This window comes from Streptomyces sp. NPDC045967 (assembly GCF_056430495.1).
Genome location: NZ_JBWKLE010000005.1, coordinates 1 through 53610, shown reverse-complemented (window position 1 = coordinate 53610; position 53610 = coordinate 1). Strand labels below are relative to the sequence as shown.

The following is a 53610-nucleotide window of genomic DNA, read 5'->3' as shown; positions in this document are numbered from 1 at the left end:
GACCGCCCCGACCGCCGCCCCGCCGTCGGTGGACCCCGACCTGCCGACCCCGCGCGAGCCCTTCCGCGGCTCGCCGGCCCTCCAGTGGGCGGACGGCGCGGCCGGCATCGAGCTCCCCGCGGCCGAGGCCGTCGGCGGGATGACGCAGGCGCAGGTCGCGGACGCGCTGGAGAAGACCAGGCGGTTCCTGATCGCGTCCAACCTCGACCCCGCCGTGCTGCGCGGGGAGCGGCCCGAGGCGGCGCTTGCCCTGCTGGATCCCAAGGACGAGCAGACGGCGGCCCGCCTGGACGCGTCGCTGGTGAAGCCGGGCAGGGAGCAGGACCCGCTGAACCTGTTCACCCGGTACGACCCGGCCCGGCTGGCCCTGGTGGGCGAGGTGGTCAAGGTCCGCGGCCGGATGTGGGTCGAGCCCGGCGGGCAGCCCGGCCAGGCCAGGATCCGCGCCGACTACACCTTCGTCTACCCGTTCGTGAAGGCCGCGCCCGGCGCGGACCAGGTGGAGCGGACCATCGTGCGCCGCGAGATCACCCTGTCGATCGCGGACCGGCGCACGTGGGAGTCCACTCCGGGCCGGCTGTGGCTGGAGACGTCCCGCGTCGACCTAGGCAACAGCGCGTGCGAGGTGTACGACGGCTACCTGCACCCGGCCTTCGACGGGGACCCGGTGGCCGGGGCGACGCCCTCCGGGACGCCCGAGGACCCCTACGACCGGAGCAAGGGCATCGACACGGCCGGCCAGGAGGGCTGCGGCAGCCTGACCAGGTCCTGACCGGGGGAGACGCCCCGCCCCGGAACAGGTGCGTCGGTTTGACGACGCAGGGTCGCGGGGTATTGTCTTCCGCCCGATTGGCCAGGTACGTGCCTCGTATGGCAGACTACTCAAGTTGCTCGGCTGAGTGCCGATGCTGCGCGCCTCCCGCCGGGAGGACCGGAAGCGAGTCCCACAGTACTCGTCGTCCTTAATCTGCCTTCCGGGGCAGCAATGGGGACGGACGTACGGGAATCTTCTGGGAAGTGTCAGCACGGCGCACACCAGGCGCTCGGTGGGTGTTTCTCCCCCGAACCGCGGTCACAGGGACCGCACCCCCTTGGACGAGGGAATTTCCGTATGGGAATTTTCTGTAGAGGGAGTGCGACACGCCCGACCGCGTGGGTCGGAGAGAAGCCGCAGGATCCGTCCCGCAGCCGACCGAGGGCCAGAGCGTTTCCACATAGAGACAGGACTACGGAGTAGCCATGGCGGGACAGAAGATCCGCATCCGGCTCAAGGCCTACGACCACGAGGTCATCGATTCCTCGGCGAAGAAGATCGTCGAGACGGTGACGCGCACTGGTGCGTCGGTCGCGGGCCCGGTGCCGCTGCCCACTGAGAAGAACGTGTACTGCGTCATCAAGTCGCCGCACAAGTACAAGGACTCGCGCGAGCACTTCGAGATGCGCACGCACAAGCGCCTGATCGACATCCTCGACCCGACGCCCAAGACCGTTGACTCCCTGATGCGACTCGACCTCCCGGCCGGTGTCGACATCGAGATCAAGCTCTAAGGGCCGGTGATCTGAGAGATGGCTAAGCAGATCAAGGGCATCCTGGGCGAGAAGCTCGGCATGACGCAGGTGTGGGACGAGAACAACCGTGTTGTTCCCGTCACCGTCGTCAAGGCCGGCCCGAACGTCGTCACCCAGGTTCGCACCAACGACATCGACGGCTACGAGTCGGTCCAGATCGCCTTCGGCGAGATCGACCCGCGCAAGGTGAACAAGCCCCTCAAGGGCCACTTCGCCAAGGCCGACGTCACCCCGCGCCGCCACCTGGTGGAGCTCCGCACCTCCGACGCCAGCGAGTACACGCTCGGCCAGGAGATCACTGCTGAGGTGTTCGAGTCCGGCGTCAAGGTCGACGTCACGGGCAAGAGCAAGGGCAAGGGCTTCGCCGGTGTCATGAAGCGGCACAACTTCCGGGGCCTCGGCGCCGGTCACGGTGTGCAGCGCAAGCACCGCTCCCCCGGTTCGATCGGTGGCTGCGCCACCCCTGGGCGTGTCTTCAAGGGCATGCGCATGGCCGGTCGCATGGGTAACGAGCGCGTCACCACCCAGAACCTGACCATCCACGCGGTTGACGCGGAGAAGGGTCTGCTGCTCATCAAGGGCGCGGTCCCCGGTCCGAACGGCGGCCTCGTCCTGGTCCGTACCGCGGCCAAGGGGGCTTGAGGTAATGAGCACCATTGACATCCTTTCGCCGGCAGGCGACAAGGCCGGTACCGTCGAGCTCCCCGCGGAGATCTTCGACGCGAAGACCAGCGTTCCGCTGATCCACCAGGTCGTTGTCGCCCAGCTGGCAGCTGCCCGTCAGGGCACGCACAAGACCAAGACCCGTGGCGAAGTCCGTGGTGGTGGCCGCAAGCCGTACCGCCAGAAGGGCACCGGCCGCGCCCGTCAGGGTTCGACCCGCGCTCCGCAGTTCGCAGGCGGTGGCGTCGTCCACGGCCCGCAGCCGCGTGACTACTCGCAGCGGACCCCGAAGAAGATGAAGGTCGCCGCCCTCCGCGGTGCCCTCTCGGACCGTGCGCGTCACTCCCGCATCCACGTCGTCACCGGCGTGGTCGAGGGTGCCGCCTCCACGAAGGCCGCCAAGACGCTGTTCGGCAAGATCTCGGAGCGCAAGAACCTGCTCCTGGTCGTCGAGCGTGCCGACGAGGCCGCGTGGCTGTCCGCCCGCAACCTGCCCCAGGTCCACATCCTGGAGCCGGGCCAGCTGAACACGTACGACGTGATCGTCTCTGACGACGTGGTCTTCACCCAGGCCGCGCTCGAGTCCTTCGTGTCTGGCCCCAAGGCCGACGAGACCGAAGGGAGCGACGCCTGATGTCTGAGGCGACCGTTACCAGCAAGACCTTCTCCGACCCGCGCGACCTGCTGATCAAGCCGGTCGTCTCGGAGAAGAGCTACGCGCTGCTGGACGAGAACAAGTACACGTTCATCGTCGCGCCCGGCGCCAACAAGACCCAGATCAAGCAGGCCGTCGAGGCGGTCTTCTCGGTCAAGGTCACCGGGGTCAACACGATCAACCGTCAGGGTAAGCGCAAGCGCACCAAGACCGGTTTCGGCAAGCGCGCCAACACCAAGCGCGCCATCGTGACCCTTGCCGAGGGCAACCGTATCGACATCTTCGGCGGCCAGGCCTCCTAACGGAGGTCTAGTCGTCCGGAATCGGACGAGGACTGAGAAATGGGTATCCGCAAGTACAAGCCGACGACCCCGGGCCGTCGTGGCTCCAGCGTCGCCGACTTTGTCGAGATCACGCGGTCCACGCCGGAGAAGTCGCTGGTCCGCCCCCTGCACAGCAAGGGCGGCCGTAACAACACCGGTCGTGTGACCGTTCGCCACCAGGGTGGTGGCCACAAGCGCGCCTACCGCGTGATCGACTTCCGTCGTCACGACAAGGACGGCGTGCCGGCCAAGGTCGCGCACATCGAGTACGACCCCAACCGCACCGCGCGCATCGCGCTGCTGCACTACGCCGACGGCGAGAAGCGCTACATCATCGCGCCGCGCGGTCTGCAGCAGGGTGACCGGATTGAGAACGGCCCGACGGCCGACATCAAGCCCGGCAACAACCTGGCGCTCCGCAACATCCCGGTCGGTACCACGATCCACGCGATCGAGCTCCGCCCCGGTGGCGGCGCCAAGTTCGCGCGTTCGGCCGGTGCCTCCGTGCAGCTGCTGGCGAAGGAGGGCGTCATGGCCCACCTCCGCATGCCGTCCGGTGAGATCCGTCTCGTCGACGCACGCTGCCGCGCCACGGTCGGCGAGGTCGGCAACGCCGAGCAGTCGAACATCAACTGGGGCAAGGCCGGCCGCATGCGCTGGAAGGGCGTTCGCCCGTCCGTCCGCGGTGTCGCGATGAACCCGGTTGACCACCCGCACGGTGGTGGTGAGGGCAAGACCAGTGGTGGTCGCCACCCGGTCTCCCCGTGGGGTCAGAAGGAGGGTCGTACTCGCTCGCCGAAGAAGGCTTCGAGCAAGTACATCGTCCGCCGCCGCAAGACGAACAAGAAGCGCTAGGAGCGGGTTTAGATGCCGCGCAGTCTCAAGAAGGGACCCTTCGTCGACGACCACCTCGTGAAGAAGGTGGACGCTCAGAACGAAGCTGGTACCAAGAACGTCATCAAGACCTGGTCCCGTCGCTCGATGATCATCCCGGCCATGCTGGGTCACACCATCGCGGTGCACAACGGCAAGACCCACGTCCCGGTGTTCGTCACCGAGTCGATGGTCGGCCACAAGCTCGGCGAGTTCTCGCCGACTCGCACCTTCCGCGGCCACGTCAAGGACGACCGGAAGTCGAAGCGCCGCTAACGCGGGGTGGTTACGACTATGACTTACACCGAAGGGACAAGCATGGAAGCCAGGGCCCAGGCGCGGTACATCCGCGTCACGCCCATGAAGGCCCGCCGCGTGGTGGACCTTATCCGTGGCATGGATGCCACGGAGGCTCAGGCGGTCCTGCGTTTCGCCCCGCAGGCCGCGAGCGTGCCCGTCGGCAAGGTGCTGGACAGCGCCATTGCCAACGCCGCACACAACTACAACCACCCGGACGCCTCCACGCTGGTCATCAGCGAGGCGTACGTGGACGAGGGCCCGACCCTGAAGCGGTTCCGTCCGCGTGCCCAGGGCCGTGCCTACCGGATCCGCAAGCGGACCAGCCACATCACCGTGGTCGTCAGCAGCAAGGAAGGTTCCCGGTAATGGGCCAGAAGGTAAACCCGCACGGGTTCCGGCTCGGCATCACCACCGACTTCAAGTCGCGTTGGTACGCCGACAAGCTGTACAAGGACTACGTCAAGGAAGACGTCGCCATCCGTCGGATGATGACGTCCGGCATGGAGCGCGCCGGCATCTCGAAGGTTGAGATCGAGCGCACCCGTGACCGCGTGCGTGTGGACATCCACACCGCTCGTCCGGGCATCGTCATCGGCCGCCGTGGCGCCGAGGCCGACCGCATCCGCGGGGACCTCGAGAAGCTCACGGGCAAGCAGGTCCAGCTGAACATCCTCGAGGTCAAGAACCCCGAGGTCGACGCTCAGCTGGTCGCCCAGGCCGTTGCCGAGCAGCTCTCCTCCCGCGTCTCCTTCCGTCGTGCCATGCGCAAGAGCATGCAGGGCACGATGAAGGCCGGCGCCAAGGGCATCAAGATCCAGTGCGGCGGCCGTCTCGGCGGCGCCGAGATGTCCCGCTCCGAGTTCTACCGCGAGGGTCGTGTGCCGCTGCACACGCTGCGCGCGAACGTGGACTACGGCTTCTTCGAGGCCAAGACCACCTTCGGCCGTATCGGTGTGAAGGTCTGGATCTACAAGGGCGACGTCAAGAACATCGCCGAGGTTCGCGCCGAGAACGCTGCGGCCCGTGCGGGTAACCGCCCGGCCCGTGGTGCCGGCGCTGGCGACCGTCCCGCCGGCCGTGGTGGCCGTGGTGGCGAGCGCGGCGGCCGTGGTGGCCGCAAGCCGCAGCAGGCTGCTGGTGCCGAGGCCCCCAAGGCCGACGCCCCCGCCGCCGCTCCGGCTGAGAGCACCGGAACGGAGGCCTGACCAACATGCTGATCCCTCGTAGGGTCAAGCACCGTAAGCAGCACCACCCGAAGCGCCGCGGTATGGCCAAGGGCGGTACTGAGGTCTCGTTCGGCGAGTACGGCATCCAGGCGCTCACCCCCGCCTACGTCACGAACCGCCAGATCGAGGCGGCTCGTATCGCGATGACCCGCCACATCAAGCGTGGCGGCAAGGTCTGGATCAACATCTACCCGGACCGTCCGCTCACGAAGAAGCCCGCCGAGACCCGCATGGGTTCCGGTAAGGGTTCTCCCGAGTGGTGGATCGCCAACGTGCACCCGGGTCGGGTCATGTTCGAGCTGTCCTACCCGAACGAGAAGATTGCTCGTGAGGCGCTCACCCGCGCTGCTCACAAGCTTCCGATGAAGTGCCGGATTGTTCGGCGCGAGGCAGGTGAGTCGTGATGGCGACGGGAACCAAGGCGTCCGAGCTGCGTGAGCTCGGCAACGAGGAGCTCGTTGGCAAGCTGCGCGAGGCCAAGGAGGAGCTGTTCAAGCTCCGCTTCCAGGCGGCCACGGGTCAGCTGGAGAACAACGGCCGGCTCAAGTCCGTCCGCAAGGACATCGCTCGCATCTACACCCTGATGCACGAGCGTGAGCTCGGTATCGAGACGGTGGAGAGCGCCTGATGAGCGAGAACAACGTGACCGAGAACAAGACCGAGCGCGGCTTCCGCAAGACCCGTGAGGGTCTGGTCGTCAGCGACAAGATGGACAAGACCGTCGTCGTCGCCGTCGAGGACCGCGTCAAGCACGCCCTGTACGGCAAGGTCATCCGCCGTACGAACAAGCTCAAGGCGCACGACGAGCAGAACGCTGCCGGCGTCGGCGACCGCGTCCTCATCATGGAGACGCGTCCGCTGTCGGCGAGCAAGCGCTGGCGCATCGTCGAGATCCTCGAGAAGGCCAAGTAACCCGTCCGGGGGGTTTCCCCCGGATTCGTTCCGCCAGGCTCGGTGGGGGCCGCCGCTCTTCGGAGTGTGAGGCCCCCGCCGGGAACCGGCAGACAAACAGGAGATAGACGTGATCCAGCAGGAGTCGCGACTGCGTGTCGCCGACAACACTGGTGCCAAGGAGATCCTTTGCATCCGTGTTCTCGGTGGCTCCGGTCGCCGCTACGCGGGCATCGGTGACGTCATCGTCGCCACCGTCAAGGACGCGATCCCCGGTGGCAACGTGAAGAAGGGTGACGTCGTCAAGGCGGTCATCGTTCGCACCGTCAAGGAGCGCCGCCGCCAGGACGGCTCGTACATCCGCTTCGACGAGAACGCCGCCGTCATTCTGAAGAACGACGGCGACCCTCGCGGCACCCGTATCTTCGGCCCCGTCGGCCGTGAGCTGCGCGAGAAGAAGTTCATGAAGATCATCTCGCTCGCGCCGGAGGTGCTGTAAGCATGAAGATCAAGAAGGGCGACCTGGTCCAGGTCATCACCGGTAAGGACAAGGGCAAGCAGGGCAAGGTCATCGTTGCCTTCCCCGCTGAGAACCGTGTCCTCGTCGAGGGTGTCAACCGGGTCAAGAAGCACACCAAGGCCGCGCAGAACCAGGCCGGTGGCATCGTCATCACCGAGGCCCCGGTCCACGTGAGCAACGTTCAGCTGGTTGTGGAGAAGGACGGCAAGAAGGTCGTCACCCGCGTCGGCTACCGCTTCGACGACGAGGGCAACAAGATCCGCGTTGCCAAGCGGACGGGTGAGGACATCTGATGGCTACCACTCCGCGTCTCAAGACGAAGTACCGCGAGGACATCGCGGGCAAGCTGCGTGAGGAGTTCTCCTACGAGAACGTCATGCAGATTCCCGGCCTCGTGAAGATCGTGGTCAACATGGGTGTGGGCGACGCCGCCCGCGACTCCAAGCTGATCGACGGCGCCATCCGCGACCTGACGACGATCACCGGTCAGAAGCCGGCCGTCACGAAGGCCCGCAAGTCCATCGCGCAGTTCAAGCTGCGCGAGGGTCAGCCGATCGGCTGCCACGTCACCCTCCGTGGTGACCGCATGTGGGAGTTCCTGGACCGTACGCTGTCGCTCGCGCTTCCGCGTATCCGTGACTTCCGTGGTCTGTCGCCGAAGCAGTTCGACGGCCGTGGCAACTACACCTTCGGTCTCACGGAGCAGGTCATGTTCCACGAGATCGACCAGGACAAGATCGACCGTACCCGGGGTATGGACATCACCGTGGTCACCACGGCGACCAACGACGACGAGGGCCGCGCGCTCCTTCGTCACCTCGGCTTCCCCTTCAAGGAGGCGTAAGCGAGATGGCGAAGAAGGCTCTCATCGCGAAGGCTGCCCGCAAGCCCAAGTTCGGTGTACGTGCGTACACCCGCTGCCAGCGCTGCGGTCGCCCCCACTCCGTGTACCGCAAGTTCGGCCTGTGCCGCGTGTGCCTTCGTGAGATGGCTCACCGTGGCGAGCTGCCGGGCGTGACCAAGAGCTCCTGGTAATCCTCCCGCCCTTTGGGTGTTGAGGTTTTCCAGACGCTCTCGGTAAGCATCAGGTCGGCGGACCGCCCTGCCCGCATGCCGTAGGCTTGTGGGGTTGGGCGTCCGCCGCCCTATCGACTTACTACGCCGTAGGTCCCCGCACCGCACCCGTCCCGCCACTGAGTGGGGAGAGGGATGGCGCATACAGGAAACCCCGGCGAGAGAGGCCGAAGGCCACTTCATGACCATGACTGACCCGATCGCAGACATGCTCACGCGTCTGCGTAACGCTAACTCGGCGTACCACGACACCGTCGTGATGCCGCACAGCAAGATCAAGTCGCACATCGCGGAGATCCTCAAGCAAGAGGGTTTCATCACCGGCTGGAAGGTCGAGGACGCCGAGGTCGGCAAGAACCTCGTCCTCGAGCTGAAGTTCGGGCCGAACCGTGAGCGCTCCATCGCGGGCATCAAGCGGATCTCGAAGCCCGGTCTGCGCGTGTACGCGAAGTCCACCAACCTGCCGAAGGTCCTCGGCGGCCTGGGCGTGGCGATCATCTCCACGTCCCACGGTCTCCTGACCGGCCAGCAGGCAGGCAAGAAGGGCGTAGGTGGGGAAGTCCTCGCCTACGTCTGGTAGTCGGGAACGGAGGAAAAGCAATGTCGCGAATCGGCAAGCTCCCCATCCAGGTTCCCGCCGGTGTGGACGTCACCATCGATGGCCAGACGGTCAACGTGAAGGGCCCCAAGGGCTCCCTCGCGCACACCGTCAAGGCGCCCATCGCAGTTGTCAAGGACGAGGACGGCGTTCTGAACGTCACCCGTCCGAACGACGAGCGTCAGAACAAGGCCCTGCACGGCCTGTCCCGCACGCTGGTGGCGAACATGATCACCGGTGTGACCACGGGATACGTCAAGGCTCTCGAGATCAGCGGTGTCGGTTACCGCGTGGCCGCGAAGGGCTCCAACCTGGAGTTCCAGCTCGGCTACAGCCACCCGATCCTGGTGGAGGCGCCCGAGGGCATCTCCTTCAAGGTCGAGTCGCCGACCAAGTTCTCGGTCGAGGGCATCGACAAGCAGAAGGTCGGCGAGGTCGCCGCCAACATCCGCAAGCTGCGGAAGCCCGACCCGTACAAGGCCAAGGGTGTCAAGTACGCCGGCGAAGTCATCCGCCGCAAGGTCGGAAAGGCTGGTAAGTAGCCATGGCATACGGTGTGAAGATCGCCAAGGGCGACGCGTACAAGCGCGCGGCCAAGGCTCGCCGCCACATCCGCATCCGCAAGAACGTCTCGGGTACGGCGGAGCGTCCGCGCCTCGTCGTGACGCGTTCCAACCGCAACATCGTTGCTCAGGTCATCGACGACCTCCAGGGTCACACCCTGGCGTCGGCGTCGACCCTGGACGCTTCGATCCGCGGTGGCGAAGGCGACAAGAGCGCCCAGGCCCAGGCTGTCGGCGCGCTCGTCGCCGAGCGTGCCAAGGCCGCGGGTGTCGAGACCGTCGTGTTCGACCGCGGTGGCAACCGATACGCCGGGCGCATTGCCGCTCTGGCTGACGCCGCCCGCGAAGCCGGGCTGAAGTTCTAAGCCCCGGTTCCGGGACTCACGGACGTAACAGAGAGAGGTAATCCAATGGCTGGACCCCAGCGCCGCGGAAGCGGTGCCGGTGGCGGCGAGCGGCGGGACCGGAAGGGTCGCGACGGTGGCCCTGCCGCCGAGAAGACCGCTTACGTTGAGCGCGTTGTCGCGATCAACCGCGTCGCCAAGGTTGTCAAGGGTGGTCGCCGCTTCAGCTTCACCGCGCTGGTCGTGGTGGGCGACGGTGACGGCACGGTAGGTGTCGGTTACGGCAAGGCCAAGGAAGTTCCCGCGGCCATTGCCAAGGGTGTCGAGGAAGCCAAGAAGAACTTCTTCAAGGTTCCGCGCATCCAGGGCACCATCCCTCACCCGATCCAGGGCGAGAAGGCGGCGGGCGTCGTCATGCTCAAGCCGGCTTCCCCGGGTACCGGCGTCATCGCCGGTGGTCCGGTGCGTGCCGTGCTGGAGTGCGCGGGCGTCCACGACATCCTGTCGAAGTCGCTCGGCTCTTCCAACGCGATCAACATCGTGCACGCGACCGTGGCGGCCCTCCAGGGCCTGCAGCGTCCCGAGGAGATCGCGGCTCGCCGCGGTCTGCCCCTCGAGGACGTCGCCCCCGCGGCCCTGCTTCGTGCACGTGCTGGGGCGGGTGTCTGATGGCCCGCCTCAAGATCACGCAGACGAAGTCGTACATCGGCAGCAAGCAGAACCACCGCGACACTCTGCGTTCGCTCGGGCTCAAGCGCCTGAACGACGTGGTCGTCAAGGAGGACCGCCCCGAGTTCCGCGGAATGGTTCACACCGTCCGCCACCTCGTGACGGTTGAGGAGGTTGACTAATCATGGCTGAGAACAGCCCGCTGAAGGCCCACAACCTCCGTCCCGCCCCCGGCGCCAAGACCGCGAAGACCCGTGTCGGTCGTGGTGAGGCGTCGAAGGGTAAGACGGCCGGTCGTGGTACGAAGGGCCAGAAGGCCCGTTACCAGATCCCGCAGCGCTTCGAGGGCGGGCAGATGCCCCTCCACATGCGCCTGCCGAAGCTCAAGGGCTTCAAGAACCCCTTCCGCACCGAGTTCCAGGTCGTCAACCTGGACAAGCTCGGCGCTCTCTACCCCGAGGGTGGAGAGGTCACGGTGGCCGACCTGGTCGCCAAGGGCGCGGTGCGCAAGAACAGCCTCGTCAAGGTCCTGGGCCAGGGCGAGATCTCCGTGGCGCTGCAGGTTTCGGTTGACGCCGTCTCCGCCTCCGCCAAGGAGAAGATCGCCGCTGCCGGTGGCACTGTCACCGAGCTCGTCTAAGACGAATCCAGTGGCTGAATAGCACGAAACCCGACCGGGGATGCCTCACATATGGGGCATCCCCGGTTGGTCGTTCCACGGGAGGCACACTCGCCGGTAAGGTGGCGTGCACCTTTGCTTTGTCGTATTCGTCGATCCCTCAGACCGTCACCTCTGACGCACGTGCGCGGGGGTCGCAGGAGGCACCGTGCTCACCGCGTTCGCCCGGGCGTTCAAGACGCCCGACCTGCGCAAGAAGCTGCTCTTCACGCTCGGCATCATCGTGCTGTTCCGGCTCGGGTCCCATATCCCGGTACCCGGCGTGAGCTACAAGAACGTCCAGATCTGTGTCGACCAGGCAGGCAGCAGCAACGGGCTGTTCGGTCTCGTCAACATGTTCAGCGGCGGTGCGCTGCTGCAGATCACGATCTTCGCGCTCGGCATCATGCCCTACATCACGGCGAGCATCATCCTGCAGCTGCTGACCGTGGTCATCCCGAAGCTGGAGACCCTCAAGAAAGAGGGCCAGTCCGGCACGGCGAAGATCACTCAGTACACGCGCTATCTGACGGTCGCGCTCGCGATCCTCCAGGGCACGGGCCTCGTCGCCACCGCCCGGACCGGTGCCCTCTTCCAGGGCTGCCAGGTCGCCAGTCAGATCGTCCCCAACCGTTCGATCTTCACCACCGTCGTCATGGTCGTCACCATGACGGCCGGTACCTGTGTCGTCATGTGGCTCGGTGAGCTCATCACGGACCGCGGCATCGGCAACGGCATGTCGATCCTGATGTTCATCTCCATCGCCGCCGGCTTCATCGGGGCCCTCTGGGCCATCAAGGAGCAGGGCAAGATCGCGGACGGCTGGGTCGAGTTCGGCGTCGTCATGCTCGTCGGTCTCGCCATGGTCGGCCTGGTCGTCTTCGTCGAGCAGGCCCAGCGCCGGATCCCGGTGCAGTACGCGAAGCGCATGATCGGACGCCGTGCGTACGGCGGCACCTCGACCTACATCCCGCTCAAGGTGAACCAGGCGGGCATCATCCCCGTCATCTTCGCCTCGTCGCTGCTGTACATCCCGGCCCTGGTCGTCCAGTTCAGCGGGTCCACCGCCGGCTGGGCGACGTGGATCCAGAAGCACTTCGTCAAGGGCGACCACCCGTACTACATCGCCGTCTACTTCCTCCTGATCGTCTTCTTCGCGTTCTTCTACGTGGCGATCTCGTTCAACCCCGAGGAAGTTGCAGACAACATGAAGAAGTATGGTGGGTTCATCCCGGGTATTCGTGCCGGTCGACCCACCGCCGAGTACCTGAGCTACGTGCTCAACCGGATCACTTGGCCGGGGTCGCTGTACCTGGGTCTCATCGCTCTTGTGCCGACGATGGCGTTGGCCGGCTTCGGAGCGAACCAGAACTTCCCGTTCGGCGGGACGAGCATCCTGATCATCGTGGGTGTGGGTCTGGAAACCGTGAAGCAGATCGAGAGCCAGCTCCAGCAGCGTAATTACGAAGGGTTCCTCCGCTGATGCGAATCGTCCTCGTCGGACCGCCCGGTGCGGGCAAGGGAACGCAGGCCGCGTTCCTTGCCAAGAACCTGTCGATCCCGCACATCTCCACGGGCGACCTGTTCCGGGCAAACATCAGCCAGGGCACCGAGCTGGGCAAGCAGGCGAAGGCGTTCATGGACGCCGGCGACCTGGTGCCCGACGAGGTCACCATCGCCATGGCCAAGGACCGCATGGAGCAGCCCGACGCCGCGAACGGCTTCCTGCTCGACGGCTTCCCGCGCAACGTGTCGCAGGCCGAGGCCCTCGACGAGATGCTGCGAAACGCCGGCATGAAGCTGGACGCCGTCCTCGACCTGGAGGTCGAGGAGGACGAGGTGGTCAAGCGGATCGCCGGCCGGCGGATCTGCCGCAACGACTCCTCGCACGTCTTCCACGTGGCGTACGCGAAGCCGAAGGCCGAGGGCGTCTGCGACAAGTGCGGCGGCGAGCTGTACCAGCGTGGCGACGACTCCGAGGCCACGGTCCGCAACCGGCTCGAGGTCTACCACACGCAGACCGAGCCGATCATCGACTACTACAAGGCCCAGGGCCTGCTCGTGACCATCCCCGCCCTCGGTGAGGTCGCGGACGTCACGAAGCGCGCGATGGACGCCCTGCAGAAGTAGGCGCGGGGGCAGCCCCCCAGCAGGCAAGTTAGAGGTACGGCCGCGGTGTCCCCAGGGCATCGCGGCCGTACTGTTGAGAAGACCCGCACCAGAGGTGGAAGGCATTTCCATGGTCCAGATCAAGAGCCCCGAGCAGATCGCGAAGATGCGCGAGGCGGGGCTGGTCGTCGCCGCGATCCATGCGGCGACCCGTGAGGCGGCCGTACCGGGCGCCACGACGCGGGATCTGGACATGGTGGCCCGCAAGGTCATCGCGGACGCCGGCGCCAAGTCGAACTTCCTGGGCTACGGCGGGTTCCCCGCGACCATCTGCACCTCGGTCAACGAGGTCGTGGTCCACGGCATCCCGGACGACAAGACGGTCCTCAAGGACGGCGACATCATCTCGATCGACGCCGGCGCCATCGTGGACGGCTGGCACGGCGACGCGGCCTACACGGCGTTCGTGGGCACCGGACACGCCCCGGAGCTCGTGGAGCTCTCGCGGGTGACCGAGGAGTCCATGTGGGCCGGTATCGCCGCGATGAAGCTCGGCAACCGGCTCGTGGACATCTCCAAGGCGATCGAGACGTACATCAAGCGCCAGCCGCGGCCCGCCACCGGTGAGCACAGCCTCGGCAAGTTCGGGATCATCGAGGACTACGGCGGCCACGGCATCGGGTCCGAGATGCACATGGACCCCCACCTGCTGAACTACGTCTCGCGCAAGCGGGGCAAGGGGATCAAGCTGGTCCCGGGCGTCTGCCTGGCGATCGAGCCGATGGTCTCGCTGGGCACGGCCCAGACGGAGGTCCTGGCGGACGACTGGACGGTGATCACCACGGACGGCACCTGGTCCTCGCACTGGGAGCACTCCATCGCGTTGACCGAGGCCGGTCCGATCGTGCTGACCAGCCCGGACTGCGGCAAGGCGAAGCTGGCGGAGTACGGGGTCACCACGGCCCCGGACCCCCTCGGTTAATGATCTAGACTCCTGGGCAAACTTTCCGGATTCGTCTTTCTGGGTGCCCTGACGTAGACTGACTCGTCGGCTCTCGTGCACTTCCATGTCTCCATGGAGCACCGAGCCGATCAAGGTAGCCGATTCGAAGGGCGAAGCGTGGCCAAGAAGCAAGGTGCCATCGAAATCGAGGGCACCGTGATCGAGTCCCTCCCGAACGCGATGTTCAAGGTGGAACTGCAGAACGGTCACAAGGTCCTCGCGCACATCAGCGGCAAGATGCGCATGCACTACATCCGCATCCTCCCGGATGACCGGGTCGTCGTGGAGCTGTCTCCGTACGACCTGACGCGTGGCCGGATCGTCTACCGATACAAGTAGATCTTGTCCTCACTCCTGCCTGGGCATCCGTCCCGGTGCGGGTGGTGGCACTGACCCGGAGAACCTCACCCACATGAAGGTCAAGCCGAGCGTCAAGAAGATCTGCGACAAGTGCAAGGTGATCCGCCGTCACGGTCGGGTCATGGTCATCTGCGACAACCTGCGCCACAAGCAGCGCCAGGGCTGACGCACGCCGACCGACCTGCCTTCCGCAGTTCTTCGCGCGACGTAAGAAAACGTACATACGCAGAACCCGCCCAGCCCTGAGAGGGGCCGGCGGTACCTCCGGCGGGGGCCGGGGACCCGGACGTACCATCACCCACTTCGGGTGGTCGGCGGTCGGGAGTGGTTCTGCGGAAGACCCCCGAACACACAGGAGCCATTTGTGGCACGCGTTTCCGGTGTTGACATCCCGCGCGAAAAGCGTGTGGAGATCGCACTCACCTACGTCTTCGGTATCGGGCGCACCCGGTCCAAGGAGATCCTCGCCTCCACCGGCGTGAACCCGAACACCCGCGTTCGTGACCTGGCCGAAGAGGACCTCGTCAAGATCCGCGAGTACGTGGACGCCAACCTCCGTACCGAGGGTGACCTCCGCCGCGAGATCCAGGGCGACATTCGCCGCAAGATCGAGATCCAGTGCTACCAGGGCATCCGCCACCGTCGTGGCCTGCCGGTGCACGGTCAGCGCACCAGCACGAACGCGCGTACCCGCAAGGGCCCGCGTCGCGCGATCGCCGGTAAGAAGAAGCCGGGCAAGAAGTAGTCCTGTTCAGCGGTCTTGCGCTGTAGGACCGACCACCTCCCGTAGGAGATATAGATGCCCCCCAAGGGTCGTCAGGGCGCTGCCAAGAAGGTGCGCCGCAAGGAAAAGAAGAACGTCGCTCACGGGCACGCCCACATCAAGAGCACGTTCAACAACACGATCGTCTCGATCACGGACCCCTCGGGCAACGTGATCTCCTGGGCCTCCGCCGGCCACGTCGGCTTCAAGGGCTCGCGCAAGTCCACCCCCTTCGCCGCGCAGATGGCCGCCGAGTCGGCCGCCCGCCGCGCGCAGGAGCACGGCATGCGCAAGGTCGACGTCTTCGTCAAGGGTCCCGGCTCCGGCCGTGAGACCGCGATCCGCTCCCTCCAGGCCACCGGCCTCGAGGTGGGTTCGATCCAGGACGTCACCCCCACCCCGCACAACGGCTGCCGCCCGCCGAAGCGCCGCCGCGTCTGATCCGTGGCGGCGCCCCTCCCCGCCGTCGCGGGGGTGATCCGCGCCGCCGCGTATGCGCAGCGGACGCACAGGTGCGTTCTTGAGTGTCCGGGCGGTACGACCCCTTCGGGGGCCGTGCCGCCCGTACCCTTGCAGTAGCCGTACCCCCGGTACGGCGTCCCGTCGGGCGTCAAATAGTGGGCGTCCACGAATGAAGGAACACAGACATGCTTATCGCTCAGCGTCCTTCGCTGACCGAAGAGGTCGTCGACGAGTACCGCTCGCGGTTCGTGATCGAGCCGCTGGAGCCGGGCTTCGGCTACACCCTCGGCAACTCCCTGCGCCGTACTCTCCTGTCCTCGATCCCGGGTGCCGCTGTCACCAGCATCCGCGTGGACGGCGTCCTGCACGAGTTCACCACCGTGCCGGGTGTCAAGGAAGACGTCACCGACATCATCCTCAACATCAAGCAGCTGGTCGTCTCCTCGGAGCACGACGAGCCGGTCGTGATGTACCTGCGCAAGCAGGGCCCCGGCCTGGTCACCGCTGCTGACATCGCGCCCCCGGCCGGTGTCGAGGTGCACAACCCGGACCTGGTCCTCGCCACGCTCAACGGCAAGGGCAAGCTGGAGATGGAGCTGACCGTCGAGCGCGGCCGCGGCTACGTCTCCGCCGTCCAGAACAAGCAGCTGGGCCAGGAGATCGGCCGCATTCCGATCGACTCCATCTACAGCCCGGTCCTCAAGGTCACCTACAAGGTCGAGGCGACCCGAGTCGAGCAGCGCACCGACTTCGACAAGCTGATCGTCGACGTCGAGACCAAGCAGGCCATGCGCCCGCGCGACGCCATGGCGTCCGCCGGCAAGACCCTGGTCGAGCTGTTCGGTCTGGCGCGTGAGCTCAACATCGACGCCGAGGGCATCGACATGGGCCCGTCCCCGACGGACGCCGCCCTGGCCGCCGATCTCGCGCTGCCGATCGAGGAGCTCGAGCTCACCGTCCGGTCGTACAACTGCCTCAAGCGCGAGGGCATCCACTCCGTGGGTGAGCTCGTGGCCCGTTCCGAGGCCGACCTGCTCGACATCCGCAACTTCGGTGCGAAGTCGATCGACGAGGTCAAGGCGAAGCTGGCCGGCATGGGCCTGGCCCTCAAGGACAGCCCGCCCGGATTCGACCCGACCGCCGCCGCCGACGCCTTCGGCGCCGACGACGACGCGGACGCCGGTTTCGTCGAGACCGAGCAGTACTGACAAAGCTTGTGGGGGCCCGCCCCCACACCCCCTCGCGCGACCGCCTGAGGGAACTGACACCGGTACCTGACACGGCCGGTGCAGATATGAAGGAGTAACAATGCCGCGTCCCGCAAAGGGTGCCCGCCTGGGCGGCTCCGCCGCGCACGAGAAGCACCTCCTCGCGAACCTCGCGAAGGCGCTCTTCGAGCACGGCCGCATCACCACCACCGAGGCCAAGGCCCGTCGCCTGCGTCCCTACGCCGAGCGTCTGGTCACCAAGGCCAAGAAGGGCGACATCCACAACCGTCGCCTGGTGCTGCAGACGATCACGGACAAGAGCATCGTGCACACGCTGTTCACCGAGATCGCCCCGCGCTACGAGAACCGCCCCGGTGGTTACACGCGCATCACCAAGATCGGCAACCGTCGCGGCGACAACGCCCCGATGGCGGTCATCGAGCTGGTCGAGGCCCTGACGGTCGCCCAGCAGGCCACTGGTGAGGCCGAGGCCGCCACCAAGCGCGCCGTGAAGGAGGCGGAGGCCACCGAGGCTCCCGCCGCCGAGGAGACCAAGGAGGCCTGATCCCCCACGGGATCACGCTGAACGGCTCTGAACGGGCCCGCCCCCTTCCGGGGCGGGCCCGTTTTCGTCTTTCCCGCTTTTCCGGCGTTTTCGAGCTTCTGAGAGGATCGTTCCCGTGAGTGACGAGGTGGAGCCCGGGCACGTCCGGGTGCGGCTGGACCTGAGCTACGACGGCAAGGACTTCTCCGGCTGGGCGAAACAGCGCGTGCTGCGGACCGTGCAGGGCGAGCTGGAGGGCGCGCTGCAGACCGTGATGCGGCTGAAGGAGCCCGTCGAGCTGACCGTCGCCGGGCGCACCGACGCCGGTGTGCACGCCCGCGGGCAGGTCGCGCAGTTCGACGTGGCCGAAGAGGTGTGGGCCGAGCACCACGACAAGCTGCTGCGCCGCCTCGCCGGGCGGCTGCCGCACGACGTACGGGTGTGGAAGGCCGCCGAGGCCCCCGCGGGCTTCAACGCGCGCTTCTCGGCCATCTGGCGCCGCTACGCCTACCGGGTGGGGGACCACCAGGGCGGGGTCGACCCGCTGCGCCGCGGGCACGTCCTGTGGCACCAGTGGCCCCTCGACGTGGACGCCATGAACGAGGCCGCGGCCCCCCTGCTCGGCGAGCACGACTTCGCCGCCTACTGCAAGAAGCGGGAGGGCGCCACGACCATCCGCACGCTCCAGCAGCTCAGCTGGGAGCGGGCGCAGGACGGCATCGTCACGGCCACCGTGCGCGCCGACGCCTTCTGCCACAACATGGTCCGCTCGCTGGTCGGGGCCCTGCTGCACGTCGGTGACGGCCACCGGCCCACCGACTGGCCCGGCAAGGTGCTCGCGGCGGCCGTACGGGACTCCTCGGTGCACGTGGTCAAGCCGCACGGACTGACCCTGGAGGGGGTCGGCTATCCGGCCGACGAGCTCCTGGCCGCCCGCAGCCGGGAAGCGCGGAACGTGCGGACCCTCCCGGGCGCCGGCTGCTGCTAACCCGTTTGGGCGGATGGCGCCCGGACCGGGACAATGCGCGGCATGGGACATCTCGAAGCCAGCCACCTGGAGTACTACCTTCCCGACGGGCGGGTCCTGCTCCCCGACGTCTCCTTCCGGGTGGGGGAGGGCTCTGTGGTGGCGCTGGTGGGGGCGAACGGCGCCGGCAAGACCACCCTGCTCAAGCTGATCTCCGGAGAGCTCCAGCCGCACGGCGGCGGGGTCGCGATCAGCGGTGGCCTCGGCGTGATGTCGCAGTTCGTGGGCTCCGTACGGGACGAGACGACCGTGCGGGACCTGCTGGTGTCGGTGTCCCAGCCCCGGATCCGGGAGGCCGCGAAGGCGGTGGACCGCGCCGAGCAGCTGATCCTGACGGTCGACGACGAGGCCGCGCAGATGGCCTACGCGCAGGCGCTCAGCGACTGGGCGGACGTCCAGGGCTACGAGGCGGAGACCCTGTGGGACGTCTGCACCATGGCCGCGCTGGACATCCCGTACGACAGCGCGCAGTTCCGCGAGGTGCGCACGCTCTCGGGCGGTGAGCAGAAGCGGCTCGTGCTGGAGGCGCTGCTGCGCGGCCCGGACGAGGTGCTGCTGCTCGACGAGCCGGACAACTACCTCGACGTCCCGGGCAAGCGGTGGCTGGAGGAGCAGCTGAGGGCCACCCGCAAGACCGTGCTGTTCGTCAGCCACGACCGGGAGCTGCTCACCCAGGCCGCCGAGAAGATCATCAGCCTGGAGGCGAGCCCGACGGGCAGCGACGTGTGGGTGCACGGCGGGGGCTTCGCCACCTACCACGAGGCCCGCAAGGAGCGCTTCGCGCGCTTCGAGGAGCTCAAGCGGCGCTGGGACGAGGAGCACGCCCGGCTGCGGGCGCTGGTCCTGCGGCTGCGCAACCAGGCCGCGAGCAGCCCCGACATGGCCTCGCGCTACCGGGCGATGCAGACCCGCTTCCAGAAGTTCGAGGAGGCCGGTCCGCCGCCGGAGCCCCCGCGCGAGCAGGACATCAGGATGCGGCTCAAGGGCGGGCGTACCGGCGTGCGCGCGCTCACGGTGGAGGACCTGGAGCTCACGGGGCTGATGAAGCCCTTCTCGCTGGAGGTCTTCTACGGGGAGCGGGTCGCGGTCCTCGGCTCGAACGGCTCCGGCAAGTCGCACTTCCTGCGGCTGCTGGCCGGCGAGGACGTCCGGCACACCGGCACCTGGAAGCTGGGAGCCCGCGTGGTCCCCGGCCATTTCGCGCAGACCCACGCCCACCCCGAGCTCTTCGGGCGGACCCTCGTCGACATCCTGTGGACGGAGGCCGCGAAGCCGCTGGGCGCCGCCATGGGCGTGCTGCGCCGCTACGAGCTGGAGCGCCAGGGCGACCAGCCGTTCGAGAAGCTCTCGGGCGGCCAGCAGGCGCGCTTCCAGATCCTGCTGCTGGAACTGGCCGGGACCACGGCGCTGCTCCTGGACGAGCCGACGGACAACCTGGACCTGGAGTCCGCGGAGGCCCTGCAGGACGGTCTGGAGTCCTACGACGGCACTGTGCTGTGCGTCACGCACGACCGCTGGTTCGCCCGCACCTTCGACCGCTATCTGGTGTTCGGTTCGGACGGAGTGGTGCGGGAGACTCAGGAGCCGGTGTGGGACGAACGTAGAGTCGAACGCAAGCGCTAGGGGGAGACCGCCCCCTGGGTCGCAGTGAGGGGGAGACGTGGTGGGCCTGCGGTCTGGCATCTGGCTCGTGAAGCGGGAGAACCGCGGTGTCGGCGACCGGCTGCTGGCGTGGCTGCTGCGGCCCGCGTCCCGGCCCTGGCAGCTCATCTCCCTCGCGGTGGTCCTGGGGATCTGCGTCTCCACGAGCCTGCGGGAGAACTGGGGTTCCGACAACGCCTTCGTGGTCAAGGCGGCGCAGACGCTGCTGGCCGGCGGGTCGCCGTACGAGGACAAGCGCTTCCTCTACCTGCCCAGCGCGGTCCTGATGGCCGTTCCGGAGGCACTGCTGCCGACGGCGGTCCTGCGCTGGAGCCTGCCGGTCGCGATGTCCGGGCTGCTGGCCGCCGGCTGGCTGGCCGCGCTGCGGCTGTTCGCGGTGCCGCTGCGCTCGCGCTTCGCCGTCCTCGGCCTCCCGGCACTGGCCCTGGCCTACAAGCCGTACGTGAACCTCGTGCTGATCGGCAACTGGACGGCGATCTCGGCCGCCGCCCTGCCGGTGGCGCTGCTGCTCGCGCAGCGGCGGCACTGGGGGGCGGCCGGCGTGGTGATCGGGCTGGCGATCGCGTGCAAGCCGATGCTGGTGCCGGTCGGGCTGCTCTTCGTGCTCGCGCGGCGCTGGCGGGGGCTGGCGGCGGCCGTCCTGGTGCCGCTGGGACTCTCGCTGGCCGGCGCGCTGCTGATGCCGAGCCCGTCGCTGTTCTTCACCAAGACCCTGCCGTTCCTGCTGAAGGGGCAGGACGCCTACGCGCTGCCCTGGGACGCCTCGCCGATCGCCGTGCTGCCCCGGCTGGGGGTGCCGGAGCCGGTGGCGGTGCTGGTGGCCTTCGCGGGGGCCGCGGCGGGGCTGTGGGCCGCCTGGACGCGCTGGCGGCGCACGGCGGGCGAGCCGGACGGGGGCGAACTGCGGCTCGCGGAGACGGCCTGCATGGTGATGCTCGCCGCTTTCCTGGTCTCGCGGCCCTCCTTCGACCACTACCTGCTGGTGGTGCTGCCGCTGCTGCTGGCCTCGGCGGTGCGACCGGGCTCGATGCCCCGCTCGCCCTGGTTCTGGCTGGCGTTGACGCCCCAGGTGGCCCTGCTCCCGTGGCCCTCGGAGCTGGCCCACAAGCGGCGCGCCTTCAAGGACTGCGCGACCCTGTGCGGGCTCGCGATTCTGCTGGCGCGTCGTGCACTGCCCTCCGGTCGGGTTACCCTGGAGCCCGTAACAACTGCGGGGTCCCCACCCAGGACCGAACCGGAGTGCGCCGCGACGCCAGCAGGACCGGCATCGCGGACCGCGTTTTGACCCATACGGGTCTGCTTGGGTACTCTGCTGGTTTGTTATGCGTATTGGCTTGCTCATTCTCACGTGAAAGGGCCTTACGCCGGTCCACCGGGCCGATGACCAGCGGTTCACACTCGGGTTGCGTCCCCGATGTGGACGAGGGCTGTCGTGATCGTCCGTGGTGACCCTGTCAGGACCTTCCCGTGGGGCTTGCGCCCCTGGGATACCACCACTGAAGAAGCGAAGGCATACGCGTGCGTACGTTCAGCCCCAAGCCCGGCGACATCTCGCGCCAGTGGCTCGTCATCGACGCCCAGGACGTTGTCCTCGGCCGTCTGGCGACCCAGGCCGCCGCCCTCCTGCGCGGCAAGCACAAGCCGACCTATGCCCCCCACATGGACATGGGCGACTTCGTCGTCATCATCAACGCCGACAAGGTTCACCTGTCCGGCAACAAGGCCTCGCAGAAGATGGCGTACCGCCACTCCGGCTTCCCGGGCGGCCTGCGCTCCGTGCGTTACGACGACCTGCTGGCGAACAACCCGGAGAAGGCCGTCGAGAAGGCCGTCAAGGGCATGCTCCCCAAGAACACCCTGGGCCGTCAGATGCTCTCGAAGCTGAAGGTCTACTCGGGCGACCAGCACCCCCACGCTGCGCAGCAGCCGGTGCCGTTCGAGATCACCCAGGTCGCGCAGTAGTTCCGGCCACCCCCTAAGACGTAGAGAATTCTGAGGAGCATCGTGGCCGAGACCACCGCCGAGACGACCCCCGTCGACGAGTTCGAGGGCAACGTCGAGGAGTACACCAGCGAGTCCGAGGTCGTCGCCGAGGGCGACTACACCTCCGAGTCCCTTGCCGGTCGCTTCGGCGACCCCCAGCCGGCCGCCGGCCTGGGCCGTCGCAAGAACGCCATCGCCCGCGTCCGGATCGTTCCGGGCACCGGCAAGTGGAAGATCAACGGTCGCACCCTTGAGGACTACTTCCCCAACAAGGTGCACCAGCAGGAAGTCAACGAGCCGTTCAAGCTCCTCGAGCTGGACAACCGCTACGACATCATCGCCCGCATCGCGGGTGGCGGCGTCTCCGGTCAGGCCGGTGCCCTGCGCCTCGGCGTGGCCCGCGCGCTGAACGAGGCGGACGTGGACAACAACCGCCCGGCGCTGAAGAAGGCCGGCTTCCTCTCCCGCGACGACCGTGCGGTCGAGCGCAAGAAGGCCGGTCTCAAGAAGGCCCGTAAGGCTCCGCAGTACAGCAAGCGTTAATCTGCGCCTGCTGTTCTGCAACGAATCCGCCCCGGCAGCACTCTCTGTGCTGCCGGGGCGGTTCGTTTACCGCCACAAGCGGCACATATCTGTCACATGCGGTTACAAAGCGATGCAGAAACTCGGGAGGACAACAGTGGGACGACTCTTCGGGACGGACGGTGTACGCGGCGTCGCCAACGCGGATCTGACGGCGGAGCTCGCGCTCGGCCTCTCCGTGGCGGCTGCCCACGTACTGGGCGAGGCGGGCACCTTCGCGGGTCACCGTCCAACCGCGGTGGTGGGCCGGGACCCCCGGGCCTCGGGCGAGTTCCTCGAGGCGGCCGTCGTGGCCGGCCTCGCGAGCGCGGGCGTGGACGTCCTGCGCGTCGGTGTGCTGCCCACCCCGGCGGTGGCGTATCTCACCGGTGCGCTGGGTGCCGACCTCGGCGTCATGCTCTCCGCCAGCCACAACGCCATGCCGGACAACGGCATCAAGTTCTTCGCGCGCGGCGGCCACAAGCTCGCCGACGAGCTGGAGGACCGCATCGAGTCCGTCTACGCCGAGCACCGCACCGGCGCCCCCTGGGACCGGCCCACCGGCTCCGGCGTCGGCCGGGTCTCGGACTACACCGAGGGCTTCGAGAAGTACGTCGCCCACCTGATCGGGGTGCTCCCCAACCGCCTCGACGGCCTGAAGATCGTCCTGGACGAGGCGCACGGCGCGGCCGCCTACGTCTCGCCCGAGGCCTTCGCCCGGGCGGGCGCCGAGATCGTCACGATCGGCGCCGAGCCCGACGGCCTCAACATCAACGACGGCTGCGGCTCCACCCACCTCGACCTGCTCAAGGCGGCCGTCGTGGAGCACGGCGCCGACTTCGGCATCGCCCACGACGGCGACGCCGACCGCTGCCTGGCCGTGGACGGCGCCGGCGCCGAGGTCGACGGCGACCAGATCCTCGCCGTGCTGGCGCTGGCCATGCGGGAGTCCGGGCACCTGCGCGGGAACACCGTGGTCGGCACCGTGATGTCGAACCTGGGCTTCAAGCTGGCCATGGAGGCCGAGGGCATCCAGGTCGTGCAGACCGGCGTCGGCGACCGGTACGTCCTGGAGTCGATGAAGGAGCACGGCTACGCGCTGGGCGGCGAGCAGTCCGGCCACGTGATCATCCTCGACCACGCGACGACCGGCGACGGCACGCTCACCGGGATGCTGCTGGCGGCGCGGGTCGCGGCCACCGGCAAGTCCCTGGCCGAGCTGGCGGGCGTCATGCGGCGGCTGCCGCAGGTGCTGATCAACGTGCCCGACGTGGACAGGTCCCGCGTCGCCACCTCCGGCGAGCTCGCCGCGGCGGTGAGCGACGCCCAGCGCGAGCTGGGCGACACCGGACGGGTGCTGCTCCGGCCGTCCGGTACGGAGCCGCTCGTACGGGTGATGGTGGAAGCCGCCGACATCGAGCAGGCCCGCTCGGTCGCCGGCCGGCTCGCGGACGTCGTGAAGTCGGCGCTCGGCTAGTCCCTGAGGTCGGGGTCGCGGGCCTCGGCGGCCGGGGCCCCGTCCTTGGCCCGGCGGATCCAGCGCCCCCGCTGGGTCCGCCACAGTGCCTTCTGCGCGTACAGGGTCGCGATGCCCGCCAGTATGATCCCGGCCAGGTTCAGCAGGAGCTGCTCCACCGAGCCCCTCATCTGGGCGAACTCCGCGTAGCCGAGGGCCACGGCGGCGTTGGCGGCGGCGGGGACGGTGGTCACCGAGATGGCGACGCCCACCAGCGCCCCCGACTTCGCGGAGGTCAGGGAGAGCATTCCGGCGACGCCGGCCAGCAGCGAGACCACGAAGGAGAACGGGTCCGGCTGCCAGATGAACCCGGTGTTCGAGCGGGGGCGGTCGAGCATGCCCGGTTCGAACTGCCCGAGCGCGTCCATGCCCAGGGTGAAGAGGGTGGTGGCGGCCATCGCCGCGGCGAAGCCGATCAGCAGCGCGGACAGCGAGCGCAGCGTGAGCCGCGGCTCGCGCTGCACGGCCCCGACGCACACCCCGGCGAGCGGGCCGAACTCCGGTCCGACCGCCATGGCGCCCACGATCAGGATGGCGTTGTCGAGCACCACGCCGCAGGCCGCGATCATGGTCGCGACGATCATGAACGCGCAGTAGGTGACGCTGAGCGTCGACTCCTCGTGGGTGGCCCCGGTCAGCTGCTTCCAGAGCACGGCGTCGGCCGGCTCGCCGGGAGCCTCCTCCTCGGCGGCGTCGGCCCGCCGCGACAGCGACAGGTCGATGTCCTCGACGGTGATCGAGCCGTCGGTGTCGATGCCGAGGGCCTGGAGCTCCCGGAGCAGCTCGTCCCCGGCCTCGCGCGCGACGTCGCACAGCACGAGGTCGCCGGGCGGGACGCGGGCCGCGTCCTTCAGTACGGCCAGATGGGTGGTCCCGACCGTCTTCTCGACGATCGCCACCACCGCCTCGGTCCGGTCCGCCGGGGTGATCATCCGCAGGTGCAGCATGCACCGCACCCTAGCGAAGCGGGGCTGCGGCGCTACAGCTTGCGCAGGCTCAGCTTCTGCACCTTGTGGTCCGCGCCCTTGCGGACGACCAGGGTGGCCCGGCCGCGGGTGGGGGCCACGTTCTCCAGCAGATTGGGCTTGTTGATGGTCCGCCACATCGTCTGCGCGTACTCCATGGCCTCCTCCTCGGAGACCTGGGTGTACTTGAGGAAGTAGGAGAACGGGTTCTGGAAGGCGGTCTCGCGCAGCTTGCGGAACCGGTTGAGGTACCAGCGCTCGATGTCCTCGGGGCGCGCGTCCACGTACACGCTGAAGTCGAAGTAGTCGGCGAGCGCGACCCTGGTCCGGCCGTCCTTGCCGGGCAGGGCCGGCTGGAGCACGTTCAGGCCCTCGACGATCAGGATGTCCGGGCGTCGTACGACGAGCTCCTCGCCCGGGACGATGTCGTAGATCAGGTGCGAGTAGACCGGGGCCCGGACCTCGTCCTTGCCGGCCTTGATGTCGGCCACGAACCGGGTGAGCGCGCGGCGGTCGTAGGACTCGGGGAAGCCCTTGCGGGAGGTGAGCCCGCGCCGCTGGAGCTCCTTCATCGGGTAGAGGAAGCCGTCGGTGGTCACCAGCTCCACGCGCGGGTGCTCGGGCCAGCGGGCGAGCAGGGCCTGGAGCAGACGGGCCACGGTGGACTTGCCGACGGCCACCGAACCGGCGACCCCTATGACGAAGGGGGTGCCCTGCTGGGCGCCGTGGCCGTTGCCCGCGTCGCCGAGGAAGGTGTTCAGGGTGCCCCGCAGGTTGCTGGTCGCGCCCACGTACAGGTTCAGGAGCCGGGACAGCGGCAGGTAGACGTCGCGGACCTCGTCGAGGTCGATGACGTCACCGAGGCCCCGCAGCCGCTCGACCTCCTCGGCGGTGAGCGGCAGTGGGGTCCGCTCGCGCAGGGCGCTCCACTCGGCGCGGGTGAGCTCGACGTACGGCGAGGCCTCGGGGCCCCGCCGGTGGGCGGGACGCGGGGGCTGCCCGTCCGGGCCGGTGCGCTCCGTCGCGCTGTCCGGCGTGCTGCTTCGTGGCGGCGAAGTGATCACACCGCCATTGTCGGGGCTCCGGCTCGGTTGTGGGTGGTGTGGTCGGTCACGTAAGGGGTCCGTTTCGCCGCGGTTGTGCCGGGGCCGGTACCGATTCGAGGGCCGTGCGATCTCGCGGCGGTCACGATCGGCGGCCCGGGCGGGAAATCGCGGACCGGTGATCGTGGGAACCAGTAGATTGCTGTTTCTTGATCGTCTCTGGGGGAGTGCTCTCGTGCGTACCGCTCTTGTCCGTCGTACCGTCCTGACCGCGTCCGCGGTGTCCCTGGCCCTGCTGGCCACCGCCTGCGGCTCCGAGAAGGCCGACACCAAGGCGGACGCCAAGCCGTCCGCCGGCTCCGCCGCGCCCGCCGCGAAGGCGAAGACCGACGCCGAGCTCGCGGGCCTGATCGTGGTCCAGGCGGACCTGCCGGAGCACGTGGTCAAGCCGGCCACCGCCGAGGAGAGCGCGGCGGCCGCCGGGGCGACCAGCGACAAGCCCGAGTGCCTGCCGCTGGTCAAGGCCCAGTCCATGGCTCCGGTCGGCAGCGCCGCCGGGACGGCCCGCACCAAGGCCGTCGCCAAGCCCAAGGAGCCGTCGGCCGGCGCCAGCGCCGAGGAGAAGCTGAAGGCCGCGATGGACGCCCTGAGCGCCACCGCCACCTCCGTCACGCTGTCCTCCTACGAGGGCAAGGGCGCCCAGGAGGCCATCGCGACCCTCAAGGGCGCGGGCACCGCCTGCGCCGGCGGCTACACCGGCAGCCAGGGCGGCGGGGCGCTCAAGATCCAGAAGGTGACGCCGGGTGCGGCGGTCACCGCCGGCGACGAGGCGCTCGCCTACACCGTGGTGGGCGACGCCGACGGCGAGAAGCTGGCGATGGAGCTCGTGGTCGTGCGCAAGGGCAACACCCTGGCGACCTTCTCGGCCCTCAGCGCGAGCGGTACCGCCGAGCAGCCGAAGGCGGTCGTGGACGCGCAGGTGAAGAAGCTCGGCTGATCACCGCGAGGGCGACGGACGTCAACCCCGCTCCGGCACGTTCGCCGGGCGGGGTTTCGTCTTGTGCAGGTACGGGGCAGGAGCTCAACTTCGGCGTACGCTGCGGCCTATGTGCGGAATTGTGGGTTACGTGGGAGCGCAGTCGGCGCTCGATGTGGTCATCGCCGGACTCAAGCGACTGGAGTACCGCGGCTACGACTCGGCCGGGGTCGCCGTGCTCTCCGAAGGGGAGCTGTCGGCCGCCAAGAAGGCCGGCAAGCTCGTCAACCTGGAGAAGGAGCTGGTCGGCAACCCGCTGCCGGCCGGGTCCACCGGCCTCGGACACACCCGGTGGGCCACCCATGGCGGGCCCACCGACGTCAACGCCCATCCCCACCTGGACAACTCCGGGCGGGTGGCGGTCGTGCACAACGGCATCATCGAGAACTTCGCCCTGCTGCGCGCCGAACTCGCCGAACGCGGGCACCGGCTGGAGTCCGAGACGGACACCGAGGTCGTGGCCCACCTGCTCGCCGAGGAGTACGCGGCAGCCGGTGACCTGGCGGTGGCCATGCGGCGGGTGTGCGGGCGGCTGGAGGGCGCCTTCACGCTGGTCGCGGTGCACGCCGACGCACCGGACGTGGTCGTCGGGGCACGCCGGAACTCACCCCTGGTGGTGGGCGTCGGAGAGGGGGAGAACTTCCTCGCCTCCGACGTGGCCGCGTTCATCGCCCACACCCGGTCGGCGATCGAGCTGGGGCAGGACCAGGTCGTGGAGCTCCGCCGCGACGGGGTGACGGTGACCAACTTCGACGGTTCGGCCGCGTCCGTGCGGGCGTACCACGTGGACTGGGACGCCTCGGCGGCCGAGAAGGGGGGCTACGACTACTTCATGCTGAAGGAGATCGCGGAGCAGCCCAAGGCCGTCGCCGACACCCTCCTGGGCAGGATCGACGCGAGTGGTTCGCTGACCCTGGACGAGGTGCGCATCCCCGCCTCGGTGCTCAGGGAGGTCGACAAGGTCGTCATCGTGGCGTGCGGTACGGCCTACCACGCGGGCATGATCGCGAAACTGGCCATCGAGCACTGGACCCGCATCCCGTGCGAGACCGAGCTGGCCAGCGAATTCCGCTACCGCGACCCGATCCTGGACCAGCGCACGCTGGTGGTCGCGATCTCGCAGTCCGGCGAGACCATGGACACCCTCATGGCGCTGCGGCACGCGCGCGAGCAGGGCGCCAAGGTGCTGGCCATCTGCAACACGAACGGATCGACGATCCCGCGCGAATCGGATGCGGTGCTCTACACGCACGCCGGTCCGGAGGTGGCCGTCGCCTCCACGAAGGCGTTCCTGACGCAGCTCGTGGCCTGCTACCTCGTGGCGCTTTACCTCGGTCAGGTCCGGGGCACGAAGTGGGGCGACGAGATCCAGGCGGTGGTCCGGGAACTGTCGGACATCGCCGCGGCGGTGGACACCGTCCTGGAGACGATGGAGCCGGTACGGCAGCTCGCGCGGTCCCTCGCCGAGAAGGACACCGTGCTCTTCCTGGGCCGCCACGTGGGCTACCCGGTGGCGCTGGAGGGCGCGCTCAAGCTCAAGGAGCTGGCGTACATGCACGCCGAGGGCTTCGCGGCGGGCGAGCTCAAGCACGGGCCGATCGCGCTGATCGAGCCGGACCTGCCGGTGGTGGTGGTCGTCCCCTCGCCGCGCGGGCGGTCGGTGCTCCACGACAAGATCGTCTCGAACATCCAGGAGATCCGGGCCCGCGGGGCGCGCACCATCGTCATCGCGGAGGAGGGGGACGAGGCGGTCGTCCCCTACGCCGACCACCTGATCCGCATCCCGGCCACGCCGACCCTGCTCCAGCCGCTGGTGGCGACGGTGCCGTTGCAGGTCTTCGCGTGCGAGCTGGCGACGGCGCGCGGGAACGAGGTGGACCAGCCGCGTAACCTCGCGAAGTCGGTGACGGTGGAGTGAGCGGGCAAGCGGGGTTGTTGTTGTGATCATCGGTGTGGGGATCGACGTCGCGGAGATCGACCGGTTCGCCGCGGCGCTGGAGCGGACGCCGAACCTGGCCGGACGGCTCTTCCTCGACGCCGAGTTGACGCTGCCGAGCGGTGAGCGGCGCGGTATCGCCTCGCTCGCCGCCCGGTTCGCGGCGAAGGAAGCCCTGGCCAAGGCGCTCGGCGCGCCCGCCGGGCTGCTGTGGACCGACGCCGAGGTGTACGTGGAGGAGTCCGGCCGGCCCCGGCTGCGGGTGTCCGGGACGGTCGAGGCCCGGGCCCGGGAGCTCGGCGTCAGGTCCTGGCACATCTCGCTGAGCCATGACGCGGGCGTCGCCTCGGCCGTGGTGATCGCCGAGGGGTAGCGCCGCTCCGCGTGGGCCCGTGGCCCGTGGGGCAGGGTGGTGGCATGCGTACTGCTTACAGCGTGGAGACCGTACGGGCCGCCGAGCGGGAGCTGATGGCGCGTCTGCCCGAGGGCGCCCTGATGCAGCGGGCGGCGGCGGGCCTCGCCGCCGTCTGCGCGGGGCTGCTGGGGCGGGTGTACGGGTCGCGGATCGTGCTGCTCGTCGGGCCGGGGGACAACGGGGGCGACGCGCTGTACGCCGGCGCGCGCCTGGCCCGGCGCGGGGCCGGGGTGACGGCCGTGCCGATGGACCCCGAGCGGCTGCACGCGGGCGGGCTCGCCGCACTGCGGGCCGCCGGGGGCAGCGTCGCGGACGCCGTGCCGCCGAGGGCTGACCTCGTGGTGGACGGGCTGCTCGGGATCGGCGGCCGCGGCGGGCTGCGGCCGGCCGCGGCGGCCCTGGTGGAGCGGATCCCGCCGGGCGTCCCGGTGGTCGCCGTGGACCTGCCGAGCGGGGTCGACGCGGACACCGGCGAGGTGGCGGGCCCGGCCGTGACAGCCGGGGTGACGGTGACGTTCGGCGCCTACAAGCCGGGGCTGCTCGTCGATCCGGGGGCTTCGCGGGCGGGCGTGGTGCATCTGGTCGGCATCGGCCTGGAGCTGCCGGGCCGCGGGCAGGCGCAGGCCGAGGCCCTGCAGCACGCCGACGCCGCGGCCCTGCTGCCGGAGCCGACGGCGTCGAGCGACAAGTACCGCCGGGGCGTGGTGGGCATCGCCGCCGGGTCCGCGCAGTACCCGGGCGCGGCCGTGCTGGCCGTCGCGGGGGCGCTGCGCGGCGGCGCCGGAGCCGTGCGGTACGTGGGGCCGGCGGCGGACGCGGTGCTCGCGCGCTACCCCGAGACGTTGATCGGCCGCGGCCGGGTGCAGGCGTGGGTGGTCGGGCCGGGCATCGGGGAGGCGCGCGGCGGCGAGGTCGCGCAGCTGCTGGCCCAGGACGTGCCGGTGCTGGTGGACGCGGACGGGCTGCGCGGGCTGGACCCGGCAGTGCTGCGGGCCCGCACGGCCCCGACCCTGCTCACCCCGCACGCGGGGGAGGCGGCGGCGCTGCTGGGCGTGTCGCGGGAGTCGGTGGAGGCGGGACGGCTGGAGGCCGCGCGGGAGCTGGCGGGGCGGTACGGGGCGACGGTGCTGCTGAAGGGCTCGACCACGCTGGTCGCCTCCGGCGGCGGCCCGGTCCGGGTGAACCCGACGGGGACGCCGTGGCTGGCGACCGCGGGCAGCGGCGACGTGCTGTCCGGACTGGCCGGCTCCCTGCTGGCGACCGGGCTGTCCGGCCCCGACGCCGGCTCGCTGGCGGCGTACCTCCACGGTCTGGCGGCCAGGCTCGCGGGCGGTCCGCTGCTGGCCCACGACGTGGCCGCCGCCCTGCCGCGGGCATGGCGGGAGACGGCGCGCCCGTAGCCCGCGCCGGCCCCGCCGGCATTCGGGGCGCGGGGTCCGGGGCCGAGCCCGAGCAGCATCCTGGTCCCGCCGCAGGGGCCCGACCGGCGGGGTCTGCGAGACTGTGCGGGATGAACGAGACACCCACGCGCGTGTACGCCGAGATCGACCTGGACGCCGTACGGGCGAACGTGCGCGCGCTGCGCGAGCGGGCCCCCCGTTCCCAGCTGATGGCGGTCGTCAAGGCGGACGCCTACGGCCACGGCGCGCTGGCCTGCGCCAAGGCCGCCCAGGAGGCCGGCGCCACCTGGATCGGGACCGCCACCCCCGAGGAGGCGCTCGCGCTGCGCGCCGCCGGGGTCGAAGGCCGGATCATGTGCTGGCTCTGGACCCCCGGCGGCCCCTGGCGCGCGGCCGTCGAGGCCGACATCGACGTGTCGGTCAGCGGGATGTGGGCCCTGGACGAGGTCCGCGCGGCCGCCCGCGCCACCGGCCGCACCGCCCGCGTCCAGCTGAAGGCCGACACCGGCCTCGGCCGGGCCGGCTGCCAGCCCGCCGACTGGGCGGAGCTGGTGGGGGCCGCCGTCGCCGCCCAGGCCGAGGGAACCGTGCGCGTCACCGGCCTCTGGTCGCACTTCGCCTGCGCCGACGAGCCCGGCCATCCCTCCATCCGGCTCCAGCTCACCGCCTTCCGCGACATGCTCGCGTACGCCGAGAAGGAGGGCGTGGAGCCCGAGGTCAGGCACATCGCCAACTCGCCCGCCACGCTCACGCTGCCCGAGTCGCACTTCGACCTGGTCCGCTGCGGGCTCGCCCTCTACGGCGTCTCGCCCGCGCCGGAACTCGGCACGCCCGCCCAGCTCGGCCTGCGCCCCGCCATGGCGCTCAAGGCCACCCTGGCGCTGGTCAAGACCGTCCCGGCCGGGCACGGCGTGAGCTACGGGCACCACTACGTCACCGAGACCGAGACCACCCTGGCCCTGGTCCCGGCCGGTTACGCCGACGGCATCCCGCGGCACGCCTCCGGGCGCGGCCCGGTGCTCGTGGGCGGCACGCTCCGCCGCGTCGCCGGGCGCGTCGCGATGGACCAGTTCGTGGTCGACCTGGACGGCGGCCACGCCGAGGTCGGCGACGAGGCCGTCATCTTCGGGGACGCGGAGCGCGGCGAGCCCACCGCCGAGGACTGGGCGCAGGCGGCGGACACGATCGCGTATGAGATCGTCACCCGTATCGGAGGGCGCGTGCCCCGGGTGTACCTGGGCGGCTGAGGCGGAGTGGGGGCGGCGGCGTGAGCGAGAACTGGCGCAAGGCCGGCTGGGCCGGCGCCGCCATCGGCGTGATGGCGGCCGGAGCGGCCGCCGGTGTCGCCGTGGAACGGATCACCGTCGGGCGCGGCTTGCGCAGGAAGGCGCGGCTGGCCCTCGACGCCACCGGTGACTACGGCTCGCTGCGCGGGACGCCGGGCACCTGCCGGGCCGAGGACGGCACCGAGCTCTACTACGAGGCCGAGGAGCTCCCCGAGCAGAGCAAGCGGCCGCGGTCCCGGCTGCGCCGCAAGCCCGTACCGGCCGCGACCGTGATCTTCTGCCACGGCTACTGCCTCGCCCAGGACGCCTGGCACTTCCAGCGCGCCGGGCTGCGCGGAGTGGTCCGCGCCGTCTACTGGGACCAGCGCAGCCACGGCCGCAGCGGCCGCGGGCTGGCCCAGGCGGACGGCGAGCCGGTCACCATCGAGCAGCTCGGCCGGGACCTGAAGGCCGTCATAGACGCCGCCGCCCCCGAGGGTCCGCTGGTCCTGGTGGGTCACTCGATGGGCGGAATGACCATCATGGCCTTCGCGGAGCAGTTCCCCGAGTTCGCCCGCGACCGCGTGGTCGGCGTCGCTCTGGTCGGCACCTCCAGCGGCCGGCTGGCCGAGGTGACGTACGGGCTGCCGGCCGTCGGGTTGGGCGCGGTCCGCAGGATCCTGCCGGGCGTGCTCAAGGCGCTCGGCTCGCAGGTGGAGCTGGTGGAGCGGGGCCGCAGGGCCACCGCCGACCTGTTCGCCGGCATGATCAAGATGTATTCCTTCGGGTCCGGCGACGTGGACCCGGGCGTCGCGCGCTTCGCGGAGCGGCTCATCGAGGCCACCCCGATCGACGTGGTCGCCGAGTTCTACCCGGCCTTCGCGGCCCACGACAAGACCGCGGCCCTCCAGCGGTTCGCCGGCATCCCCGTCACCGTCGTCGCCGGGGACCGGGACATGATCACCCCGGCCGCGCACAGCGTGGCCGTCAAGGAGGCGCTGCCGGGCGCCGAGCTGGTGGTCCTGGAGTCCACCGGGCACCTGATGATGCTGGAGCGCCCCGAGACGGTGACGCGCCTGCTGACCGAGCTGCTGGCGCGCACCGGGGCGGTGCCCGTCCCCGCAGCGACTAACGTGGGCGGGCATGGAAGAAGTACCGCTGGAAGCACAGCGCAGCCAGGCACCGGCACCTGAGGCCGGCACCGGATCCGAGGCCCGGATCACCGTCGGATCCCCGGACGCGATGCAGGAGTTGGGCCGCAGGCTCGCGAACCTGCTGCGCCCCGGGGACCTCGTCCTGCTGACCGGCGAGCTCGGCGCGGGCAAGACCACGCTGACCCGCGGCCTCGGTGAGGGACTGGGCGTGCGCGGGGCGGTGACCTCACCGACCTTCGTGATCGCCCGCGTGCACCCCTCGCTGAGCGGCGGGCCCGCGCTGGTGCACGTGGACGCCTACCGGCTGGGCGGCGGGCTGGACGAGATGGAGGACCTGGACCTCGACGTCTCGCTGCCCGACTCCGTGGTCGTCGTGGAATGGGGCGACGGCAAGGTGGAGGAGCTCTCCGACGACCGGCTGCACGTGGTCATCGGCCGGGCAGTCGGCCACGAAGAGGTCCTGGACGACGTACGGGAGGTCTCGCTGCGCGGGATCGGCGCGCGCTGGTCCGCCGGGGCGGGACTGGACGCCCTGGCCGGAGCCCTTTCGGAGTAGGACGGCCCGGCCCGGAAGCCCGACCGCATCCCGGTGCGGGGGAGCGTGCCGGGATGCGTACCGACAACTCGTCGGCAAGATATTGCGCCCGCGGTGCCGGGCGTGGTGACATGGTATCGAGAGTTTCTTAGGCATGCCTAAGTTCGGCGTCCCGGGTTCCAGGAGGCAGCCATGTCGGCACCAGCAGGAGCGCACCGCGAGCCGCGGCCGTCCGTCGTGTCCATGGGGGCGCTGCTGGCCGCGGGCGCGGCCGCCAGCGCCGTCTCGACCCCGCCCGTCCTGGTGCGGGTGACGGAGGAGGGGGAACCGCGGGACGCCGTACGCGACAGGGCCGCTCCGGAGTCCGAAGCGGCCTAGGCGTGGTGTCCCGGGACGTTGGTGACACGCGTGCCGGGTTCTTCTGAGCGCTCGGGACGCCCATCGCACGTACGGGTGGTTCGGCGCAGCTTTTCGTCAGGGGACGACGACGACTTTCGAGTTGATCGTCGCGAAGGCCCACATCGCGTCGGCGTCGGCCTTCGCCATGCGGATGCCGCCGGTCTTGCGGTTCGGGTCGGGCTCCGGCGTCGCGCCGTCCACGCGGGCGCTGAAGCCGATCACCACGCCGTCCGTGGTGGCGAACCGTACGACGTGCTCGACCGGCACCCCGTCCGAGCCGGTCACCGTGCTCGAGCGCGAACCCACCAGATAGCTGCCGGGCTTGGGGTGCACGGTGCTCGGCACCACCGGGAACGAGCGGGGCTCCTGACCTGCCTCGCCGACCAGCCACACGCGCTTGCCGCCCACCGAGTACACGACCCGCACCCCGGAGCCCGAACCCTCCGGCACCGGGACCGGCTTCGCCGGGTCCTGCTTCCCGGCGGCCGGGCTGGGCACGGGGGCCGGCTCCTGGGGGCTGGCAGCCTGCGGGGGCCTCGCGGGAGCCGAAGCGGACGCCTGGTAGCCGAGGAACCCGATGGCGGCGAGTGCCGCGGCGGTGAGCCCGGCCACGATTCCCGAGCTGCTGCGTGCCACCTTGCTCCACCTCTCCGCGCTGCCTGATGCCTCGGCCGATGCCTGATCGAAAGGTAGCAGCAGGCCCGCTCGACAACCGGCCGCACAGCCCGGGGCCCGCGGAGTCGTAGGCTGTTCGCGTGCTCCTGCTCGCTGTAGATACCGCCACGCCCGCCGTCACCGTCGCCCTGCACGACGGCGAGTCCGTCCTCGCCGAGTCCAGCCAGGTCGACGCCCGCCGCCACGGGGAGCTGCTGCTGCCCGCCGTGGACGAGGTGCTCGCCGCGGCCAGGCTGAAGCTCGACGCCGTCACCGGCATCGTCGTCGGGGTCGGCCCCGGCCCCTACACCGGCCTGCGCGTCGGCCTGGTCACCGCCTCCACCTTCGCCTCCGTGCTGGGCGTGCCCGTGTACGGCCTGTGCACCCTGGACGGCCTCGCCCACGCCGCGGGGGCGGCCGGGATCGAGGGCCCCTTCGTCGTCGCCACCGACGCGCGGCGCAAGGAGGTCTACTGGGCGCGCTACGAGGACCCCCGCACCCGGGTCGGCGAACCCGCCGTGGACCGGCCGGCCGAGATCGCCGAGCGGGTCGCCGGCCTCCCTGCGGTGGGCCAGGGCGCGCTGCTCTACCCCGAGGTCTTCCCCGACGCCCGCGGCCCCGAGCACCAGTCGGCCGCCGCACTGGTGTCGCTGGCCGCGGAACGCCTGGCGGCGGGCGCGGCCTTCGAGAACGCCGACGGCGTGCCGCCGGCACCGCTCTACCTGCGCCGGCCCGACGCGCAGGTGCCCAAGAACTACAAGGTGGTCACCCCGCAGTGACGGCCGCCCCCGACGTCGTGCTCCGCGAGATGCGCTGGTGGGACATCGAGCCGGTGCTGGAGCTGGAGCACGAGCTGTTCCCCGACGACGCCTGGTCCGCGGCGATGTTCTGGTCCGAACTGGCGCACGCCCGCGGCCCGCGGGCCACCCGCAGGTACGTCGTCGCCGAAGACGGTTCGGGCCGGCTGGTGGGCTACGCCGGGCTGGCCGCCGCCGGCGACCTGGCCGACGTACAGACCATCGCGGCCGCCCGCGACCAGTGGGGGACCGGGCTCGGCGCCCGGCTCCTGACCGATCTGCTGCGCGCCGCCACCGCCTTCGAGTGCGCCGAGGTGCTGCTGGAGGTGCGCGTGGACAACACCCGCGCCCAGAAGCTCTACGAGCGCTTCGGCTTCGAGCCCATCGGCTTCCGGCGCGGCTACTACCAGCCCGGCAACGTCGACGCGCTCGTCATGCGACTGACCGACCCCGCACACGTACGAACTGAGAGCAGTGAGAGCAATGGCTGACGAACCGCTCGTCCTCGGCATCGAGACCTCCTGCGACGAGACCGGCGTCGGCATCGTCCGCGGCACCACCCTGCTGGCCGACGCGATCGCGTCGAGCGTCGACGAGCACGCCCGCTTCGGCGGGGTCGTGCCCGAGGTGGCCTCGCGCGCCCACCTGGAGGCGATGGTCCCCACCATCGAACGCGCCCTGAAGGAGGCCGGGGTCAGCGCCCGCGACCTCGACGGCATCGCGGTGACGGCCGGGCCGGGCCTGGCGGGGGCGCTGCTGGTGGGCACCTCGGCCGCCAAGGCGTACGCCTACGCGCTGGGCAAGCCGCTCTACGGCGTGAACCACCTGGCCTCGCACATCTGCGTGGACCAGCTGGAGCACGGTCCACTGCCGGAGCCGACCATGGCGCTGCTGGTGTCGGGCGGGCACTCCTCGCTGCTGCTGGCCCCCGACATCACCTCCGACGTACGGCCGCTCGGCGCGACCATCGACGACGCGGCCGGCGAGGCCTTCGACAAGATCGCCCGCGTGCTCCAGCTGGGCTTCCCCGGCGGCCCGGTCATCGACCGCCTCGCGCGGGAGGGCGACCCGAAGGCGATCAACTTCCCGCGCGGCCTGACCGGGCCGCGCGACGCCCCGTACGACTTCTCCTTCTCCGGGCTGAAGACGGCCGTCGCCCGCTGGATCGAGGCGAAGCGGCACGCGGGCGAGGAGGTGCCGGTGCGGGACGTCGCGGCGTCCTTCCAGGAGGCCGTGGTCGACGTGCTGACGCGCAAGGCGATCCGGGCGTGCAAGGACGAGGGCGTCGACCACCTGATGATCGGCGGCGGAGTGGCGGCCAACTCGCGGCTGCGCTCGCTGGCGCAGGAGCGCTGCGACGCCGCGGGGATCATCCTGCGGGTGCCGCGGCCCAAGCTGTGCACCGACAACGGCGCGATGGTGGCGGCGCTGGGCGCGGAGATGGTCAAGCGCAACCGGGCCGCCTCGGACTGGGACCTGTCGGCGGACTCCTCGCTGCCGGTGACCGACCCGCACGTACCGGGAACCCAGGGCCACGGCCACTCCCACGGGCACGGCCACGCGCACGACCACGACCACGTGCACGAGCTGAGCAAGGACAACCTCTACTCATGAGCACCGTCGCCCTGATGTGGGAGGCCCGGGCCGCCGACGGCCGGGGCAACGAACTGCTCGAGTGGGCCCGCGCCCAGGTCCTCGCCCGGGACCCGGTGCGCCGCGAGGTGCTGCGGGCCCCGCAGGACCGGGTGCTGGTGATCACCTGGTGGGAGGCGCCCGAGGGGATCGCGGCGGACCTTCCCGAACTGCCGGAGCCCGCGGCCGACCTGATCACGCGTGCGGTGCACCGCTGGCGCTTCGAGTCGGTCGAGGCCGGCTAGGCCCTGTCGCCCGTTCGCCGGGTCGTGGCCGGGCCGGAACCCGCAGCTCCGGCCGCGGGGGTGTCCGTCCCCGCCGGGCAGCGCGCCGGCCCGGGCCCCGCTGTGCGGCGTCACCGCTTCCGGACCGGCGCCCCGATGACCCGGGGTCACCGTTCCCGGGCCGGCGCCCCGATGAGCATGGACGGGGCGCCTGCGACGCGGGTCAGGAAGACGGTCGCCGCGTTCGGGCCCTGCGGTTTCACCTTCCTGCGGAGCTCCTCGGGCTCGATGGCCGAGCCGCGCTTCTTCACGGTCAGCACGCCCACGCCGCGCTCGCGCAGCAGTGCCTTCAGCCGCTTCAGGCCGAACGGCAGCACGTCGGTGATCTCGTACGCCGTCGCGTACGGCGTCTGGCGCAGCTCGTCGGCGGTGATGTAGGCGATGGTCGGGTCGATCAGCCTGCCGTCCAGCTGGGCGGCGACCTCGGCCACGAGGTGCGCGCGGATCACGGCGCCGTCCGGCTCGTAGAGCCAGCGGCCGACGGCCCCCGCCTCCGGGTCCGGCAGCGGATCGGCGGTGTGCAGGCCGCGCGGCCCGGGCAGCAGGGTGGCCCGCACGGTCCCCGGCGAGGTCCCGAACCAGAGCACGGCCTCCTTGACGTCCCCCTGGTCGGAGATCCACTCCGCCTCCGCCTCGGCCGGCACCGCCTCGTGCGGGATCCCGGGGGCGATCTTGATGGCGGCGTACCGCGCGCTCCGGGCCGTCCGTACGGCCCAGGACAGCGGCGGCGAGTACGACTCCGGATCGAAGATCCGGCCGCGCCCCCCGCGCCGGGCCGGGTCGAGGAAGACGGCGTCGTAACCGGCGGTGTCCACCTCCGTCACGTCCGCCTCCCGGACCTCGATCAGGTCCGCCAGCCCCAGCGCCCCGGCGTTGGCCCGGGCGACGGCGACGGTCAGCGGATCGTGGTCGACGGCGAGCACCCGGATGCCCAGCCGCGCCAGGGCGAGGGCGTCCCCGCCGATGCCGCAGCACAGGTCGGCGACGCTGCGCACGCCGAGGGCGGCCAGCCGCTCGGCCCGGTACGAGGCGACGGACGCGCGGGTCGCCATCTCGCCGCCGCCGGGCGTGAAGTACATCCGGAACGCGTCCTGCGGGCCGAACTTCGCCACCGCGCGCTGCCGCAGCCGGGCCTGCCCGAGCGCGGCGGAGACCAGCTGCGCGGGGTGCTCGCGGCGCAGCCGGGTGGCCAGGGCCAACTCCTGGGCCGGGTCGTGGTCGCGGAGCGAGTCGAGGAGGGCGCGCCCCTCGGGCGTGAGGAGGGCGGCGAAGTCTTCGGGGGTCACGGCTCCATTGTCGGCGACGCGCGCGGGCCCGCGGGGGTGTGGGCCAGTCGGTGGAAGGTGGGACTCCGCTCGCGGTGCCTTCCCGGGGGCCCGCGTGTCGGATGCCAGGATGCGCAGCTATGCAGCTAGTCGGACAAACGGAAGATAAGACGCAACAGGGTCACCGGTACGCGGCGGGTCCGCGCGGCCGGTTCGGGGTGGCCGTGGCCGCCCTGCTGGTAGCCGCCCTCGGCACGGCGTGCGGATCCGGGGAGTCCAAGGCGCCGGACAAGGCCGAGAAGGCGAAGGCGGCCAAGGGCGCCGAGGCGGGCGCGGCGGGCGCGCTCAGCGCCGCCGAGAAGGCCAAGGCGGCCCAGCAGGCGCGCATCGCGGCGGCCAAGAGGTGGCGGCTGGCCAAGCTCCCCCTCACCGCCCCGCCGGCGCCGAAGGAGAAGCCCGAGATCACCACGCGCGACGGCTTCGAGGTGGAGGACCAGGAGGAGTACCCGCCGGTCTTCACCACCATCGACACGGAGGACAAGGTCGTCTTCCTGACCGTCGACGACGGCGCCGAGAAGGACCCCGAGTTCCTGAAGATGATGCAGGAGCTGAAGATCCCGTACACGGCCTTCCTCAGCGACTACGTCGTCAAGGACGACTACCCGTACTTCAAGGCGATGCAGGCCGCCGGCGTCACCCTGAACAACCACACGCTCAACCACCGCTACATGCCCGGCCTCTCGTACGAGCAGCAGCGAGAGGAGATCTGCGGCCAGCAGGACACGATCCAGAAGAAGTTCGGCAAGCGGCCCACCCTCTTCCGCCCGCCGTACGGCAACTACAACCAGGACACCCTGCGCGCGGCGAAGTCCTGCGGCATCAAGGCGGTTCCGCTGTGGAACGCGGAGGCCTTCCCGAACCGGATGGAGTACCGCGAGTGGGACCGCGACCTGCACCCCGGTGACATCATCCTGACCCACTTCCGGGGCAAGGAGGACTGGAAGGGCACGATGCCTGACATGATCCGTCATGTCATGAAGACCGTCACGGACAAGGGGTACGCCGTGGCCCGCCTGGAGGACTATCTGTGAAGCGTGCGCGCCGGTTGGTAGCCGGAACGCTGGCGGCCGGCGCGCTGGCGCTGTCCCTGACGGGGTGCGGGGGCGGCAACGCCGCCACGGAGCTGGGGCCCGGGCCGGAGGCGACGCGGGAGGACCCTTCCGCGACGCCGCCCGCCCCGGCCCCCACGCCCGCGGCGGGTGGGGCCTCGGACGAGGCGTACCGCAAGTGGGGACTGAGCGGCCCCCTCCAGTACGCGCCGAAGCCCGCCCGCAAGCCGCAGCTCCCGACGGCGGCCCCGGGCAAGGTCCCGGTGATAGACCGCATACCCCTCGCGGCCGACGACAAGGTCGTCTTCCTGACCTTCGACGACGGCGCGGAGAAGGACCCCGAGTTCCTGAAGATGGCGGCGGACCTGAAGCTGCCGATCAGCATGTTCCTGACGGACAGTGTGGCCGCGTCGGACTACGGCCACTTCGAGCAGCTCCGCGACAACGGCTCGGCCAGCACGATAAACAACCACACCCTGACCCACCCGAACCTGCGCACCCTGCCCTTCGCGGCGCAGAAGCACGAGATATGCGGCCAGCAGGAACGCCTGGAGAAGCGCTTCGGCCAACGCCCGCCGCTCTTCCGCCCGCCCTTCGGCAACTACAACGACGACACCCTCCGGGCCGCCTCGGAGTGCGGGGTCTCGTCCGTGGTGCTGTGGCGGGTGTCGATGCAGATCAACAACTTCCAGTACGCCAAGGGCTCCGCCCTCGAGCCCGGCGACATCATCCTGGCCCACTTCCGCGGCCCCGCCGAACTCAAGGGCGCGACGGAGACCCGGATGACGACCCGCATGCTCCAGCGCATCCAGGAACAGGGCTACCGCATAGGCCGCTTGGAGGACTACCTCTAGGGCGTGTCTTTCGGGGGTTATGCGGGGCCGGTTCGGGCCGCTCCCGCCGCCACCGGAGTGATCGTCGTCTCCACCGGCCCCCGCGCGTCCGCGACGCGTTGGCGTTCCGCGCTGTCGCTGATCCGGAGCAGCAGGGCGATCATGATCCAGTTGGCCAGGAGGGACGAGCCGCCCTTCGCCAGGAACGGCAGGGCCTTGCCGGTCAGCGGGATCAGGCCCGTGACGCCCCCCGCGACCACGAAGACCTGGAGGGCCAGCGCCGAGGCCAGGCCGACCGCCAGGAGCTTGCCGAAGGGGTCGCGGGCGCCGAGCGCCATCCGCAGCCCCCGCTGCACGAGGAGCGCGTACAGCAGGAGCACCGCCATCACCCCGGCCAGCCCCAGCTCCTCACCGACCGTCGTCAGGATGAAGTCGCTGCGCCCCGCGAACTTGATCAGCTCCGGGTGCCCCATGCCCAGGCCCGTCCCCGACACACCGCCGGTGCCGAAGCTGAACAGCGCCTGCGCCGACTGGTCCGAGGTGACCCCGGCCGGCCGGTTCTCGCGGTAGTACGACAAAGGGTCGAGCCATGCGGCCACGCGCGCCTTGACGTGCGGTTCCGTCGAGCCCACCGCGAAGGCGCCCACCGCCGCCATGAACAGGCCGCACACGATCCAGCTGGTCCGCTCGGTGGCCACGTACAGCATCACCACGAAGACGCCGAAGAAGATCAGCGAGGTGCCGAGGTCGCGTTCGAAGACCAGCACCAGCATCGAGACGATCCAGACGGTGATGATCGGCCCCAGCTGCCGCATCGGGGGCAGCCGCACGCCGAGGAACCGCCGCCCCGTCAGGGCGAGCGAGTCCCGGTGGATCACCAGGTACCCGGCGAAGAAGATCGCGATCATGATCTTCACGAACTCGCCCGGCTGCAGCGAGAAGCCGAAGAGGATGATCCACCGCTTGGCACCGTAGGTGTCCGCGCCGAAGAACGCGGGCGCGATCAGCAGCACCAGCGCGACGGCCATCGTGAGGTAGATGAACCGCTGCAGCAGCCGGTGGTCGCGCAGCAGCGCCACCACCAGGAGGCACGCGGCGACGCCGATCACCGTCCACACCAGTTGCCCCGGAGCGTTCGCGTCCGAGCCGTACCGCTCGATGTACCCCTGGTCCAGCCGGTGGATCAGCACCAGCCCCAGCCCGGTCAGCAGCATGGCCAGCGGGAAGACCAGCGGGTCGGCGTAGGCCGCGAACCGTCGGATGCCCAGGTGTCCGACCAGCGACAGCAGCGTCATGCTGACCGTGAACCCCGCGAGGTTGGGCGGCAGCGCGCCGTTCATGGCGAGGCCGGCGTTGGCGTGGCCGAGGACGGCTGTGGCGACGACGAAGACCAGCAGCAGCGCCTCGGTGCGGCGGCGCGAGCCCGCCGGCGTCAGGGGCTTCAGTCCGCGCACGGGATTCCCGGCCCGATCTGCTCGGCGACGAGGCGCTTCATCTTCATGTCTTGTACGACGTGGCTGCCCTGCCCATGGTTCCTTATGGCTGGTTACGGCTGCTTATGGCAGCTTTCGGAACCGTGCGGAGCCGCCGCCCGAGGGCGTCGAACGGCCGCGAGCCGAGGGTTTCGGTGGCTCCGGGGGGCCGCGCCGCGCAACGCCCGAGCATCGGGAATTGGCACTCCGCTTGACCGAGTGCTAATCGCCGGAATAGTGTCGCACCTGGCACTCACCCCGGGTGAGTGCCAACACAGCGACAGGCAGGTCCGGCACCCGCGACGACGGATCGACCTGGTCGCCACCTCAGACAGTTAACCCCGGATCTCCGAAGGGGGAGGTCGGATCGTGACGACCGCCAGCTCCAAGGTTGCCATCAAGCCGCTTGAGGACCGCATTGTGGTCCAGCCGCTCGACGCCGAGCAGACCACGGCCTCCGGCCTGGTCATCCCGGACACCGCGAAGGAGAAGCCCCAGGAGGGCGTCGTCCTCGCGGTGGGCCCGGGTCGCTTCGAGGACGGCCAGCGTCTCCCGCTGGACGTCAGCGTCGGCGACATCGTGCTGTACAGCAAGTACGGCGGCACCGAAGTGAAGTACAGCGGCGAGGAGTACCTCGTCCTCTCGGCCCGCGACGTCCTCGCGATCGTCGAGAAGTAAGCACCACCGGTACTTCACGTTTTGCTTTGAGCTGCGCCCCTGGTCACCCCGCTGATTGCCGGGCGGCGGGGGGCGCAGTTCGTTAAACCCGAGTTTTCGAGAGGGCTGAACCGCTCCCATGGCGAAGATCCTGAAGTTCGACGAGGACGCCCGTCGCGCCCTCGAGCGCGGCGTCAACAAGCTTGCCGACACGGTCAAGGTGACGATCGGCCCCAAGGGCCGCAACGTCGTCATCGACAAGAAGTTCGGCGCCCCCACCATCACCAACGACGGTGTCACCATCGCCCGCGAGGTCGAGCTGGACGACCCGTACGAGAACCTGGGCGCGCAGCTCGTGAAGGAGGTGGCGACCAAGACCAACGACATCGCGGGTGACGGCACCACCACCGCCACCGTGCTGGCCCAGGCGCTGGTCCGCGAGGGCCTGCGCAACGTGGCCGCCGGCGCGTCCCCCGCCGCCCTGAAGAAGGGCATCGACGCCGCGGTCAAGGCCGTCTCCGAGGAGCTCCTGGCGACCGCCCGCCCGATCGAGGACAAGTCCGACATCGCCGCCGTGGCCGCGCTCTCCGCGCAGGACCAGCAGGTCGGCGAGCTCATCGCCGAGGCGATGGACAAGGTCGGCAAGGACGGTGTCATCACCGTCGAGGAGTCCAACGCCTTCGGCCTGGAGCTCGAGTTCACCGAGGGCATGGCCTTCGACAAGGGCTACCTCTCGCCGTACATGGTCTCCGACCAGGAGCGTATGGAGGCCGTCCTCGACGACCCGTACATCCTGATCAACCAGGGCAAGATCTCCTCCATCCAGGACCTCCTGCCGCTGCTCGAGAAGGTCATCCAGGCCGGCGCCTCGAAGCCGCTGCTGATCATCGCCGAAGACGTCGAGGGCGAGGCGCTCTCCACCCTCGTCGTCAACAAGATCCGCGGCACCTTCAACGCGGTGGCCGTCAAGGCCCCCGGCTTCGGTGACCGCCGCAAGGCGATGCTCCAGGACATGGCCACCCTCACCGGTGCCACCGTCATCGCCGAGGAGGTCGGCCTCAAGCTCGACCAGGCCGGTCTGGATGTGCTGGGCACCGCCCGCCGCGTCACGATCTCCAAGGACGACACGACCATCGTCGACGGTGGCGGCAGCCACGAGGAAGTCGTCGGCCGCGTCAACCAGATCAAGGCCGAGATCGAGTCCACCGACTCCGACTGGGACCGCGAGAAGCTGCAGGAGCGCCTGGCGAAGCTCGCCGGCGGCGTCTGCGTCATCAAGGTCGGCGCCGCCACCGAGGTGGAGCTCAAGGAGAAGAAGCACCGCCTCGAGGACGCCATCTCGGCGACCCGCGCCGCGGTCGAGGAGGGCATCGTCTCCGGCGGTGGCTCCGCGCTCGTCCACGCCGTCAAGGTCCTCGAGGGCAACCTCGGCCTGAGCGGCGACGAGGCCACCGGTGTCGCGGTCGTGCGCCGCGCCGCCGTCGAGCCGCTGCGCTGGATCGCCGAGAACGCCGGCCTCGAGGGATACGTCATCACCTCGAAGGTCGCCGAGCTCGACAAGGGCCAGGGCTTCAACGCCGCCACCGGCGAGTACGGCGACCTGGTCAAGGCCGGCGTCATCGACCCGGTGAAGGTCACCCGCTCCGCGCTGGAGAACGCCGCTTCCATCGCCTCGCTGCTGCTCACGACCGAGACCCTGGTCGTCGAGAAGCCGGCCGAGGACGAGGGCGACGCGGGCCACGGCCACGGTCACGGCCACAGCCACTGATCACGCCCCGCATCAACGGGAGGGCCCCGTTCCGCATCTGCGGAACGGGGCCCTCCCGTTTTCTCGGCGCGAGCCGGGTCCGATGCGGGAGCCGGGCCGGACCCGACCGGCTCTACATCGCGCCGAGTTGGCGCATCAGGCCCATGGTGTCCATGTGCCACCAGCCCTCCGCGATCATTCCGTCCTCGCAGCGGAACGTGGTGGTGCCGGTCATCGTGCACTCCCGGCCGGTCGGCGCGATGCCCATGAACTCGCCCTTGTGCGTTCCGGCCCAGCTCCACACGGTCGTGACGTAGTCGCCCTCGGCCAGCTGGGCGTCCGTGGTGAAGCGGTAGTCGAAGGCCGCCCGCCACGCCGTGACGTCGTCGCGCATGACGTCCCGTCCGGTGGCGGCGCCGTCTTTCATCGGGTCGTGGTCGATGTACCCGGGCGCGAACACCTCGTCGACGACGTCGAGGTTCCCGTTCATGATGCACTCGTCGAACATCCGGTTGACCATGTGCTTGTTGAGGTTCTCGTCGCGGACCACGTCGAGGTTCGTGAAGGTCGGCATCCCCTCGCAGAGGGCCATCATCTCCTGGAACATCGTGTCCGTCTCCGGGAGCCGGGAGTTCCTCATGGCCTCTTCGTACGAGGGGAATTCGACCACGTCCATGTAGTGGTGCGCGTCGTCGCGGTCCTGGCCCACGATGCTGTGGGTGACGGTGCGCCTGCCCTGGCTCTGCGAGACGTACCGGTCGAGCAGCTGGTCGAGGTCGTCCTGCCGGCTGGTCTTGTAATCGATGATCTGTACGAATGTCATGGCGTCTCCCGGGCTGGATGGGATACGTCCATTTTAGGTAGATTCCACCCATTCGGCGGGTTTACCGGTAAGTCGCCGGGGTCACTGCGGGCCGTACTTTCGCCCCGTACGGGACGACACGCCGCCCAGCAGCCCGCGCGGCGTCAGCTTCACCAGGCCCATCAGCGCCTTGTACCGGGGGTCGGGGATCGACACCGTCCTGCCCCGGGCCAGGTCCGCCAGGGCCGCGGCCACCAGCTTGTCGGCGTCGAGCCACATCCAGCCGGGGATGTTGTCGGTGCCCATGCCGGCCCGCTCGTGGAACTCCGTGCGGACGAAGCCGGGGCACAGGGCCATCAGCCGTACCCCGGACCCGGCCAGGTCCCGCGCCGCACCCTGGGTGAACTGCACGACCCAGGCCTTGCTCGCCCCGTAGGTGCCGCGCGGTACGAACGCCGCCACCGAGGCCACGTTGATCACGCCGCCCCGGCCGCGTGAGCGCATCGACCCGGTGGCCGCCGAGGTCAGCCGCAGCACGGCCTCGACGTGCACCTTGAGCATGGTCAGCTCGTCGGCCATGGAGACTTCGAGGTAGCGGCCCTTGTTGCCGAACCCGGCGTTGTTGACCAGCAGGTCGACCGGGTGGGTGCGGTCGTCGAGGCGCCGCTCGACCGCCGCGATGCCCTCCTCCGTGGAGAGGTCGGCGGCCAGCACCTCGGCCTCGATGCCGTGCCGGTCGTGCAGTTCGGTCGCCTGCTCGCCGAGCCGCTTGGTGTCGCGCGCCACCAGCACCAGGTTGTGGCCCTGGGCGGCGAGCCGCCGGGCGAAGGCGGCGCCGATGCCCGCCGTGGATCCCGTAATCAACGCAATCGTCATAGGCGCAACCTAGCCGCCCCGGCTGACGGTGTTACCCCGCCCCGTCCCCCGCCCCGTTCCCGGCCCCGTACTTCGCCAGGTACTCCCGCACCTGCTCGTGGGCCTCCGGCTCCATCGCGGCCCCCGCCGCCAGGGTGCGCGGCAGCAGGGCGCGCTCGGTGGTGAACGCGCGGAACCACAGCTGCACCGTGACGTCGTGGTCCGGGCGGTGGATGATCTCGATGCTGTCGCCCGGTGAGACCGACCCCTCCCGGATCACCCGCAAGTACGCGCCCGGCCGGGCCGCGCGGGTGAACCGCTTGACCCAGGCGCTCTCCCCGAGGGCCCCCTGGAAGGTCCGGCACGGGATGCGGGCCGAGGCGACTTCGAGGACCAGGTCCGCGCCGACCCGCCACCGGTCGCCCAGGCGCGCGGTGTTCAGGTCGACGCCGGAGGTCGTGAAGTTCTCGCCGAACCGCCCCGCGGGCAGCTCGCGGCCGAGCTCCGCCTCCCACCGGTCCAGGTCCTCGCGCGCGTACGCGTAGACCGCCTGGTGGTCGCCGCCGTGGAAGCGGCGGTCGCAGACGGCGTCGCCCTCCAGCCCGCTGCCGCGGCCGGTGGCCTTGGGGCCGGGGGCGGCCACGCGGACCGGCCCGGGCACCGGGCGCTTCCCGTGGCCGGTCAGTCCGCTGTCCGCGTCGGTGTAGTCCACGGCCGTGGCGCGGCCGAGGTTGACGGATATCAGATGCATGGGGGCCATGGAGGCAACGTAACCGAGGGGCCCTCAAAGCGGCGAGGGAATATGCCCGTCACGGTCAAAGTGGGCCTTATGCTCGAGTGGTGATCGAGGCACGTCATCTCCGGGTCCTGCGCGCCGTCGCCGGGACCGGGTCCTTCTCCGCCGCCGCCCGCGAGCTCGGCTGCACCCAACCGGCCGTATCCCAGCAGATGAAGGCGCTGGAGCAGTCGGCCGGCACTCCGCTGCTCATCCGCACCGGCCGCGAGATGCGCCTGACCCAGGCCGGTGAGGCCCTGGTGCGGCACGCCGCGGGGATCCTGGCCGGGCTGACCGCCGCCGAGGAGGAGGTCGCGGCCATCGCCGGGCTGCGCGCGGGCCGGGTCCGGCTGGTGTCCTTCCCCAGCGGCAGCTCCACCCTGGTGCCGACCGCGCTCGCCGCGATGCGCGCGGCCCATCCCGGCACCCGGATCTCCCTGGTGGAGGCGGAGCCGCCGCGCTCGGTGGAGATGCTCCGCGAGGGGGACTGCGACCTGGCGCTGGCCTTCCGCTACGGCGGGGCGGCCGGTTCCGCGGCGGAGTGGGAGGACCTGGTGGTGCGCCCGCTGCTGACCGACCGGCTCATCGGGCTGGTCCCCGAGGGCCACCGGCTGGCCGGGGCGGAACGCGTGGGCATGGCGGAACTGGCCGACGAGCCGTGGATCGCGGGCTGTCCGCGCTGCCGCCGCCATCTGGTGGAGGTGTGCGAGGACGCGGGCTTCACCCCCCGGATCGACTTCGCGACCGACGACTACCCGGCGGTCGTCGGACTGGTCGGGGCGGGGCTCGGCGTCGCGGTGCTGCCGGAGCTCGCGGTGGAATCCGTACGGGCCAAGGGCGTCAGCGCCGTCCGGGTGGAGCCGGCCGTGGAGCGGGAGGTCGTGGCGCTGACCCTGCCGGACCTCGCCCGGGTGCCGGCCGTGGCCGCGACCCTGGCCGAGCTGGAGCGGGCCGCCGCGCGCTGACCGTACGTCCGTGGAGGTGCGTACGGCCGAACGCGTGAAGTGGTGCCCCGGATCACGACACGCCCGGGGCCGCGGCAGGACCGAAGAATCCGCACGGATGTGCAGAAACGTTCCTTCGGTCGGGTGTTCCAGAGCTCCGATTCAGTGGGGCGGGGTCGGTCCGATCGCGCTGGAGGCGGGAATCAGGCGGTGGCGCGCGCGGCCCATCAGCTCCTCCCGCTCGTCCTCCGTGAGCCCTCCCCACACTCCGTAGGGCTCGCGGACGGCGAGCGCGTGCGCGGCACATTCCGCGCGGACCGGGCATCGCATGCAGACCTCTTTAGCCGAGGCCTCGCGCGCGCTCCTGGCCGCGCCCCGCTCGCCTTCCGGGTGGAAGAAGAGGGAGCTGTCGACCCCGCGGCAGGCAGCGAGCAGCTGCCAGTCCCAGAGGTCGGCGTTCGGTCCGGGGAGGCGGGAGAAATCTGCCATGGGTAGTCCTCTTGGTGCCGGTACTGAGGCGGATACGGTCCATGTCTCCAAAGGTCTCCACACCTACTGTCGGAGTAGATGTAAATATGACTCATTGGGAATCTAGCCTCAGACACACGCCAAACGGAAGGAAAGCCGCCAAATAGGGCATAGCTCCAGATGGAGGACAGTTGGCTTGTGGCGGCCGTGTCGTGTTCGCTTCCTCACGTAGAGTGCCGAAGGTGTCCGTCCGACCCGTAACTCTTTCGAGTGACCATCGTTGAGAGTGCGAAGGCGGTTGAACCAACAAGTTCTCGGACAGGTGTCCGGGGGCATCGACCGCACAGGTGACGATACGTACCAGCCTGGAGGCTCAAGGTGACGCGCATCAGCAGCTGCGGAGGGCGGTCATGACTTCCGTCCTCGTCTGCGACGACTCCCCGCTTGCCCGAGAGGCGCTCCGTCGCGCGGTTGCCACCGTGCCCGGCGTCGAGCGTGTGACGACGGCGGCCAACGGCGAGGAAGTCCTCCGCCGCTGGGGTGCCGACCGCTCCGACCTGATTCTGATGGATGTACGGATGCCCGGGCTGGGCGGTGTCGAGACGGTCCGCCGGCTGCTCTCGGCCGACCCCGGCGCCCGCATCATCATGCTGACGGTCGCCGAGGACCTGGACGGCGTGGCCCTCGCGGTCGCCGCCGGTGCCCGGGGCTACCTGCACAAGGACGCCTCGCGCGCCGAACTGCGGGCCACGGTGACCCAGGCCCTGGCCGACCCGACCTGGCGGCTGGCCCCGCGCCGGCTCCGCTCGGCCGAGATGGGCGCGGCGCCCACGCTCACCGCGCGCGAGATCCAGGTGCTGGAGGGCATGAGCCACGGCCGGTCCAACGCGGAGATCGGGCGCGAGCTCTTCCTCTCCGAGGACACGGTCAAGACGCACGCCCGCCGGCTGTTCAAGAAGCTCGGCGCCTCGGACCGGGCGCACGCCGTCGCGCTGGGCTTCCGCTGGGGCCTGGTCCGCTGACCCACGGGTCACGCCCGGTCCCGCGACCGTGAGCCCCGTCGTACCCGGTGCGCACCCGGGGATTGGCGGGGCACAATCCGGGGGACGTGTCGCTTCGTGCGCGATGCCGCATCCTTGAGGGTGTGCCGCATTCTTGGAAATGTGGGGTCCCCGGCCTGGGGATCATTCGGCGAGCGGGAGGGGAGGGTGCAGACCATGAGTTCCGGCGCACCCGCTCATAACGCTTCGATGCACGAAACCGGCCGTGGTGCCGCGGAACCTCCGGCACCAGGGCACCATGGATTGATGCGCGACGACGAGGCCCTGGGGTCACCCGCGGCCACAGGCCCGACCGGCGCCGCCAAAGGCGGCAGTGCCGGGGCCGTCAGCGCGCTCGTACGGCGGGCGGTGGAAGGCGACGAGCAGGCCACGCACGACCTGCTCGCCTTCGTGCACCCGCTCGCGATCCGCTACTGCCGCACCCGGCTCTCGCGGCTCCCGGGCGATGCCCGCCACTTCGTCGAGGATCTGGCGCAGGAGGTCTGCGTCGCCGTCCTGATGGCCCTGCCGCGCTACCGGGACACCGGGCGCCCCTTCGAGGCCTTCGTCTTCGCCATCGCCGCGCACAAGGTCGCCGACCTGCAGCGGGCCGCCATGCGGCACCCGGGCAGCACGGCCGTCCCGTCCGACGAGATGCCGGAGCGCCCCGACGACTCGCTCGGCCCGGAAGAGCGGGCCCTGCTCAGCAGCGACGCCGCCTGGGCGAAGAAGCTCCTCGCGAACCTGCCGGAGAACCAGCGCGAACTCCTCGTCCTGCGGGTGGCCGTCGGCCTGACCGCCGAGGAGACCGGGCAGATGCTCGGGATGTCGCCCGGAGCGGTGCGGGTGGCTCAGCACCGCGCCCTCAGCCGGCTGCGCGCGCTCGCCGAACAGTAGACACCCCCAGAGCGCTTCGTCGTAGGAAGCCACGAAACTTTCGATCGGCCTGGCTCGTGGAATGAGACGCTTCGGGATCCCGTTAGCATGGACATCCGCGCTGAGCAAGACCATTTGGGAAGGTGTCATGACGACCGACGGAGTGCCCGACAAATTCGCCACGCTCGGACTGACCTACGACGACGTGCTGCTGCTGCCGGGCGCGTCGGACATGGCCCCGGACGAGATCGACACCTCCTCCCTCATCTCGCGCAACGTCCGGGTCAACGTTCCGCTGCTGTCCGCCGCCATGGACAAGGTCACCGAGGCGCGCATGGCCATCGCGATGGCCCGCCAGGGCGGCGTGGGCGTCCTGCACCGCAACCTCTCCATCGCCGACCAGGCCAACCAGGTCGATCTGGTCAAGCGCTCCGAGTCCGGCATGGTCACCGACCCGATCACCGTCCACCCGGACGCGACGCTGCGCGAGGCCGACGAGCTGTGCGCGAAGTTCCGCATCTCCGGCGTCCCGGTCACCGACACGGCGGGCAAGCTGCTCGGCATCGTCACCAACCGCGACATGGCCTTCGAGTCGGACCGCAGCCGCCAGGTGCGCGAGGTCATGACGCCGATGCCGCTGGTCACCGGCAAGGTCGGCATCTCCGGTGTCGACGCCATGGAGCTGCTGCGCCGCCACAAGATCGAGAAGCTTCCGCTGGTCGACGACGCGGGCATCCTCAAGGGCCTCATCACGGTCAAGGACTTCGTCAAGGCCGAGAAGTACCCGCACGCCGCCAAGGACAAGGACGGCCGGCTGCTGGTCGGCGCGGCCGTCGGCGTCGCCGGTGACGCCTACGACCGCGCCCAGGCGCTGATCGAGGCGGGCGCCGACTTCATCGTCGTCGACACCGCCCACGGCCACTCCCGCCTGGTCGGCGACATGGTCGCCAAGATCAAGTCGAACTCCGCCGTCGACGTCATCGGCGGCAACGTCGCCACCCGCGACGGCGCCCAGGCGCTGATCGACGCGGGCTGCGACGGCATCAAGGTCGGCGTCGGCCCCGGCTCGATCTGCACCACCCGCGTCGTCGCCGGCATCGGCGTCCCGCAGGTCACCGCGATCTACGAGGCCGCCCTCGCGGCCAAAGCCGCGGGCGTCCCGGTCATCGGCGACGGCGGCCTGCAGTACTCCGGCGACATCGCCAAGGCCCTGGTCGCGGGCGCCGACACGGTGATGCTCGGCTCGCTGCTCGCGGGCTGCGAGGAGTCCCCCGGCGAGCTGCTCTTCATCAACGGCAAGCAGTTCAAGTCCTACCGCGGCATGGGTTCGCTCGGCGCGATGCAGTCCCGCGGCGACCAGCGCTCCTTCTCCAAGGACCGCTACTTCCAGGAGGGCGTGGGCGGTGACGACAAGCTCATCCCCGAGGGCATCGAGGGCCAGGTGCCCTACCGCGGCCCGCTCTCCGCGGTCGTGCACCAGCTCGTCGGCGGCCTGCGCCAGTCGATGTTCTACGTCGGCGGCCGGACGGTTCCCGAGCTGCAGGACCGGGGCCGCTTCGTGCGGATCACCTCGGCGGGCCTCAAGGAGAGCCACCCGCACGACATCCAGATGACGGTCGAAGCGCCGAACTACTCCCGCAAGGGCTGACGGTGTGAGGTCGGGGGGCGGGTCCACCAGGGCCCGCCCCCCGCGCCGTGCGGGCGCGGGCGTCCGTACAGCGGTCACCGGAACGCGGGCCCCCGGCCTTCGGGGATACTGGACGGGCAGACCCAGAGGAAAGGCCACCACACGTGACTGAGATCGAGATCGGGCGCGGCAAGCGCGGCCGCAGGGCGTACGCGTTCGACGACATCGCCATCGTCCCGAGCCGGCGGACCCGGGACCCGAAGGAGGTCTCGATCGCCTGGCAGATCGACGCGTACCGCTTCGAGCTCCCCTTCCTGGCCGCCCCCATGGACTCGGTCGTCTCCCCGCAGACCGCGATCCGCATCGGCGAGCTCGGCGGCCTCGGCGTGCTGAACCTCGAAGGTCTGTGGACCCGCTACGAGGACCCGCAGCCGCTGCTCGACGAGATCGCCGAGCTGGACGAGCAGGCCGCGACCCGCCGCCTCCAGGAGATCTACTCCGCCCCGATCCAGGCGGACCTGATCCGCCGGCGCATCAAGGAGGTGCGCGACTCGGGCGTCGTGACCGCCGCCGCGCTGTCCCCGCAGCGCACCGCCGAGTTCTCCAAGGCCGTCGTGGACGCGGGCGTGGACATCTTCGTGATCCGCGGCACCACCGTCTCCGCGGAGCACGTCTCGGGCGCCGCCGAGCCGCTGAACCTCAAGCAGTTCATCTACGAGCTCGACGTACCGGTGATCGTGGGCGGCTGCGCCACCTACACCGCCGCCCTGCACCTGATGCGCACCGGCGCCGCGGGCGTGCTGGTCGGCTTCGGCGGCGGCGCCGCGCACACCACCCGCAACGTGCTCGGCATCCAGGTCCCGATGGCGACCGCCGTCGCGGACGTGGCCGCGGCCCGCCGCGACTACATGGACGAGTCCGGCGGCCGCTACGTGCACGTCATCGCCGACGGCGGTGTGGGCTGGTCGGGCGACATCCCGAAGGCCGTCGCCTGCGGCGCCGACGCGGTGATGATCGGCTCCCCGCTGGCCCGTGCGACCGACGCGCCGGGCCGGGGCAACCACTGGGGCATGGAGGCGGTCCACGAGGACGTGCCGCGCGGCAAGAAGGTCGACCTGGGCACGGTCGGCACCACCGAGGAGATCCTCACCGGCCCGTCGCACACCCCGGACGGCTCGATGAACATCTTCGGCGCGCTGCGCCGTTCGATGGCCACCACCGGCTACAGCGAGCTCAAGGAGTTCCAGCGGGTCGAGGTCACGGTCGCCGACGCGCAGCACAGCCGCTGACGCCGCCGCCCACCACGCCGGAGGGGGGGGGGGGCGAGGGGGGGGGGGGGGGGGGTGGGGGGGGGGGGGGGGGGGGGGGGGGGGGGGGGTTGGGGGGGGGGGGGGGGGTGGGGGGGGGGGGGGGTGGGGGGGGTGGGGGGGGGGGGGGGGGGGGGGGGGTGGGGGAGGGGGTGGGACTCCTCGATGCGGGCGATGCGTCGGAGGACCGTACG

Annotated in this window: 67 protein-coding genes (1 of these 67 only partly in view); 58 read left to right on the top strand and 9 right to left on the bottom strand. The window is 70.2% G+C overall.

The genetic code is table 11. From position 1 onward, the window contains the following. The 37 genes from AC07FY_RS13075 to glmM all read left to right on the top strand — a co-directional run. Positions 1-772 carry the 3' portion of a hypothetical protein gene (locus tag AC07FY_RS13075; RefSeq protein WP_479004684.1) on the top strand. The gene continues 353 nt to the left of window position 1, outside the view, so 772 of the gene's 1125 nt are visible here — the last part of the coding sequence; its start codon lies off the left edge, out of view; its stop codon occupies positions 770-772. Positions 773-1239: 467 nt separating this feature from the next. Then, a complete protein-coding gene (rpsJ, locus tag AC07FY_RS13070) occupies positions 1240-1548 on the top strand; it encodes a 30S ribosomal protein S10 (protein ID WP_003948644.1) in 309 nt (102 codons plus the stop codon). Positions 1549-1566: 18 nt separating this feature from the next. Further along, complete coding sequence (rplC, locus tag AC07FY_RS13065) at positions 1567-2211, top strand: 50S ribosomal protein L3 (RefSeq protein WP_479004681.1); 645 nt, start codon at positions 1567-1569, stop codon at positions 2209-2211. Between the two features lie 4 nt (positions 2212-2215). Further along, positions 2216-2866, top strand: coding sequence for a 50S ribosomal protein L4 (gene rplD / locus AC07FY_RS13060; RefSeq protein ID WP_031152736.1), 651 nt, complete (start codon positions 2216-2218; stop codon positions 2864-2866). Further along, positions 2866-3189 carry a 50S ribosomal protein L23 gene (gene rplW, locus AC07FY_RS13055; protein ID WP_045945286.1) on the top strand — a complete coding sequence of 108 codons (324 nt, stop codon included), beginning with the start codon at positions 2866-2868 and terminating at the stop codon, positions 3187-3189. The genes rplD and rplW overlap by 1 nt, the downstream gene beginning before the upstream one ends. A gap of 39 nt (positions 3190-3228) precedes the next feature. Then, the gene (gene rplB / locus AC07FY_RS13050; RefSeq protein ID WP_362583027.1) at positions 3229-4065 is read left to right on the top strand and encodes a 50S ribosomal protein L2; all 837 of its coding nucleotides are present in this window, start codon (positions 3229-3231) and stop codon (positions 4063-4065) included. A gap of 12 nt (positions 4066-4077) precedes the next feature. Beyond that, entirely contained in the window at positions 4078-4359 is a 282-nt protein-coding gene (gene rpsS, locus AC07FY_RS13045; RefSeq protein ID WP_249767356.1) for a 30S ribosomal protein S19, read from the top strand. Positions 4360-4401: 42 nt separating this feature from the next. Beyond that, the gene (gene rplV, locus AC07FY_RS13040; RefSeq protein WP_007265904.1) at positions 4402-4749 is read left to right on the top strand and encodes a 50S ribosomal protein L22; all 348 of its coding nucleotides are present in this window, start codon (positions 4402-4404) and stop codon (positions 4747-4749) included. Next, positions 4749-5588, top strand: coding sequence for a 30S ribosomal protein S3 (gene rpsC, locus AC07FY_RS13035; RefSeq protein ID WP_479004678.1), 840 nt, complete (start codon positions 4749-4751; stop codon positions 5586-5588). The genes rplV and rpsC overlap by 1 nt, the downstream gene beginning before the upstream one ends. Positions 5589-5593: 5 nt before the next feature. Continuing rightward, the gene (rplP, locus tag AC07FY_RS13030; protein WP_030026326.1) at positions 5594-6013 is read left to right on the top strand and encodes a 50S ribosomal protein L16; all 420 of its coding nucleotides are present in this window, start codon (positions 5594-5596) and stop codon (positions 6011-6013) included. Continuing rightward, positions 6013-6237, top strand: a complete 225-nt coding sequence (gene rpmC / locus AC07FY_RS13025; RefSeq protein ID WP_008739703.1) for a 50S ribosomal protein L29 — start codon at positions 6013-6015, stop codon at positions 6235-6237. The genes rplP and rpmC overlap by 1 nt, the downstream gene beginning before the upstream one ends. Then, positions 6237-6521, top strand: coding sequence for a 30S ribosomal protein S17 (gene rpsQ / locus AC07FY_RS13020; RefSeq protein WP_030773830.1), 285 nt, complete (start codon positions 6237-6239; stop codon positions 6519-6521). The genes rpmC and rpsQ overlap by 1 nt, the downstream gene beginning before the upstream one ends. 109 nt (positions 6522-6630) lie before the next feature. Then, positions 6631-6999 carry a 50S ribosomal protein L14 gene (gene rplN, locus AC07FY_RS13015; RefSeq protein ID WP_003956455.1) on the top strand — a complete coding sequence of 123 codons (369 nt, stop codon included), beginning with the start codon at positions 6631-6633 and terminating at the stop codon, positions 6997-6999. A 2-nt stretch (positions 7000-7001) separates the two neighbouring features. Next, positions 7002-7313 (top strand): 50S ribosomal protein L24, encoded by a 312-nt coding sequence (gene rplX / locus AC07FY_RS13010; protein ID WP_150258782.1) that lies wholly within the window; start codon positions 7002-7004, stop codon positions 7311-7313. Further along, complete coding sequence (gene rplE, locus AC07FY_RS13005) at positions 7313-7864, top strand: 50S ribosomal protein L5 (protein WP_030298216.1); 552 nt, start codon at positions 7313-7315, stop codon at positions 7862-7864. Before rplX ends, rplE begins: the two co-directional genes overlap by 1 nt. Before the next feature lie 5 nt (positions 7865-7869). Beyond that, entirely contained in the window at positions 7870-8055 is a 186-nt protein-coding gene (locus AC07FY_RS13000) for a type Z 30S ribosomal protein S14 (protein WP_003956452.1), read from the top strand. Between the two features lie 220 nt (positions 8056-8275). Further along, positions 8276-8674, top strand: coding sequence for a 30S ribosomal protein S8 (rpsH, locus tag AC07FY_RS12995; protein ID WP_007265911.1), 399 nt, complete (start codon positions 8276-8278; stop codon positions 8672-8674). Positions 8675-8694: 20 nt separating this feature from the next. Then, positions 8695-9234 carry a 50S ribosomal protein L6 gene (rplF, locus tag AC07FY_RS12990; RefSeq protein ID WP_030653648.1) on the top strand — a complete coding sequence of 180 codons (540 nt, stop codon included), beginning with the start codon at positions 8695-8697 and terminating at the stop codon, positions 9232-9234. 2 nt (positions 9235-9236) lie between these two features. Next, entirely contained in the window at positions 9237-9620 is a 384-nt protein-coding gene (gene rplR, locus AC07FY_RS12985) for a 50S ribosomal protein L18 (RefSeq protein WP_030026334.1), read from the top strand. Positions 9621-9665: 45 nt separating this feature from the next. Further along, positions 9666-10268 carry a 30S ribosomal protein S5 gene (gene rpsE, locus AC07FY_RS12980; protein ID WP_136213231.1) on the top strand — a complete coding sequence of 201 codons (603 nt, stop codon included), beginning with the start codon at positions 9666-9668 and terminating at the stop codon, positions 10266-10268. Then, the gene (rpmD, locus tag AC07FY_RS12975; RefSeq protein WP_005313525.1) at positions 10268-10450 is read left to right on the top strand and encodes a 50S ribosomal protein L30; all 183 of its coding nucleotides are present in this window, start codon (positions 10268-10270) and stop codon (positions 10448-10450) included. Before rpsE ends, rpmD begins: the two co-directional genes overlap by 1 nt. Before the next feature lie 2 nt (positions 10451-10452). After that, positions 10453-10908, top strand: a complete 456-nt coding sequence (gene rplO, locus AC07FY_RS12970; RefSeq protein ID WP_030008473.1) for a 50S ribosomal protein L15 — start codon at positions 10453-10455, stop codon at positions 10906-10908. 187 nt (positions 10909-11095) lie between these two features. Beyond that, on the top strand, positions 11096-12409 hold the full coding sequence (gene secY, locus AC07FY_RS12965; protein ID WP_069921526.1) for a preprotein translocase subunit SecY: 1314 nt from the start codon (positions 11096-11098) through the stop codon (positions 12407-12409). Continuing rightward, positions 12409-13056: an adenylate kinase gene (locus tag AC07FY_RS12960; protein WP_479004670.1), complete on the top strand. Its 648-nt coding sequence runs from the start codon at positions 12409-12411 to the stop codon at positions 13054-13056. The genes secY and AC07FY_RS12960 overlap by 1 nt, the downstream gene beginning before the upstream one ends. Positions 13057-13165: 109 nt before the next feature. Continuing rightward, a complete protein-coding gene (map, locus tag AC07FY_RS12955) occupies positions 13166-14017 on the top strand; it encodes a type I methionyl aminopeptidase (RefSeq protein ID WP_479004667.1) in 852 nt (283 codons plus the stop codon). A gap of 138 nt (positions 14018-14155) precedes the next feature. Further along, positions 14156-14377, top strand: a complete 222-nt coding sequence (gene infA / locus AC07FY_RS12950) for a translation initiation factor IF-1 (protein WP_003956442.1) — start codon at positions 14156-14158, stop codon at positions 14375-14377. Between the two features lie 73 nt (positions 14378-14450). Further along, a complete protein-coding gene (gene rpmJ, locus AC07FY_RS12945; RefSeq protein WP_003956441.1) occupies positions 14451-14564 on the top strand; it encodes a 50S ribosomal protein L36 in 114 nt (37 codons plus the stop codon). A gap of 198 nt (positions 14565-14762) precedes the next feature. Continuing rightward, a complete protein-coding gene (rpsM, locus tag AC07FY_RS12940) occupies positions 14763-15143 on the top strand; it encodes a 30S ribosomal protein S13 (RefSeq protein ID WP_007265919.1) in 381 nt (126 codons plus the stop codon). Between the two features lie 54 nt (positions 15144-15197). Further along, complete coding sequence (gene rpsK, locus AC07FY_RS12935; RefSeq protein ID WP_003956432.1) at positions 15198-15602, top strand: 30S ribosomal protein S11; 405 nt, start codon at positions 15198-15200, stop codon at positions 15600-15602. 206 nt (positions 15603-15808) lie between these two features. Continuing rightward, the gene (locus tag AC07FY_RS12930) at positions 15809-16831 is read left to right on the top strand and encodes a DNA-directed RNA polymerase subunit alpha (RefSeq protein ID WP_008739666.1); all 1023 of its coding nucleotides are present in this window, start codon (positions 15809-15811) and stop codon (positions 16829-16831) included. Between the two features lie 100 nt (positions 16832-16931). After that, entirely contained in the window at positions 16932-17396 is a 465-nt protein-coding gene (rplQ, locus tag AC07FY_RS12925; protein WP_069921530.1) for a 50S ribosomal protein L17, read from the top strand. A gap of 115 nt (positions 17397-17511) precedes the next feature. After that, on the top strand, positions 17512-18363 hold the full coding sequence (gene truA, locus AC07FY_RS12920; protein ID WP_479004663.1) for a tRNA pseudouridine(38-40) synthase TruA: 852 nt from the start codon (positions 17512-17514) through the stop codon (positions 18361-18363). Positions 18364-18396: 33 nt separating this feature from the next. Continuing rightward, a complete protein-coding gene (locus AC07FY_RS12915; RefSeq protein WP_479004660.1) occupies positions 18397-20025 on the top strand; it encodes an ABC-F family ATP-binding cassette domain-containing protein in 1629 nt (542 codons plus the stop codon). Between the two features lie 67 nt (positions 20026-20092). Beyond that, positions 20093-21349 carry a glycosyltransferase family 87 protein gene (locus AC07FY_RS12910; RefSeq protein ID WP_479004658.1) on the top strand — a complete coding sequence of 419 codons (1257 nt, stop codon included), beginning with the start codon at positions 20093-20095 and terminating at the stop codon, positions 21347-21349. Between the two features lie 233 nt (positions 21350-21582). After that, entirely contained in the window at positions 21583-22026 is a 444-nt protein-coding gene (rplM, locus tag AC07FY_RS12905; RefSeq protein WP_030154717.1) for a 50S ribosomal protein L13, read from the top strand. A gap of 42 nt (positions 22027-22068) precedes the next feature. Then, positions 22069-22590 carry a 30S ribosomal protein S9 gene (gene rpsI, locus AC07FY_RS12900; protein ID WP_383802497.1) on the top strand — a complete coding sequence of 174 codons (522 nt, stop codon included), beginning with the start codon at positions 22069-22071 and terminating at the stop codon, positions 22588-22590. 136 nt (positions 22591-22726) lie between these two features. After that, entirely contained in the window at positions 22727-24085 is a 1359-nt protein-coding gene (gene glmM / locus AC07FY_RS12895; protein ID WP_479004654.1) for a phosphoglucosamine mutase, read from the top strand. Here the strand turns inward: glmM and AC07FY_RS12890 are convergent. Further along, the gene (locus AC07FY_RS12890; RefSeq protein WP_479004651.1) at positions 24082-25071 is read right to left on the bottom strand and encodes a DUF389 domain-containing protein; all 990 of its coding nucleotides are present in this window, start codon (positions 25069-25071) and stop codon (positions 24082-24084) included. The genes glmM and AC07FY_RS12890 overlap by 4 nt on opposite strands. A 32-nt stretch (positions 25072-25103) precedes the next feature. Beyond that, positions 25104-26153 carry a type I pantothenate kinase gene (coaA, locus tag AC07FY_RS12885; RefSeq protein WP_479004648.1) on the bottom strand — a complete coding sequence of 350 codons (1050 nt, stop codon included), beginning with the start codon at positions 26151-26153 and terminating at the stop codon, positions 25104-25106. A gap of 214 nt (positions 26154-26367) precedes the next feature. On the opposite strand from coaA, the gene AC07FY_RS12880 reads away from it, so the two are divergent. From AC07FY_RS12880 to AC07FY_RS12845, 8 genes are all read left to right on the top strand, one after another. Continuing rightward, positions 26368-27129, top strand: a complete 762-nt coding sequence (locus AC07FY_RS12880; RefSeq protein WP_479004646.1) for a hypothetical protein — start codon at positions 26368-26370, stop codon at positions 27127-27129. Positions 27130-27238: 109 nt separating this feature from the next. Next, the gene (gene glmS / locus AC07FY_RS12875) at positions 27239-29086 is read left to right on the top strand and encodes a glutamine--fructose-6-phosphate transaminase (isomerizing) (protein WP_479004643.1); all 1848 of its coding nucleotides are present in this window, start codon (positions 27239-27241) and stop codon (positions 29084-29086) included. Positions 29087-29108: 22 nt separating this feature from the next. Then, positions 29109-29477 (top strand): holo-ACP synthase, encoded by a 369-nt coding sequence (locus AC07FY_RS12870; RefSeq protein WP_479004640.1) that lies wholly within the window; start codon positions 29109-29111, stop codon positions 29475-29477. A 44-nt stretch (positions 29478-29521) separates the two neighbouring features. Next, a complete protein-coding gene (locus AC07FY_RS12865) occupies positions 29522-30919 on the top strand; it encodes an NAD(P)H-hydrate dehydratase (protein ID WP_479004637.1) in 1398 nt (465 codons plus the stop codon). Between the two features lie 110 nt (positions 30920-31029). Then, on the top strand, positions 31030-32166 hold the full coding sequence (gene alr / locus AC07FY_RS12860) for an alanine racemase (protein WP_479004635.1): 1137 nt from the start codon (positions 31030-31032) through the stop codon (positions 32164-32166). A 71-nt stretch (positions 32167-32237) separates the two neighbouring features. After that, positions 32238-33377 carry an alpha/beta fold hydrolase gene (locus AC07FY_RS12855; RefSeq protein ID WP_479005457.1) on the top strand — a complete coding sequence of 380 codons (1140 nt, stop codon included), beginning with the start codon at positions 32238-32240 and terminating at the stop codon, positions 33375-33377. Then, positions 33328-33894, top strand: a complete 567-nt coding sequence (tsaE, locus tag AC07FY_RS12850) for a tRNA (adenosine(37)-N6)-threonylcarbamoyltransferase complex ATPase subunit type 1 TsaE (protein ID WP_479004632.1) — start codon at positions 33328-33330, stop codon at positions 33892-33894. The genes AC07FY_RS12855 and tsaE overlap by 50 nt, the downstream gene beginning before the upstream one ends. Before the next feature lie 171 nt (positions 33895-34065). Next, on the top strand, positions 34066-34251 hold the full coding sequence (locus AC07FY_RS12845; RefSeq protein ID WP_479004629.1) for a hypothetical protein: 186 nt from the start codon (positions 34066-34068) through the stop codon (positions 34249-34251). Between the two features lie 96 nt (positions 34252-34347). Here AC07FY_RS12845 and AC07FY_RS12840 read toward each other — a convergent pair whose 3' ends face one another. Further along, positions 34348-34908, bottom strand: coding sequence for a hypothetical protein (locus AC07FY_RS12840; RefSeq protein ID WP_479004626.1), 561 nt, complete (start codon positions 34906-34908; stop codon positions 34348-34350). Between the two features lie 119 nt (positions 34909-35027). On the opposite strand from AC07FY_RS12840, the gene tsaB reads away from it, so the two are divergent. The 4 genes from tsaB to AC07FY_RS12820 are packed head-to-tail and all read left to right on the top strand — an operon-like array spanning position 35028 to position 37600. Continuing rightward, positions 35028-35705, top strand: coding sequence for a tRNA (adenosine(37)-N6)-threonylcarbamoyltransferase complex dimerization subunit type 1 TsaB (gene tsaB / locus AC07FY_RS12835; RefSeq protein ID WP_479004623.1), 678 nt, complete (start codon positions 35028-35030; stop codon positions 35703-35705). Between the two features lie 29 nt (positions 35706-35734). Next, on the top strand, positions 35735-36214 hold the full coding sequence (rimI, locus tag AC07FY_RS12830; RefSeq protein WP_479005454.1) for a ribosomal protein S18-alanine N-acetyltransferase: 480 nt from the start codon (positions 35735-35737) through the stop codon (positions 36212-36214). Continuing rightward, a complete protein-coding gene (gene tsaD, locus AC07FY_RS12825; protein WP_479004620.1) occupies positions 36207-37337 on the top strand; it encodes a tRNA (adenosine(37)-N6)-threonylcarbamoyltransferase complex transferase subunit TsaD in 1131 nt (376 codons plus the stop codon). Before rimI ends, tsaD begins: the two co-directional genes overlap by 8 nt. After that, positions 37334-37600, top strand: a complete 267-nt coding sequence (locus tag AC07FY_RS12820; RefSeq protein WP_479004618.1) for a hypothetical protein — start codon at positions 37334-37336, stop codon at positions 37598-37600. The genes tsaD and AC07FY_RS12820 overlap by 4 nt, the downstream gene beginning before the upstream one ends. A gap of 146 nt (positions 37601-37746) precedes the next feature. On the opposite strand, the gene AC07FY_RS12815 is transcribed toward AC07FY_RS12820, so the two are convergent. Next, the gene (locus AC07FY_RS12815; protein WP_479004615.1) at positions 37747-38925 is read right to left on the bottom strand and encodes a THUMP-like domain-containing protein; all 1179 of its coding nucleotides are present in this window, start codon (positions 38923-38925) and stop codon (positions 37747-37749) included. A gap of 197 nt (positions 38926-39122) precedes the next feature. On the opposite strand from AC07FY_RS12815, the gene AC07FY_RS12810 reads away from it, so the two are divergent. Next, the gene (locus AC07FY_RS12810; protein WP_479005452.1) at positions 39123-39995 is read left to right on the top strand and encodes a polysaccharide deacetylase family protein; all 873 of its coding nucleotides are present in this window, start codon (positions 39123-39125) and stop codon (positions 39993-39995) included. Beyond that, positions 39992-40867, top strand: a complete 876-nt coding sequence (locus tag AC07FY_RS12805; RefSeq protein ID WP_479004612.1) for a polysaccharide deacetylase family protein — start codon at positions 39992-39994, stop codon at positions 40865-40867. The genes AC07FY_RS12810 and AC07FY_RS12805 overlap by 4 nt, the downstream gene beginning before the upstream one ends. Positions 40868-40884: 17 nt before the next feature. On the opposite strand, the gene AC07FY_RS12800 is transcribed toward AC07FY_RS12805, so the two are convergent. Continuing rightward, complete coding sequence (locus tag AC07FY_RS12800; protein ID WP_479004609.1) at positions 40885-42300, bottom strand: FtsW/RodA/SpoVE family cell cycle protein; 1416 nt, start codon at positions 42298-42300, stop codon at positions 40885-40887. Between the two features lie 387 nt (positions 42301-42687). Between AC07FY_RS12800 and groES the strand changes: the two genes are divergently transcribed. Next, positions 42688-42996: a co-chaperone GroES gene (gene groES, locus AC07FY_RS12795; RefSeq protein ID WP_030230757.1), complete on the top strand. Its 309-nt coding sequence runs from the start codon at positions 42688-42690 to the stop codon at positions 42994-42996. A gap of 118 nt (positions 42997-43114) precedes the next feature. Continuing rightward, positions 43115-44743 carry a chaperonin GroEL gene (groL, locus tag AC07FY_RS12790; RefSeq protein ID WP_479004606.1) on the top strand — a complete coding sequence of 543 codons (1629 nt, stop codon included), beginning with the start codon at positions 43115-43117 and terminating at the stop codon, positions 44741-44743. A 112-nt stretch (positions 44744-44855) separates the two neighbouring features. Here the strand turns inward: groL and AC07FY_RS12785 are convergent, their stop codons facing one another. From AC07FY_RS12785 to AC07FY_RS12775, 3 genes are all read right to left on the bottom strand, one after another. Then, on the bottom strand, positions 44856-45545 hold the full coding sequence (locus AC07FY_RS12785) for an ester cyclase (RefSeq protein ID WP_479004603.1): 690 nt from the start codon (positions 45543-45545) through the stop codon (positions 44856-44858). Between the two features lie 81 nt (positions 45546-45626). Then, a complete protein-coding gene (locus AC07FY_RS12780) occupies positions 45627-46400 on the bottom strand; it encodes an SDR family NAD(P)-dependent oxidoreductase (RefSeq protein WP_479004600.1) in 774 nt (257 codons plus the stop codon). Positions 46401-46431: 31 nt separating this feature from the next. Continuing rightward, positions 46432-47130 carry an MOSC domain-containing protein gene (locus tag AC07FY_RS12775; RefSeq protein ID WP_479005449.1) on the bottom strand — a complete coding sequence of 233 codons (699 nt, stop codon included), beginning with the start codon at positions 47128-47130 and terminating at the stop codon, positions 46432-46434. Between the two features lie 89 nt (positions 47131-47219). On the opposite strand from AC07FY_RS12775, the gene AC07FY_RS12770 reads away from it, so the two are divergent. Next, the gene (locus AC07FY_RS12770) at positions 47220-48119 is read left to right on the top strand and encodes a LysR family transcriptional regulator (protein ID WP_479004598.1); all 900 of its coding nucleotides are present in this window, start codon (positions 47220-47222) and stop codon (positions 48117-48119) included. Positions 48120-48260: 141 nt separating this feature from the next. Here the strand turns inward: AC07FY_RS12770 and AC07FY_RS12765 are convergent, their stop codons facing one another. Then, a complete protein-coding gene (locus AC07FY_RS12765; protein WP_383989146.1) occupies positions 48261-48587 on the bottom strand; it encodes a WhiB family transcriptional regulator in 327 nt (108 codons plus the stop codon). A gap of 389 nt (positions 48588-48976) precedes the next feature. Between AC07FY_RS12765 and AC07FY_RS12760 the strand changes: the two genes are divergently transcribed. The 4 genes from AC07FY_RS12760 to AC07FY_RS12745 all read left to right on the top strand — a co-directional run bounded on the left by AC07FY_RS12760 (position 48977) and on the right by AC07FY_RS12745 (position 53398). After that, the gene (locus AC07FY_RS12760) at positions 48977-49588 is read left to right on the top strand and encodes a response regulator transcription factor (protein WP_003948568.1); all 612 of its coding nucleotides are present in this window, start codon (positions 48977-48979) and stop codon (positions 49586-49588) included. Positions 49589-49873: 285 nt separating this feature from the next. Next, the gene (locus AC07FY_RS12755) at positions 49874-50503 is read left to right on the top strand and encodes a sigma-70 family RNA polymerase sigma factor (RefSeq protein ID WP_266574431.1); all 630 of its coding nucleotides are present in this window, start codon (positions 49874-49876) and stop codon (positions 50501-50503) included. Between the two features lie 127 nt (positions 50504-50630). Further along, positions 50631-52130 carry an IMP dehydrogenase gene (gene guaB / locus AC07FY_RS12750; protein ID WP_479004594.1) on the top strand — a complete coding sequence of 500 codons (1500 nt, stop codon included), beginning with the start codon at positions 50631-50633 and terminating at the stop codon, positions 52128-52130. Between the two features lie 143 nt (positions 52131-52273). Next, positions 52274-53398 carry a GuaB3 family IMP dehydrogenase-related protein gene (locus AC07FY_RS12745; RefSeq protein ID WP_479004591.1) on the top strand — a complete coding sequence of 375 codons (1125 nt, stop codon included), beginning with the start codon at positions 52274-52276 and terminating at the stop codon, positions 53396-53398. Positions 53399-53610: the final 212 nt, after the last annotated feature.

Bases quoted from the DNA above. Each gene is read 5' to 3' on its own strand.
- AC07FY_RS12855 (WP_479005457.1), top strand. From the start codon at position 32,238: ATGGCGGCCGGAGCGGCCGCCGGTGTCGCCGTGGAACGGATCACCGTC.
- AC07FY_RS12930 (WP_008739666.1), top strand. From the start codon at position 15,809: ATGCTTATCGCTCAGCGTCCTTCGCTGACCGAAGAGGTCGTCGACGAG.
- rpsS (WP_249767356.1), top strand. From the start codon at position 4,078: ATGCCGCGCAGTCTCAAGAAGGGACCCTTCGTCGACGACCACCTCGTG.
- rplO (WP_030008473.1), top strand. From the start codon at position 10,453: ATGGCTGAGAACAGCCCGCTGAAGGCCCACAACCTCCGTCCCGCCCCC.
- rplW (WP_045945286.1), top strand. From the start codon at position 2,866: ATGTCTGAGGCGACCGTTACCAGCAAGACCTTCTCCGACCCGCGCGAC.
- rpsH (WP_007265911.1), top strand. From the start codon at position 8,276: ATGACCATGACTGACCCGATCGCAGACATGCTCACGCGTCTGCGTAAC.
- groL (WP_479004606.1), top strand. From the start codon at position 43,115: ATGGCGAAGATCCTGAAGTTCGACGAGGACGCCCGTCGCGCCCTCGAG.
- tsaD (WP_479004620.1), top strand. From the start codon at position 36,207: ATGGCTGACGAACCGCTCGTCCTCGGCATCGAGACCTCCTGCGACGAG.
- AC07FY_RS12785 (WP_479004603.1), bottom strand. From the start codon at position 45,545: ATGACATTCGTACAGATCATCGATTACAAGACCAGCCGGCAGGACGAC.
- rplV (WP_007265904.1), top strand. From the start codon at position 4,402: ATGGAAGCCAGGGCCCAGGCGCGGTACATCCGCGTCACGCCCATGAAG.
- AC07FY_RS12890 (WP_479004651.1), bottom strand. From the start codon at position 25,071: ATGCTGCACCTGCGGATGATCACCCCGGCGGACCGGACCGAGGCGGTG.
- AC07FY_RS12915 (WP_479004660.1), top strand. From the start codon at position 18,397: ATGCGCGGCATGGGACATCTCGAAGCCAGCCACCTGGAGTACTACCTT.
- rpsQ (WP_030773830.1), top strand. From the start codon at position 6,237: ATGAGCGAGAACAACGTGACCGAGAACAAGACCGAGCGCGGCTTCCGC.
- glmS (WP_479004643.1), top strand. From the start codon at position 27,239: ATGTGCGGAATTGTGGGTTACGTGGGAGCGCAGTCGGCGCTCGATGTG.
- rplC (WP_479004681.1), top strand. From the start codon at position 1,567: ATGGCTAAGCAGATCAAGGGCATCCTGGGCGAGAAGCTCGGCATGACG.
- rpmJ (WP_003956441.1), top strand. From the start codon at position 14,451: ATGAAGGTCAAGCCGAGCGTCAAGAAGATCTGCGACAAGTGCAAGGTG.
- AC07FY_RS12845 (WP_479004629.1), top strand. From the start codon at position 34,066: ATGTCGGCACCAGCAGGAGCGCACCGCGAGCCGCGGCCGTCCGTCGTG.
- guaB (WP_479004594.1), top strand. From the start codon at position 50,631: ATGACGACCGACGGAGTGCCCGACAAATTCGCCACGCTCGGACTGACC.
- AC07FY_RS12865 (WP_479004637.1), top strand. From the start codon at position 29,522: ATGCGTACTGCTTACAGCGTGGAGACCGTACGGGCCGCCGAGCGGGAG.
- AC07FY_RS12755 (WP_266574431.1), top strand. From the start codon at position 49,874: ATGCGCGACGACGAGGCCCTGGGGTCACCCGCGGCCACAGGCCCGACC.
- map (WP_479004667.1), top strand. From the start codon at position 13,166: ATGGTCCAGATCAAGAGCCCCGAGCAGATCGCGAAGATGCGCGAGGCG.
- AC07FY_RS12760 (WP_003948568.1), top strand. From the start codon at position 48,977: ATGACTTCCGTCCTCGTCTGCGACGACTCCCCGCTTGCCCGAGAGGCG.
- alr (WP_479004635.1), top strand. From the start codon at position 31,030: ATGAACGAGACACCCACGCGCGTGTACGCCGAGATCGACCTGGACGCC.
- rpmC (WP_008739703.1), top strand. From the start codon at position 6,013: ATGGCGACGGGAACCAAGGCGTCCGAGCTGCGTGAGCTCGGCAACGAG.
- rpsE (WP_136213231.1), top strand. From the start codon at position 9,666: ATGGCTGGACCCCAGCGCCGCGGAAGCGGTGCCGGTGGCGGCGAGCGG.
- rplD (WP_031152736.1), top strand. From the start codon at position 2,216: ATGAGCACCATTGACATCCTTTCGCCGGCAGGCGACAAGGCCGGTACC.
- AC07FY_RS12775 (WP_479005449.1), bottom strand. From the start codon at position 47,130: ATGCATCTGATATCCGTCAACCTCGGCCGCGCCACGGCCGTGGACTAC.
- tsaE (WP_479004632.1), top strand. From the start codon at position 33,328: ATGGAAGAAGTACCGCTGGAAGCACAGCGCAGCCAGGCACCGGCACCT.
- rpsK (WP_003956432.1), top strand. From the start codon at position 15,198: ATGCCCCCCAAGGGTCGTCAGGGCGCTGCCAAGAAGGTGCGCCGCAAG.
- AC07FY_RS12820 (WP_479004618.1), top strand. From the start codon at position 37,334: ATGAGCACCGTCGCCCTGATGTGGGAGGCCCGGGCCGCCGACGGCCGG.
- AC07FY_RS12960 (WP_479004670.1), top strand. From the start codon at position 12,409: ATGCGAATCGTCCTCGTCGGACCGCCCGGTGCGGGCAAGGGAACGCAG.
- AC07FY_RS13000 (WP_003956452.1), top strand. From the start codon at position 7,870: ATGGCGAAGAAGGCTCTCATCGCGAAGGCTGCCCGCAAGCCCAAGTTC.
- rplB (WP_362583027.1), top strand. From the start codon at position 3,229: ATGGGTATCCGCAAGTACAAGCCGACGACCCCGGGCCGTCGTGGCTCC.
- rplR (WP_030026334.1), top strand. From the start codon at position 9,237: ATGGCATACGGTGTGAAGATCGCCAAGGGCGACGCGTACAAGCGCGCG.
- rplX (WP_150258782.1), top strand. From the start codon at position 7,002: ATGAAGATCAAGAAGGGCGACCTGGTCCAGGTCATCACCGGTAAGGAC.
- rplQ (WP_069921530.1), top strand. From the start codon at position 16,932: ATGCCGCGTCCCGCAAAGGGTGCCCGCCTGGGCGGCTCCGCCGCGCAC.
- rplP (WP_030026326.1), top strand. From the start codon at position 5,594: ATGCTGATCCCTCGTAGGGTCAAGCACCGTAAGCAGCACCACCCGAAG.
- rpsC (WP_479004678.1), top strand. From the start codon at position 4,749: ATGGGCCAGAAGGTAAACCCGCACGGGTTCCGGCTCGGCATCACCACC.
- AC07FY_RS12780 (WP_479004600.1), bottom strand. From the start codon at position 46,400: ATGACGATTGCGTTGATTACGGGATCCACGGCGGGCATCGGCGCCGCC.
- rplE (WP_030298216.1), top strand. From the start codon at position 7,313: ATGGCTACCACTCCGCGTCTCAAGACGAAGTACCGCGAGGACATCGCG.
- rimI (WP_479005454.1), top strand. From the start codon at position 35,735: ATGCGCTGGTGGGACATCGAGCCGGTGCTGGAGCTGGAGCACGAGCTG.
- rpmD (WP_005313525.1), top strand. From the start codon at position 10,268: ATGGCCCGCCTCAAGATCACGCAGACGAAGTCGTACATCGGCAGCAAG.
- rplF (WP_030653648.1), top strand. From the start codon at position 8,695: ATGTCGCGAATCGGCAAGCTCCCCATCCAGGTTCCCGCCGGTGTGGAC.
- rpsJ (WP_003948644.1), top strand. From the start codon at position 1,240: ATGGCGGGACAGAAGATCCGCATCCGGCTCAAGGCCTACGACCACGAG.
- AC07FY_RS12765 (WP_383989146.1), bottom strand. From the start codon at position 48,587: ATGGCAGATTTCTCCCGCCTCCCCGGACCGAACGCCGACCTCTGGGAC.